The organism is Bradyrhizobium sp. SZCCHNS3016 (assembly GCF_032484535.1).
GTDB lineage: Bacteria > Pseudomonadota > Alphaproteobacteria > Rhizobiales > Xanthobacteraceae > Bradyrhizobium.
Window position 1 is genome coordinate 227676 of the sequence record NZ_JAUETE010000011.1, and the last position, 44781, is coordinate 272456.

Below are 44781 nucleotides of genomic sequence, written 5' to 3' on the forward strand. Positions count from 1 at the left end.
ATGCAGGGATAAGCGGAAACCCGTCCGTTGATCGCTTACCCCATGTACGCCAGCCCTCCGCGCTGAAGCAGATGTGGGACAAACTTGGCCGGGCCGCGCCTCAAAACCAGATCTGCATCGGCACGCCATGCGCGTCGCGCGGCGCAGCTTCTTCCGGTACGCAGCCCGCGCAGTCGCGAGCGGCCAGCGCGACCGCGCAGGCGTCGAGGACGTCGTCGGGCTTGGCACCGGTGCCGATGCGGGCGCGGGTCATCCAGTCGTCGATGGCGGCGAAGCCTGCAGAAACTAACACGTCGCGCCGCAGCCTGGCGCCATGTTCCGTCTTCTTTGACGGCAACGGCGCGCCGTGGAGGCGCAGGAACACTAGCTCGGGATGCACCTCGCGAATATCGCGATCGAGATGCGCGCGCACGAAGGCGTCAATCTCCATGATCTTGCGGCCGAGATGCCAGAGCTGGCGCGAGGCGCGCTTCTGCCCGCGCCGTGAGGCCTCGATATTGGCCTCATCTGGGTCCTTGTAGTTCCCCCACAGCCAGCGCCGCGCGCCGGTGAACACGCGCGAGCGATGCGGCGCGAGTTTGTCGCGCGCGAGCTTGTCGCAGGTTCTGTTGCCGTCGTCGGTCATGCCGATGGGGATGTCGATCGCGGCGCGGGTAAAAGGAGCCGATAGTGCCGTCGAAACGTCGGCGGGAAAGGCGATGTCGCGCCGGTCGCCTGCAATCGACACCGCGACCCAGCCGCGGGAGAAGCCGTCGAGACCGATGATGCGGTTGGCGTGCATTACATCAGACTACCAGTTGCTTCGTTCAGCATCGTGCTCCTCTTGCCACGAACGCACGCTGAGCCCCACGGTAGTCGGAGCCGAGCTGGCCCCACAACAGCAGTGAGCTCCCCTCCCCCTTGCGGGGAGGGGTCGGCGGTGGGGGTCTCCGGGCGCTGAACGCTATGGGCGCGCATACACATCAACCACCAAACTATCGAGAGAGCGAGGTCGCATCTCGCTGCGTTTCCTCGCCCATCAGATAGAGCGCGACTCGTGGACCCCCACCCCCCAACCCCTCCCCGCAAGGGGGAGGGGAGCGCACCGTCGGCGTGCGAATTCGGTTGCCACGCTACGCACTCAGGCGAGATGGGCCTCCCCCATACACCAACGGCCGGGATCGCTCCCGGCCGCCGCAACAAACATCACGCCCGCCTCACCTCAGCCGAGGTTCAGCTCCTTGAAGAAGTCGTTGCCCTTGTCGTCGATGATGATGAAGGCGGGGAAGTCCACCACCTCGATGCGCCAGATGGCTTCCATGCCGAGCTCGGGATATTCGACGACCTCGACCTTCTTGATGCAGTGCTCGGCGAGGTTCGCCGCGGCACCGCCGATCGAGCCGAGATAGAAGCCGCCGTGCTTCTTGCAGGCCTCGCGCACCGCCGGCGCACGGTTGCCCTTGGCGACCATCACCATCGAGCCGCCGGCCGCCTGGAACTGGTCAACGAAGGAATCCATGCGGCCCGCGGTGGTCGGGCCGAACGCGCCGGAGGCGTAGCCATCCGGAGTCTTGGCCGGACCGGCGTAATACACCGGATGGTTCTTGAAGTAGTCCGGCAGCGGCTCGCCACGGTCGAGGCGCTCGCGCAGCTTGGCATGGGCGGCATCGCGCGCCACGATCATGGTGCCGGTCAGGGACAACCGCGTCTTGATCGGGTTCTTCGACAGAGTGGCGAGGATGTCCTTCATCGGCTGGTTGAGGTCGATCTTGACGACCTCGCCGCCGAGCGCCTGCTCGACCTCCGGCAAATACTGCGCCGGATGATGCTCGAGCTCCTCGAGATAGACGCCGTCCTTGGTGATCTTGCCGAGCACCTGGCGGTCGGCCGAGCAGGACACGCCGAGACCGATCGGCAAGCTCGCGCCGTGACGCGGCATGCGGATGACGCGGACGTCATGGCAGAAATACTTGCCGCCGAACTGCGCGCCGACGCCGAGCGACTGCGTCATCTTGTGGATTTCCTGCTCCATCTCGAGATCGCGGAAGGCGTTGCCGTCCGGGGAGCCCTGCGTCGGCAGCGCGTCGAGATAACGGGCGGAGGCGAGCTTCACCGTCTTCATGCACAATTCAGCCGAGGTGCCGCCGATCACGATCGCCAAATGATAAGGCGGGCACGCGGCGGTGCCGAGCGTCAGGATCTTCTCCTTCAGGAACGCCAGCAGCCGGTCCTTGGTCAGCACCGAGGGCGTCGCCTGGAACAGGAAGCTCTTGTTGGCCGAGCCGCCGCCCTTGGCCATGAACATGAACTTGTAGGCGTCCTCGCCCTCGGCGTAGATCTCGGTCTGCGCCGGCATGTTGTTGGCGGTGTTCTTCTCTTCATACATCGACAACGGCGCGACCTGCGAGTAGCGCAGGTTCCGGCGCAAGTATGCGTCGCGCGCGCCTTCGCTCAGCGCGGCCTCGTCGTTGCCGTCGGTGATGACGTTGCAGCCCTTCTTGCCCATGATGATCGCGGTGCCGGTATCCTGGCACATCGGCAGCACGCCGCCGGCGGAGATGTTGGCATTCTTCAGGAAGTCGAGCGCGACGAACTTGTCGTTCGGGCTGGCCTCCGGATCCTCCAGGATGCTGCGCAGCTGCTTCAGATGGCCGGGGCGCAGGAAGTGGTTGATCTCGCCGAACGCGGCCTCGGACAGCGTCCGCAACGCGTCGCGCGACACCACCAGCATGTCGCGGCCCAAGACCTTCTCGACCCGCACGCCCTCGGCCGTGATCTTCTTGTAGGGCGTGGTGTCCGGCCCGAGCGGAAACAGCGGCGTGTGCTTGTAGGGCGGGACGGGCTTGGACTGGTCGGGGAAAGCGGTGGGCGCGTTCATGGAAGACTCGTGGGTTGAAGGGCCGGAAAACGCCTGTCCGAGGCACCCGGCGATAGAGCCGTTCTAAGCCCTTTTTGCGGAAAAGAAAGCTGCCGGACTGCGGATGGCGCCCATGCGGCTGGTCCGCAGCGGGGGGGCCAGCGAGCCCAGGCGGGGGCTTGACAAGGCTGATAGCCTGCAAGGCGAGAGCTGATCGAGACACGCTTCGACATCACATCGCGGAGGATCACCATGGCGACTTTTGTCCTCATTCCCGGCGGCTGGCGCGGCGGCTGGTGGTATGCCCCGCTCGCGGCGCGTCTCTGCCAGGCCGGTCATGCAGCCCATGCGATCACCCTGAGCGGGCTCGAGGAGACGCCTGCCCTGGGCGCGCGCATCAACCTCGAGACGCATATCGCTGACGTACTGGAGTTGTTGGCGGTCAAAGATCTCTCAGGTGTCATCCTCTGCGCGCACAGCTATGGCGGCATGGTGGCCTCGGGAGTCGCGGATCGCGCGCCGGAGCGGCTTGCCGCGCTGATCTACCTGGATGCGTTCGCGCCGGACGATGGTCAGGCCTGGTGGGATCTTGCCGGGGACGACTATCGACGGCTGGTGATCGCGCAGGCCGGACATGACGGGCTCACGGTGCTGCCGCGCGACGGGGTCGATCGCCGGTGCCGGCCGCATCCGCTCGGCACTTTCGTGCAGCGGCTTCGTCTGACGCGCCCTCATCCCGAGCTGCCCCGCGTCTTCGTCTACGCGACCGGTTGGAGTGCGACACCGTTTACGGCGCAGTACGAGCGTCTGCGCGGTGATCCCGCCTGGACCGTGCGCACCGTCGCCTGCGCCCACGACATGGTGAATTTGGCGCCTGGTGAAACGTTCGAGGTGCTGATCGAGACAGCCCGGCAGATCGCCTCGGCGTGAAGCCGCGGTTCGACGCCGTCACGAGCGAACGGCGAAATGAATTGAACCAGGACAGCACCATGCTAAACCTAAAGCTGTTGATCCATCCATTTGCGCCTGAGGTATCATGAAAAAGGGTCTGTTCATTGCAATCACTTTCGCCCTAAGCCTCGCGACCATGCTCCCCGGCAGCGCCGGTGCGGTCGGTCCAGGTTATTTGTGCGGCGGCCTTAACGGCAACACCTGCAATTTCGGCCTGTTCTGCGACCTCCCGGCCGACCATTGTGGCCAGGGGTTCGTCCTAAGGGGCGTTTGCCGGGTCAAGCCGCGGGCCTGCCCTCGCATCTACAGACCGGTCTGCGGCTGCAATTACCAAACCTATAACAGCGACTGTCAACGCCTGGCCGCCGGCGTACAGCTGATGCGTCAGGGCCGCTGCTTATTCCAATAGACCGATCGCGCCGCTTTCGCCGACATCTGACTGCGTCTCCCGACTCGTGTCACACGCGCGATGATCTTGTGCGGAGGCAGCGCATCGGCGCTTGCGTGATCTCCTCGCGCCGGGTTCAATGGCGCGGGGGGTATTCGAAATGCGTTCGTATCATTGCTCATTCGGCCGGGCGGCCCTGTTTGCCATCGTGTTTGCTCTGGGCGCGGCTCTGCTGCCGCAGCCCGCGCGCGCCGATCGCTGTGACGACCTCGCCAAGGAATTGAAGAACGGCATCGACGGCATCAAGATCGGTCAGACCGCGGCCGGCACCGTCTATCTCGCCCACCCCAAAGCGCGCGAGCTCACGCTCGGCTGCTCGTCTAAGAACTTCAGCAATCAATTGTTCGGAAAAACCGACCGCAAGCCGCCGCCGGCCTTCATCGACCTGATGGCGAGCGCGGCGGCGATCGTGTTCACCTTGCCGAAGGACGACATGCAGCGCGGCGTCACACGCTGTTACCGCCGGCTCGGGATCTTCCGCGGCGACGACGTCGCCAGCCGCTACCGCCGGCTCGACATGCGTTGCGCCCGGACCAAGACCGAGTCCTCGATCACGATCAGCCGCAGCAAGGACCAATAGGCCCGCGTGACGCGATAGCCCTGTCGTTTCTGCGCCGGCGGCAGCGACCCGTTCACTATTCGCCGCGCCACCGACAGTTGCAGACAATTCGAGCGATCTGGTTGACGAAGTTTTCGTCAGGGATGGCCACGCTCATCGCAACACCAAGCGAGGAGCTGGACCATGTCCGTTTCGAGCGTTTCGTCGTCATCGCCGCCGCCCTCACCGCCGCCGGTCTCGACCGAGACGACCAAGCCGCAGACCCAAGACACGCAGACCCGGAATCGAACGCAGCAGAGCCAGGCCTTCAAGCCCGACAAGACCGGCGACGAAGCGGCCGCTGAAAAGCAGGCCTCCCGTCCGCCGCTGCCGCCCGGCCAGGGCACGCGCGTCGACATTCTCGCCTGACGATCCCACACCCTCAGGCCAACTTCGTATAGCGGCGGCGCCTCAGGCATCCGCCGCTATACGTGTGATGGCATCGCCGATCCGACTCCACCCCTGTCCCATGATGTCGAACTGAAACTTGTTGCCCGGGAAGACGAAGCCGTCATGGACCATCCGCAGATGCGTGCCGCCCTCGACCGGCGTCAACGTCCAGGTCACGACGCTGTCGAGCCGTAAGCCGTAGGCCGGGTTGGAGTCCGAACCGCCCTTCCAGGAATAGCTGAGCAGATGCGGCGGCTCACAGGCGAGCACCTCGCAGTGAACGACGCCATCCCAGTCGCCCACCGGCTTGGTGCGGAAGGTGAAGCGATGCCCGGTGGCCGCGACGAAGTCGTTCGGCATCAACCATTTCGCGATCAGGTCGCTCGTGGTCAGCGTGCGCCAGATCTTGTCGGGCGAATGGGGCAGATGCTTCTCCACCACGATCGCATGCGTCTCACCCATCACTCGGTCTCCTTCAACAGTGCCTCGAGGCCGGCAATACGCTCATGCCAGAATGCGCGGTAATGACCGAGCCAGTCGACCAGCGGCGCCAGCCCCTTTGGCGCGACGCTATAATAGTTGTGGCGGCCGTCGCGCCGTTCGCTGACCAGCCCGGCGTCGCGCAGCGCCTTGAGATGCTGTGAGATCGCCGGCTGCGACACGCGCGAGCCCTGCACCAGGCCCGTGGCCGCCACCTCCCCCTCGCGCGCGATGCGCTCGAACACGGCCCGCCGCGTCGGGTCGGCAAGCGTCTTCATGACGGATGTCAGCTGGGCTTCGACGATCATGCCAGATGTATAAGCCAATGCTTATACATCGTCAAGCGCGGCGCCGCAGGGCTTCGCCTTCACGCATCCAGCGCCTTGTAGTGGCGGAAGATGCCGTCCTCGTTGAAGGCGATGCGGCGCTCGCTGGCGAGATAGGCTGAGATGTTCGGCCTGCTGGCGACGCGGTCATGCAGCGCGACGAGGCTCGGGATGTTGCGCTCGAACGCCATCATGCGCTTCGGGAACGCGTAGCGCAGGCCGGCGACGATCTGGAACAGCGACAGGTCGACATAAGTGAGCCTGCGCCCGGTGACGTAGGCGCCACCGCTTTTCGACAGGAGCTGCTCAAAATAGCCGAGGAATTTCGGCACCCGCTCGCCCCAGAATTCGGCGGTGCGCTTCCTGGCCGGCGCACGCTGGTCCTCGTAGTACAGCGTCGGCCCCAGCGGATGATGCGTGTCGTGGATCTCGACGACGAAGTCGGTCACGGTGAGCTGCAATTGATGCACCCAGAGCTGGCCGGCTTCGGCCTTGGGCGCAAGGCCATGGCGGCTGCCGAGAAACAGCAGGATGTTGGCGGTCTGGCCGATGACGCGGCGGCCCGCTCTCAGGAACGGTGGCGCGAAGGGCGGCGTGTCGCTATCCTCCTCCATCATCGCCGTCATCGCACCGATGCCGTCCTCGCGCGCGACGTCGCGATAGGCGGCGCCCGCCTCCTCCAGCGCGAGACGCACATATTCGCCGCGCCCCTGGATCATGGGCCAGTAGTAGAGCTCGTAACGCATGGGCCATCCTCGCAGTGATGCGCCCACACGTTAGGCTCGGACAACGCAACGGACGCAGTGTTAGTTCGCCGCGAAGCAGTATAGCAGCCCGTCACCGCCCGTGCGCTTCAGATCGGCCTGGGAACAGCCGCCATCGGGCCCACGAGAGATGGGAATTGTTCCACAAGCAAAGGCGCCGCGGATTGCTCCGCGGCGCCTGATGAGGGTCTCAAGTCAGGCTCAGCTGACCTGCTGGATTCCCGATAGCTGCCAATCGGCGCCGGCGTGGCGCAGGAAGGTCCAGATCTCGGTGACCTCCTGCGGCTGGTCGGAGCCGTCGACCACCCGGCCCGAGGCGCGCTCGATGGTCTTGTCGGCCAAGGTGAAGCGCATCGCGACCGTGGCGTAGTCCGCGCCATTCTCGCGCCAGGCTTCGGCGAGGTCGCCCTGCAGCAGCTTCACGGCGCTGACCTTGTTGACCACGCCGCGGGCCTGGTTCTGCTCGAGATCGCGCTCGAAATACGAGGCCATCTCGGGCGTCGACAGCAGCCGCAGGCGGCCGACATCCTCGTTCGACCAGGCGGACTGGATCTCGCCGAGCAGCCGCTCGAACGACTCGTAGTCGGCCGGCAGGATCTGCAGCGGCGGCGTGTTGCTGCCACCGCCGAAGCCACCGAAACCACCAAGGCCGCTCAGGCCCGAGCGGAGGCTCGGCTGGCCGTCGGTGGGCGACGGCGCCGGGCCGGCGGCATAGGCCGGCTGGTTGCGGCGCTGCCACCAGGCCATCGCCATGCGCACCAGGAACACCACCAGCAGGACCTGGAGGATCAGGCCGATGATCGAGGCGAAGCCGCCGAGGCCGGAGAAGAGCCCGCCGCCGAACAGCATGCCGAACAGGCCGGCACCGAGGAAGCCGGCAGCGAGGCCGCCGAGCAGGCCACCCGCGCGGCCACCGAACAGCCCGCCACGCGCGGGCGCGGCCGTGTTGAAGCCGCCGGGCTGGCCCGGCTGGGTGATGGTGCGGTTGAATTGCGACGCCGATCCCGGCGCGGTCGAGGTGGGAGGTGGCGCGGAGAAGGTGCGCGTGCCGCGGGAGCCCGAGCTGGAGCCGCCGCCGATCCGGGCGTCGGCCGCCGAGACGGCGAGCACCGTCGGCAGCGCCAGTGAAAGGGCCACGGCCATCGCCTTGAGGAGGCCGCTTTTGCGCTGCATGAAGCTCATCTGTGTTTCCCATAACTCCCCGGAATGGGGATGCCTGTAAGATGGGCACAACCGGCGAAAAGGGAAGGCGGCACGAGGCCGCGCGGCTGCGGCGCTGGGTCGCGGGATGAAGGCGCTCGGCCGCCTTGCCAAGGAACTTCCCAAGGAACTCCGGTAACCTATTGTGGCGCCATGGTTTCCTTGACCGCCGCCACGAGCTGGCTGAGCGTGAAGGGCTTTGGCAGGAACGCGAACTGCTGGTTCTCGGGTAGGCTCTTCTCGAACGCATCCTCGGCATAGCCCGAGACGAAGATGATCTTGATCTCCGGATTGCGCTCGCGCATCGCCTTGAGCAGCGTCGGTCCGTCCATCTCCGGCATCACCACGTCGGACACCACGAGATCGAGCACGCCATCGCACTCCTCCAGCGCCTCCATCGCCTCGACGCCATTCGACGCCTCGATGACGCTGTAGCCGCGCGAGCGCAGGCCCCGCGCGTTCAGCGCCCGCAGGCCCTCCTCGTCCTCGACCAGCAGGATGGTGCCCTGCCCGGTCAGGTCGGCGCGCGGCTTTGACGCTTCCGCTGCGGCCGGCTCCTTGGCGGCGCCGTTGGCCGCGTGCGGCTCGGCCTGGACCTCCGGCACGACGATGTGCCGCGGCAGGAAGATCTGGAACGAGGTCCCCTTGCCGACCTCGCTGTCGACGTAGATGAAGCCGCCGGTCTGCTTGATGATGCCGTAAACGGTCGACAGCCCGAGGCCGGTGCCCTTGCCGACCTCCTTGGTCGAGAAGAACGGCTCGAAGATCTTTTCGCGGATCTCGGCCGGAATGCCGGTGCCGGTGTCGCTGATCTCGATGCGGACGTAGTCGGCGACCGGCATGCCCTTGTAGGCGGCCTGCGCGACCTCGTCGGCCGAGACGTTGGCGGTCCGCACCGAGAGCTTGCCGCCATCGGGCATCGCATCGCGGGCATTGACCGCGAGATTCACGACCACCTGCTCGAACTGCGAGACGTCGACCTTGACCGGCCACAGGTCGCGGCCATGCACGAGGTCGAGCTTGACCTTCTCGCCGATCAGCCGGCGCAGCAGCATCGTCAGGTCGGACAGCGCGTCGCCGAGATCGAGCACCTGCGGCCGCAGGGTCTGGCGGCGCGAGAACGCCAGCAGCTGCCGCACCAGCGTCGCGGCGCGGGTCGCGTTTTGCTTGATCTGCATGATGTCTTGGAACGACGGGTCGGTCGGCTTGTGCGCGTTCAGCAGGAAATCGTTGGCCATCATGATGGCCGAGAGCACGTTGTTGAAGTCGTGGGCGATGCCGCCGGCGAGCTGACCGACCATCTCCATCTTCTGCGACTGGTTGATCTGGTTCTCCAGCGCGCGGCGCTCGGTGGTCTCGAGCAGATAGACGATCGCAGCTTCCGTCTCGCGCTCGTCCTCGTCGACGGCGGTGACGAAGAACTGGCCGAAGCGCTCCTTCGCACCCTCCAGCATCACCTCGACCGGCGGAATGTCCGCCTGCCCTTCCGAGGCCTGGTTGATCGCCGCGATCAGGAGATGCCGGTCGCGCTGGCTGACGGTGCGGAAGATCGATTTCGCCGCAGCCACATCGCCGCTGACGCTCTGCGCCAGCTTGGCATAGCGCGCATTGGCCCTTACGACGGCGCCGCCGCGGTCGACGGTCGCGATCGCCATCGGCGTATGGTCGAAGAAGCGCATGAAGCGCACCTCGGCGGCGCGCTCCGGATCGGAGCGCTCGTCGCGGGCGCGGCTGATGACCAGGGTGCGCGAGGCGCCCGGCTTGCCGTCGGCGCCGAAGGCGAGCTTGTGGTAGAGCCGCGCCGGCATGGTCTTGCCGCCGCGCATCTTCAGGTCGATGTCGAACACCTCGGTGCGGACCTCGCCGGGCACCGCCACGATCGAGGTCAGCAGCGACGCGCCGTCACCGGAGACGACGTCGGCGAGCTTCAGGCCGCCCGAGCCGATCTCGGCGAGATCGTAGTCGAGCCAGTTGGCGAGCGTGGCATTGACGTAGACGAGGCTGCCTTCCGGATTGACCGAGAAGAAGCCGCACGGCGCATGGTCGAGATATTCGATCGCATGCTGCAGCTCCTGGAACACGTCCTCCTGGCGTTCGCGATCCCGCGTGATGTCGGCGATCGACCACACCGCGTAGCGGGCGTGGCGCTTGGTCTGGCCGAGCGGACGCACGCGCATCCGCAGCCAGCGCCCCTGCGCGCCTTCGGCCGCAGTGATGCGTACCTCCTCCTGCTGCCGCTTGCCCTCGCGCGCCGCCTTGAGCAGGCGGAACACCGCTTCGGAGACATCGGGATTGCCGATGAAGACACGCTCGACGGGACGCGCCTCCTGCGCGGTCGCCGCTCCCGTCATGTTGAGATAGGCGGCGTTGGCGTAGACGACATGGCCGCGCGGATCGGTCACCGCGAGGCCATCGAAGGCGTGATCGGCGATCGCGCCCAACACCGGATCGTCGGTCGACTTGTCGGCGAAGCGGACGATGCCGGCGGCGAACGCGAACAGATTGAACAGGCCGACGGTGGCGAGCAACGACAGCAGCCCGAGAATGTAGGGCTGCGCCTGGGCGCGGCCGATCGTCATCAACGCGATCGCGACCGCGACGAGGCCGAACGCCACCAGCAGGATCAGCAGAATGCTGCCGCTGCGGCGCGGCCGCTCCGGCAGGCCCACCTGATCCTGTAACCCATCGTTGTCGGAATCGGCGCTCATGGCTCGGGGACGCGACCTGTCGGCTGGGAGCCCCAGCCCGTTCGCGCGGCTCCCCCTTCCACCTGCCTGAATCGACGGGTCAAGCGCAAGCCCGTCAAGCCGATATTCCATGATTTATCCGTATTTTGCGGTCCGTCCGGGGACCGAATCGGTTGTCATCGCGGGCGCCCCGAGAGGTTGCGCCGCAGCCCCATCACGTAGCCGATGATCTCAGCGACGGCGTGATAATGTTCCACCGGGATCTCCTCGTCGATCTCGACCGTGGCGTAGAGCGCGCGCGCCAGCGGCACGTTCTCGACGATCGGGATGTCGTGCGCCTTGGCGACCTCCCGGATCTTGAAGGCGATGTTGTCGACGCCCTTGGCGACGCAGACCGGGGCCGACATGCCGCGCTCGTAGGACAGCGCGACCGAGTAGTGGGTCGGGTTGGTGATGATCACGGAGGCCTTTGGAACCGCGGCCATCATGCGCTTCTTCATGCGCTGCTGCCGGATCTGCCGGATGCGTCCCTTGACGTGCGGGTCGCCTTCCGACTGCTTGAACTCCTCCTTCATCTCCTGCACCGACATCTTCTGCCGCTCGTACCATTGCCGATACTGGAACAGGTAGTCGCCGATCGCGACCAGGGCGAGCAGCGCGACCACCGAGCCCATCAGATGCGTGGTCAGCGACATCGTGACGCCGAGCAGCTCGCTGACGTCCATGTGCAGCAGCGATTCGAGGCGCAGCCGCTCCGGCCACAGGATCATGACCATGACCGTGCCGAGCAGCACGAGCTTGAACAGCCCCTTGGCGAAATTGGCCGCGGCCTGCTTGCCGAACAGGCGCTTGGCGCCGGCCAAGGGCGAGATCTTGCTCAGGCTCGGCTTCATCGGCTCGCCCGACCAGACCAGGCGATGCTGCATCATGTTGCCGGCAATCGCCGCCAGCATCACCATCAGAATGGGCACGCCGATCGCCGCGATCACGGCGAACGACAGGCTGCGCGCCAGCGCCAGCAGGCCGGCGCCGTCGGTCTGGATCATCCAGGAATTGGCGATCAGGTTGCGCATCGGCACCAGCACCGCGGTGCCGATCGAGCCCGAGAAGGTCGACATCACCAAGGTCGCGGAGGCGATCACGAACCAGGTGTTGAGCTCCTGACTCTTGACGACGTCGCCGCGCTCGAGCGCCTGGTCCAGCCGCTTTTGCGTCGGGTCTTCTGTTTTGTCTTCGGAATCGGCCTCATCGGACATCGATCGGCCCCCTCACCGCGGCATCATCTCGTGCATGACGCCTTCGAAATAGCCGAGAAACGTTCCCATCATCGCGGTCAGGACCAGCGCGAAGATCAGGAAGCCGATCAGGATCGAGAGCGGCGCACCGACGAAATAGACCTGCATCTGCGGCATCAGCCGCGCCAGCACGCCGAGCCCGATGTTGAAGACCAGCCCGAACACCAGGAACGGCGCCGACAATTGCAGGCCGATCTTGAACGCCGTGGCAAAGGCCTTGGTCGCCAGCGAGGCGACGTCGCCGCTCGGGATCAATTCGCCCGGCGCGAAGATCTTGTAGCTGTCGCTGAGCGCAGCGATCACCAGGTGATGGCTGTCGGTCGAGAACAGCAGGGTCACACCGAGCATGGTGAGGAAGTTGCCGATCAGGACGCCCTGCTGGCCCTGCGTCGGATCGACCGCGGTGACGAAACCGAGCCCCATCTGCTGCGCGATCACGGAGCCCGCGACCTGCAGCGCCGACAGCGTCACCCGCGCCGTTGCGCCGAGCACGATGCCGATCACGATCTCGTGCACCATCATCACCAAGAGCGGCGACAACGCCTGCAGGTCGACCTGATAGGCCTGACGGTGCAGCGGCAGCACGATCATCGTGAGCAGCAGCGCGGTCGCGAGCTTGATGCGGACGGGGATGTTGACCTCGCCGAGGCCCGGCAGCAGCATCACCATCGCGCCGACGCGCGCGAAGGCCAGCATGAACACGGCGGCCAGCGCCGGAAGGAAGGAAATATCGATGCGCATCGTCCGCCGTCACGGCCCTTTCGACCGCATGCTGGTGCGGCACGACGGTCTTTGAAGAGACAGCCTGCGACGAGACAGCTTGCGAAGAGTTGGCCCGAAAGGCCGCCAGCTCACGGCCGAAAGCAGCAGCGCCCCCCGCACTGCTCCTCGCGACCGCTCGCAGCGCCCTCACGCAGGCTAGCCCTGCTGCCCCGGACATTGCCTCATCCGCCGATGATTCGCGACGAGATCCGCATCATGTGCGAATGCAGGGCATCGGCCATGAACGGCAGCGCCAGCAGCAGCGTCACGAAGATCGCAATGATCTTCGGCACGAACACCAGAGTCTGCTCCTGGATCTGCGTCAGCGCCTGAAACAGGGAGACGACCACGCCGACGACGAGGCCGACCACCATCAGCGGCGAGGAGACCAGCACGATGGTCCAGATCGCATCGCGCGCCACATCGAGCGTTTCAGCTCCTGTCATGTCCTGTCGTTCCTCACTGTCGATCGGTTCCGGTCCGGCACCCGCCTCATCGCGCATCGCGCGCAGTCGCGGCAGACGGCAAATCCCTGATGCGTTACGAGTTGCGCCTAGATCGTCATCTTCATCACGTCTTCATAGGCCTGGATCACGCGGTCGCGCACCGACACCAGCGTCGACACCGCGACATCGGTTTCGGCGACCGCCGTGACGACATCCATGACGTTCGCCTTGCCCGCGGCCATCGCGACCGCCTGACTGTCCGACTTGCGTCCGGCCTCCATCACGCTGCCGATCGCATCCTTCAGCACCGCGCTGAACGACGGACCACCCTTGTCGGCGCCGTTGCCGCTGCCTAGCACGTCGCGCACGCGCCCGAGGCTACCGAAGGCACCGCTCGAGCCGCCGGCGTCGAGCACGCGGGCGGAATTCGCATAGGCATTAGCTGCGGAGATTGGGGAGGCCATGACTTTCGTTCCTGTCCTAGGTCTTCAGAATGTCGAGTGTGCGTTGGATCATGCGGCGCGTGGCGCCGATGATGTTCAAATTCGCCTCGTAGGACCGCTGTGCATCGCGCATGTCGGTCATCTCGATGAGCGGATTGACGTTGGGGTACTTGACATTGCCGGACGCGTCCGCGGCCGGGTTACTGGGGTCGTATTTGACGCGGAACGACGATTGATCGGGCACCACCTTGCCGAGTGCCACCACCTTGGCGTCAAGCGCACGGTCGAGCGCCGAGGTGAATGTCGGGACCTTGCGGCGATACGGATCGCCACCCGCTTTGGCGGCGGTCGAATCGGCATTGGCGATGTTCTCGGAAATGACGCGCATACGCCCCGCCTGCGCACGCAGGCCGGAGGTCGCAATGCTCATCGAGCGCAGAAAATCGCTGGAGTCGTTTGCCATGCTTGTCGGTCTCCGTCCTCAACTCCGGCTCAGGCCTTGCCGATCGCCGTCTTCAACAGATGCAGGCTCTTGCCGTACAACGAGGTTGCCGCGGCATAGTCCATCTGGTTGGCGGAGACCTTCAGCATCTCCTCTTCGAGGCTCACCGCGTTGCCGGCGGGCCTCGTCTGAAATCCCGCCTTGCGGTTCTGGTCGAAGCTCGCGCTCTCGCCCGACGACGGTGCGATGTGCGCGGTGCTGGTCCGGGTCAGCGACAGCGGCGCAAAGCCGCCGACCGCCTGGCCGGTTGAGTCGAACTTCGGCTCAACCAGATCCTTCGGCTTGAAGTTGGGCGTATCCGAATTGGACACGTTCTCCGACAGCACGCGCTGGCGCTCCTGGTGCCATTGCATCTTGGTCCGCAACGCCGACAACACGGGGAGATCGTTGATGGACATGGCGCTGCTCGGTTGTGTCCGGCTACCGGACGGTTTGGGTAGGTAGAAATTGCCGTGCATATGGTTAACAAGGAGTTAAGAAACGGTGCGATGCCCACCGGGACATTCCCGGGGTTTTGACGATTTCTTAGGAAAGTGCCGGGGCCCCAGCCGACCGATGCATCATTACGGGACGGCGCGGCTCGCCAAGAAGTCGTTTTGGCCCGGCCGATTCATGGGTTATTAAGAGGCCGAGCGGCAGTTCCTGCCGTCATGCGTTAACAGGTTGGTTCCGGTTCTGAAGCTCCGTTCGCTGCCGGCGATGCGTTGGACAGACGAGAGACTTCGAAAGGACGCGGTATTTGCCGGGGACAGAGATGCAGGCACTGACGTTCTTTTTTGCATTCGTGGCGGTGCTGGCTCTGATCGGCCTCGCCGCGTGGCTGGTCCGTCGATTCGCGGGCAATCGTCTCGGCACCAACCCGAATCGCGGCCGCATGCCCCGGCTTGCCGTGATCGATGCCGCCGCCGTCGATGGCCGCCGCCGTCTCGTGCTCGTGCGCCGTGACAACATAGAGCATCTTTTGATGATCGGCGGGCCGACCGACATCGTGGTCGAATCCAACATCGTGCGCGCCATGCCGGCGCGCGAGCAATTGCCGCAGCGGCCGGGCATCAATGAAGAACGGCCGGCGGCGCGCATCGCGCCGCTGCCGGATGCGCCGTCCTGGGCCGACAACGAGCCGAAGACCGAGGCCGCCGAGCATGCCGAGCCGCAGATGCCGGAGCCGCCGCAGCGCCCGATGCGGCCGTCGTTCATCGATGAGGTTCGCCGCACGGGGCCGGCTGCTGCTGAGCGGCGTGAGCCGGCACCGGCGTTCCCGCCGGAATCACCGCTCCCTCCGCGCCGTCCCGATCCCCGCCAGGACCTCCGGGCAGACGTCCGTGGAGAGCCGCGCGGCGGCGACGAAGCCCGCCTGGAGCCGCGCCCCGAGCGGGCGCCCCGCGGTGAACCGGTGATGCCGCGCCCGCTGCGCCCCGCCGAGCCGCAACGGCCGGCAGAGGCGCCGCGCCCCTCCGAGGGGCCCCGGCTGCCGCCGGTGCGGAGCGCTGAACGCGCTGCCGAGCGCGTCGAACGCGTGGCGGCGCCGCCGCTGCCGCCGATTGCGCAGATGCCACCGCCCCCGCCGCCGGTTGCGCCGCCGCCCGCAGCGGCCGATCAGAGCGCCGAAGCCAATCTGGCCGAGATGGCGCAACGGCTCGAGGCCGCGCTGCGGCGTCCATCGGCCGATCCGTCGGCTGCTCCAGCCTCGGGTCCCCGGGCGGCCGCACGCAGCGAGCCGGCTCCGGCGCAAGCCGCGCCGGCCAAGACCAGCTTCGAGAATCTGGAGGACGAGATGGCCTCGCTGCTCGGACGTCCGAAGTCGTCTCAGTGAGATCGCTGCTTCCCCCGCGTAGAGTTGTCTTCATCGCTGTTCTGACTGCCGCCGGTTTACTGGCGGGACGTGCTGCTGCGCAGGACATCAGCATCAATCTCGGCGCCGGCGGTGGCGGCGTCACCGAACGCGCGGTCCAACTGATCGCGCTGCTCACGGTGCTGTCGATCGCGCCGTCGATCCTGATCATGATGACGTCGTTCACGCGCATCGTGGTCGTGCTGTCGCTGCTACGCACGGCGATGGGCACTGCGACCGCCCCGCCCAACTCGGTCATCATCGCGCTCGCGATGTTCCTGACCGCGTTCGTGATGGGGCCGGTGTTGCAGAAATCCTATGAGGACGGCATCCGGCCGCTGGTCGAGAACCAGATCGGCGTCGAGGACGCGCTGCAGCGCGCCTCGGTGCCGCTGCGCGGCTTCATGCAGAAGAACGTGCGTGAGAAGGACCTGAAGCTGTTCACGGACCTCTCGGGCGAGCCGCCGCCGGCGACGCCCGACGACCTGTCGCTGCGCATCCTGGTGCCGGCCTTCATGATCTCCGAGCTCAGGCGCGCCTTCGAGATCGGTTTCCTGCTGTTCCTGCCGTTCCTGATCATCGACCTCGTGGTCGCCTCGGTCTTGATGTCGATGGGCATGATGATGCTGCCGCCGGTCGTGGTGTCGCTGCCGTTCAAGCTGATCTTCTTCGTGCTGGTCGACGGCTGGTCGCTGGTCGCCGGCAGCCTGGTGCAGAGCTACGGCGGGTAGGTTTCACCTGTCATTATGAGCGAGAGGCAGTAGGTTCGTGTCTCCCATTGACGCGTACCCTCGATCAGTTCGCCCGGATTGGGCTTGCGACGGGGCGCGATGTGGAGGAGCCGCGCAGCTCGATACGAGCTCGCTGTATGACGTGCCAGCCACCGCTCAAACCAAGCGCGGCCATGATCGCCGCCACAATGAGATCCGGCCACGCCGTGCCGGTGCCGAACACACCGGCTGCGGCCGCGAGCACGGCGATGTTGCCGAGCGCATCGTTCCGGGAGCAGATCCAGACCGACCTCATATTCGCGTCGCCGACGCGGAAACGGTAGAGCATGACGGCCACGCCTGCATTGGCGACAAGAGCGAGTATGCCGACGACCCCCATCGTCCTCGCCTCCGGGAGGGTGCCTGCAATTGCGTGCCAGACAGTGGAGGCAAGGACAAGGACGCCAAGCAGGACGAGCGACCAGCCCTTCAGAAGGGCGGCGCGTGCTCGCCAGGTCAACGCGAGTCCCGCCACTCCGAGGCTGATCGCATAGTTGGCCGTATCACCGAGGAAGTCGATCGCGTCCGCCTGCAGCGAGGCCGACCCGGCCGCCACGCCTGCTGCGATCTCGGCCAAAAACATGGCTCCGTTGATGGCCAACGCAATCCAGAGCGCACGACGCCAGCGGGGGCTGTCCAGTTCCCTCGGAGGGGAAGACGAACAGCAGTCATCATGACAACCAGCCATATCGTCGCCTCTTACAAGATGATGCGACGTCCTATATGGACCCTGTAGCCACTACAGGGTCAAGCCATGTCACGACTGACCATCGGAGACCTCGCGAAGCGGACCGGCACCAAGGTCGAAACGATCCGGTATTATGAGCGGATCGGTCTGCTACCGGTTCCGGCGAGAACCGAGGGCAATTACCGAGCCTATGACAACGACCAACTGGGGCGACTGAGCTTCATTCGGCGTGCCCGCGACTTGGGCTTCTCCATCGACCAAGTCCGTGACCTGCTGGATCTCGCCGATCAGCGAGACCGCTCGTGCGAAGCGGTCGACGTCATCGCCGGCCAACATCTGGCAGAGATCGAACGCAAGATCTCAGACCTCGTGGCGCTGCGCGACGAACTTGCCGATGTCATAGGGCGCTGCAAGCACGGCACCGTTGCCGACTGCCGCATCATCGAAGCGCTTGCGCCGCATCGCTCCGACTGAACGAACAAGACAATTACCGATCCACTGGCTTCGCAAAGCAGTCTCGAACTTTCGTCTTGGCGCGCTTCGGACGGATTCAGAATCGCTCACCCCACGACGTCGTACTGCTTGCTCAGCTCGTCGCCGATCTTCACCAGCATCGACACGCTCTCCGGATAGCCGGGGCGCGTCGCCGTGCCGGGATCGGCCTTGGCCATCGCGATGAGCTCGGCTTCGGTCTTGGTCGGCTTCGTCATGTCGCCAGGTCCTCCGGCTCCACGCCTTGACACACGACGTCATCGACCAGCGATCGCCTGCTTGACGCCCTGGATGCGCGGCAAGGCGCCGGTCGCCTCCGACGGGGCCTTCGCAGCATCCTTGCCGCCGTCCGGCCCTTTGCCGGTGGCATCCGGGAAGCGCGCCCGCATGTCGCGCAGGAAGCCGTCGAGCGTATCGACGCTCGCCGCCATCTTCGCGATCTGGGCAAACTCGGCGCTGGAGCCGCTCGCCGGCTTGCTGGCGACGTCGAATGCGATCTTGTCGGCCTCGCCGGTCATCAGCGGCGCATATTTCTCGCGGAAGCGGGCGAGGCCGATGGCATCGTCGGCGAGCGCATAGCCGACCACGGCGCGCAGGATGTCGCCGCGCTCAGCCGGATTGAGCGGGCGGAAATCGCGCCAGCGATCGCCGTAATAGAGCTCGATCTGCTCGGACGCCTCGCGCCAGCGCCGCGACGCCCAGTAGATGTCGGAGCGCAGCCGGATCGCCTCGCGGCCGCCGATGTTGCTGATGATGTCCAGTCCGAGGTCGTAACGCCCGATGTCGCTGTTGGCGCGGGCTTCCAGCAGCAGCCGCTGCTGGCGCAGCTCGCCCGCGAGATCCGCGATGCGCGTGGTGCGCAGCGCCTCGATGGCGCGGTCAGGCTTGCGGTTGGTGAGATAGACCATGGCGAGACGCGCGGCGACCTGGGCGCGCGCCGCGCCTTCGAGGCGGTGGTCGACCTGGTATTGCAGAAGCTCGGCGGCCTGGTCGAGCAGATCGATGCCGACCAAGCGGTCGGCGAGCTTGCGGATCATCTCGTCGCCGCGGCGGCCGATCGGCGTCAGCTCGCGAAACCCGTAGAAGATGCTGAGCGCATCGACCGGCGGCAGCTCGTCGGCCTTGCCGTTCAGGAACAACTGCGAGAACAGGCGGGAGGCTGCATCCTGGGCCTGCCGCGCCAAATCGGAGTTGGGCATCAGGCGGGTGGCCTGACGCGCGGCCTCGAGCGAGTCCGCATAGCGCCCGGCCTCCTCGTAGAGCTGCGCCATCATCTGCAACGTCTGCACCTCGATGGCGTCGCCGCGCCAGATCGCCTGCAAGATCTCCAGCTCCTTCAACGCGTCGGGCGGCTTGATCTCGCCGCGCTTCTGCAGAAGCTTGATCTCCAGCAGCTTGGCCTCCGCGGCCGCAAGGCGGTCTTCGGAATTGACGGCGAAGCGATAGTCGTCGAGCGCATCCTTCTCCTGCGCCATCGCCTCGGCGAGCCGGCCGCGCAGCACGGCGATGTCGGGCTTCATGTCCGCGGGCACGCCGATCACGTCGAGCTCGGCGCGCCGCTTGGCGGCGCCGGCGAAATCCTTGATCTCGAGCGCCGACTTCATCGCATCCGCGATCACGACGCGCTGCAGGTCGAGCGGCAGCGAGGCGATGGCGAACTCGACGTTCTTCAGCTTCTCGCGTGCGTCGGCAAACTTGCCCTGGCGGGCGAAGGCGAGGCCCTTCCACATCTGCGAATCGAAATTATTGCCGATCGACGGAGTGGCGAGATCCTTGAGTCCCTGGTCCGGCCGGCCCATCAGGATGCTCGCCACCGCGTGGATCATCAGCATGGCGGTCTCGTCGGTGCGCGGGTCGGCGTCGGAGATCATCAGATTGGTGACGCCGCGCGCTTCCGGATACATCGCTCGCGCCATGTAGAAGCGCGCCAGCGCCAGCCGCGTCTGCGCCCGCCGCTCCGGCTCGGCGTTCGCCGCGGCCTTGATCAGCAGATCCTCGCGCGGCACGAACGGCAGGGTCTGGTTCTGCTGCCATTCGTCGATGTCGAACATCGGCCGTACGGCGGTCGGCGCCCGCTCCGGCGAGAAGCCGATCGACGACAGGGTCAGCCCGCCCGGCCGGCCCAGGATCACCTTGTCGGGCGCGATCTCGACGGCGACGTCGTCCGAATTCGGACGCACCGCGATGCCGTGGATCGAATCGAGCAGCGACAGGTCGACGAAATCCTGGCGCTTGATGAAGCCGCGGATCGGCGGCGGCGCCGTCACGACCAGCAGCGTGTCGCCGGCATCCGGGTCGGTCAGCCGGTGCAGCATGCCGGCTCCGGGATTGGCGAGCGGCACCATGACATTGGCGAGCGCGGGATCGGTGACGTTGCGCATCACCATCAGCGGCTGCTGATTGGTCAGGCCCTTGTCGGCGAATGACAGGGTCCAGCTGCGCCCGCCATCGTCGCTGCCGAGCGAATGCATCTGCGGGCGGTTGAGGCGGATCCGGATCGCCTGCCCCTTGTCGAGCGGCATCCTGTTGACCTCGCCGATGATGGCGCCGCCCTTGGCGCGGATGGGCTCGACGTCGACGGGCTTGGTCGAATCGAACACCATCCATACCGTGTCGCCGCGGCGGAACAGCGCCGCCGGCGTGACCTGGCCGAAGCCGAAGGTGAGCCGCAGGCCCTCACTGTCGCGCAGGGCCTCCAGGGTGGCGGCTCCATTAGCTGCCTTCTCGGCCGGCTTGGTTTCGGCAGGCTCTGTTTGGGCAGACTTGGTCTCGACGGGCTTGGCGGCTTCGGCTTTGCCGGCCTCCGGCTTCATCGCCTCGGACTTCGCTGGCTCGGATTTGGCTGCTTCGGATTTGACAGCTGCAGGCGCAGCAGCTTCAGGCTTGGGGGCCTCGGGCGCGGCTTCGGCCTTCGCGGCGGCCGGCGCGGCAGCAGCCGCTGCCGACGGCGCAGGCTCGGCTGCGGGCTCGGTCGCTGGCGCCGCGACCGCGGGCGCCGGCTTGGTCTCCGTCTTCATCTCCTTGGCGATAGTGTCGGAGGTCGGCGGCACGATCTCGGGCTGCGCCGCCTGCTTCGGCTTGTCGCCATTGGGTTTGCTGCCGTTGGGCTTCTCGGCCGCGGCCGCCTTGGCGCCCGGCAGCGTGTCCGAGGAGACTGCGGAAACCTTCTTGTCCGGCTGCTGATAGGCGACGTCGATGTTGTAGTTCTTCTCCTCGCGGAAGGCACGAACGTCGACCTCGCCGACCAGGCCGAGCTCGACGACGGTCCTGCTGCCGTCGATGCGCTGGTTGATCGCGGCGACGTTCGGCGGCGCGACGAGCTTGGCGTCGGCGAGATCGAAGGACAGCGGCGCGGTGAAGAACAGCGACAGCTTCTGGTCGTTCAGCACCGAGGAGATGCCGACGCCGTCGGGGATCTCGAATACGAAGCGCACGAAGGTCGGCTGCACCAGCGCGCGGACGCGGATCGGCGGTCGCTTCTTCGATTCCGCCTCGGCGCGCTGCAGCCGCAGCGCCCGTTCGGCGGCGCGCGCGCGCTCGGCGAGCTCGCGCACGACCTCGGCCGGCAGCGGCGGCGGCGGGCCGGTCCAGCTGTCGGGCAACAGATCGATGAAGACGCGTTCGCCGGCGGTCATGGTGTTGACGCGGACCTTGCGCGACAGCGACAACCGCAGCGCCGAGCCATCGGGGTCGCCGCGGGCCGATGAGATATAGTCGGGCGCCGCATCCACCCAGCGGTCGATCGGAATGGTGGCGGCGCGATCGAACCTGATCAGCAGAATCGAGCCGGCGGTGGTGACGTCGGCGCTGACGTCCTCGGCGAATTTCAGCACCAGCCGCGCATAGCCGTCCTGAGCCGACAGGTTCGCCTCGCCCGGCACCGGCGCAGCGCCTGCCGCGACCGTGGACAGCACCAGGCCGATAACGATGGCCGACAGCAGCGCAAGGCCGGCGCGCGCCCGTGCGCGGGCCTTCGACCGCAATCCAATGGGAGTCGTGCGCGCCATGGTCACAAGCTTCCGGTTCGACATCCGCAACTTGACGGATACGCCTGCCCCGCCACGCCTGAAATCTAGGTGCCGGCGTTTAAGGGCGCATTAAACATGCGGCTCAATTGCTCTTCACGGGCACGATCTTGCCTTCGATCTTCGGCAGCTCGGCGCTCGTCTCGGGCTTGTCGGCTCCGGCCCGGCGCGCGAGCTCGACGGTGAGTCGCTCGGCCGCCTCCGGCGTCATCAGGCCGAGAATGTCGGACATCTTGCGTGGCGCGATCTGCGAGGCGATCTCGATCAGGACGGACATCTCGAGCCGGTCGAACACCTTGGCGGCATCCTTCGGCTTCATGCCCTCGTACATCGTGACGATGCTCTTGAAGCGGGCGTTGTCGGCCTCGGTCTTGGCGGCCTGCGCGCCGGAGATGCGGCCCTCGATCGCCTTCATCTCCTCCGTCTTGGACTGGATGCGCTGCTCGGCGGCGCGCAACAGGCTCTCGCGGATGTCGATCTCTCTCGCACGCGCGTCAAGCTCCTGGCGACGCGACTGCAGCCGCTCGAGGATCGCCTTCTCCGCCGGCGACACCTGCTGCTGGTTCTCCTCGGGCTTGATCACCACGCCCTCGGGCTTGGTGTCCGGAGCGGCGGGCTTGGGCGCCTCCTCCTTCTTCTCCTTCGGTGCGCCGTGCGTGGAGCCGGTGACGATGTCATTGTCCTCGCGGCCCGGATAGCCCAGGTTCTCCTGGGCCCAGGACCGCTTGGTCGGGTGAGGGTCATAGTCGAAAACGTAGCCGCCATCGATCACGAGGCCAGCCACCTTCAGGACCGCAAGGCAGGCCACCGCGATCAGGACGACGGGAATGACGCGGATGTTACGAAACGCATTCATGCGGCAAGGCCACCAGTCCTTCGACGTTCGGAGAATGCCTGGGCCGCGGCGGCAACCGCCTTGGCACCGGAAACGCGCACCGGCTCGGTCGTGATCGCCGGCACCGGCGCAGGCGCCGGCTCGGGCGCGGCTTCAGGCGAGGTGATGGGTCGCGCGGCGCTGGCGATGCGCGACAGCCGGCGCACCACGCCGTCGCTCTCGGCGAGTTGCTTGCGCAACTGGTCGGACATCTGCGTCGCGGCGGCGAGCTGATTGCCGAGATTGTCGTTGACGTCGCGCACGGCGAGCTTGAGGCCGCCGATCGCCCGCTCGGCGATCTCGGTCGCGGTGATCAGCTCCGCGATCACGGCCTTGAGCGAATGCTCGTCCGCCTTCAGCCGCTTCAGCCTGGAATTCAGCAGCATGCAATAGCCGATGGTCAGCACCAGAAGGACCGCCACCAGGCTTTCGATGATCAATCCGAGGGAGTGGTTCATTGGGCCTCCATCAACTTGTTCTGGCCTTCGGAGCCTTCGAACATCGCAAGCGTCGTATTCGGCTTGCGCAAATTCTTGGTGACACGGATCGCGACGCGGTCGCCGACCCGGCCCATCCGCCCTTCCGTCAGCATGGTGCTGCCGCAGCGGACCGCGACCAGCGCATCGGGACGGATGTCGAGCGGCAGGGTGTCGCCGACCTTCAGCTTCATCAGCTGCTTCAGCGGCACGTCGGCCTCGTACAGCACGGCGTCGACGGCGATCTCGGCCTTGGTGATCTCGGTGGCGAAGTGGCCTTCCCAGACGGGATCGCGGCCGAACTTCTCACCCATGAACATCTGCAACAGCACCGGCCGGATCGGCTCGATGGTCGCATAGGGCAGTAGCAGCTCGATGTTGCCGCCACGGTCTTCCATGTCGATCCGCAGCTTCACCAGGATCGCGGCGTTGGCGGGCCGGCTGATCGCGGCGAAACGCGGATTGGTCTCGAGCCGGTCGATGGTGAAGCGCACCGGCGACAGCGGCCGGAACGCCTGCTCGGCATCGCTCAGCACCACCTCGATCAGGCGCTTGACCAAGTTGGTCTCGATCGTCGTGTAGGGGCGGCCCTCGACGCGGAGCTGGGTGTTGCCGCGGCGGCCGCCGAGCAGCACGTCGATGATCGAATAGATCAGGGTCGAGTCGACGGTGGCGAGCCCGAAATTCTCCCACTCCTCCGCCTTGAACACCGACAGCACGGCCGGCAGCGGGATCGAGTTCATGTAGTCGCCGAAGCGCACCGAGGTGATGCGGTCGAGCGAAACTTCGACGTTGTCGGAGGTGAAGTTGCGCAAGGAGGTCGTCATCAGCCGCACCAGACGGTCGAAGACGATTTCGAGCATCGGCAGACGCTCGTAGGAGACCATCGCCGAATCGATGATCGCGCGAATGCCGGAATGGTCGTCGAGACTGACCTCGCCGGCGGTGAAGCCGAGGAGATTGTCGATCTCCTCCTGCGACAGCACCCGCTCGCCGCCGTTCTTGGTGGCGCCGAAATCGCGGCTGCCGTCCTCGACCATCGCGGCCCATTGCAGGGCCATCGATTCGGTGAGTTCATTGGCTGCTGCGGCTTCCGCGGCCTCTGTGGGATCCTCCGAGTCGAGCGAGGCTTCCCATTGCGCGGCTATCGCATCTTGGTCGACTTGATCGTTGCCCGCCATGATCGTTGAGCTTCTTTGCCTTACTGGACCACGATTTCCTTGAACAACACCGCGTTGACCTGGTTCGGCGCCAGCGCGACGTTGACCCGCTTGGTGAGCTCCTCCTTGAGCCTGAACAGTCCCGCCGAGCCGTTGAGGTCGCTCGGCCGGAGCTCGCGCAGATAGGTCTGGAAGATGTCGGTGACGCGCGGGAGCGTCGGCTTGATCGTCTCGACCTGCTTCTCCTCCTTCACCTCCAACACGATCTTCACTTTCAGATATTGGACGCGGTCGCCGGGATTGCCGACTAGGTTGACGAGAAGGTCCGGCACCTCGACGAAGGCCGGCGGCTTCGGCGGCGGCGCCGCCTCGGCGTGATGCTCGTCGTTCTTGTGGCTGAAGAAGAAGAAATAGGCCGCACCACCGACGCCGAGCAGCGCCAGCGCGCCGACGACCATGATGATCAGCTTGAGCTTGCTCTTCGGCGAGCCTGCTTGCTCCTCGCCTTCGCCTGCTCCGGCGTCGTTCTCGGCCATAGCTTTCGGATCCTTCCGGAAAATCGAGCCGATGCCGCCAGAAAGCTTAATGACGCGAAACCAACGCTCCCAGCGCATCTGCGCTTTGTTGAGGGAACGCTACGGTAACAATGGTTAACGGAAGCTTTCTTTTGCCGAGGCGGTGGGAAAAACTTGCCGGGCAATTATGGTTAGCGAGACGTTATTGCCGGGCGTTCTGAACCCGGGCTTAAATCCAAATCGTTGATTTATCGATAGATTCAGAGTTGGCACGGCTTTCGCTGTACCCCTTGCGAACCCGCAGGCTTGGGAGAGCTGAACGGTTCGTTGAAGACCCGGTCGAGACCGCCTTGGGAGAGGTGCCGCGAACGGGATTCGTTAAAAGGGGAGATCGACCGGTGGAGAATGCGCTTCTCATCGGATTGTCGCGGCAGATGGTGCTGGAGCGGCAGCTCGACGTCGTTGCCAACAACGTCGCCAACGTCAACACCAACGGCTTCAAGGCCGATCAGCAGCTGTTCGAGGAGTATCTCTCCTCCGGCGCGCATGAAGACAATTTTCCGGGCGCCGCCCGCAGGGTGTCCTATGTCCAGGACCGCGGCACCTATCGCGACTTCTCGCAGGGCTCGATGCAGCGCACCGGCAACGCGCTCGACGTCGCCGTCACGGGCGACGGCTTCCTGACGGTGCAGACCGCGGCCGGCGAGCGCTACACCCGCGACGGCAACCTGCACATGAACAATCTCGGCCAGCTCGTCACCTCCGCCGGTGACCTGGTGCTCGGCACCGGCGGTCCGATCGTGTTTCAGCCGACCGACCACGACATCAACATCTCGCCCGACGGCACCGTGACGGTGGTCGAGGGCGTCAACCGCACCGACTCGATCCGCGGCAAGCTGCGCATCGTCAACTTCGCCGACCCGCAGGCCGCGCAGAAGCAGGGCAACAACCTCTACGCCGCCGCCGCCGGCGCCACCCCGCAGCAGGACACCAAGTCGACCATCCAGCAGGGCTACATCGAGAAGTCGAACGTCAGCGCGGTCGGCGAGATGAGCAAGATGGTCGAAGTGATGCGCGCCTACACCCAGGTCGCCAACATGCTGCAGGTCCAGAGCGACCTGCGCAAGAACGCGATCGAGAAACTCGCCGACGTTCCGGCCTGACAGATCTTGAAGGAGACGTGACATGCAGGCGCTTCACACCGCTGCGACCGGAATGGCGGCACAGGAACTCAACGTTCAGGTGATCTCCAACAACATCGCCAACCTGCGCACCACCGGCTTCAAGAAGCAGACGGTGGCGTTCCAGGACCTGATCTACGAGCACATGCGCCGCGTCGGCGCGCAGTCGTCGGACCAGGGCACGATCCTCCCCGTCGGCATCGACATCGGCGGCGGCGTCAAGACCGTCGGCACGCCGCGCTCGATGACGCAAGGCACGCTGTCGCAGACCGGCAACGATCTCGACCTCGCGATCTCGGGCGAGGGCTTCTTCAAGATCCTGATGCCCGACGGCACCTTCCAATACACCCGCGACGGCACCTTCCAGATGGACAATCAGGGCCGCATCGTCACCGCGCAGGGCAACCCGGTGCAGCCGACGATCACGATCCCGCAGAACGCCTCGGGCATCACCGTCAACGCGCAGGGCCAGGTCTCGGTGACGCTGCCGGGCTCGACCACCTCGAACATCATCGGCCAGCTCCAGGTCACCCGTTTCATCAACAAGGCCGGCCTGCAGCCGGTCGGCAACAACCAGTTCACCGACACGCCGTCGTCGGGCGCACCGCAGGACGGCGTCGCCAACCAGGATGGCCTCGGCAGCATCACCCAGGGCAGCCTGGAGCAGGCCAACGTCGATGTCGTCAGCGAGATGAGCGAGCTGATCGCCGCCCAGCGCGCCTATGAGATGAACGCCAAGGTCATTTCGGCCGCCGACCAGATGCTGCAATCGACCACTGCGCTGTTCCGCTGAGGTTCGAAGGGAGATCGCCATCATGACCCGCACCGTCCGTCCCTTCCTGCTCGCAGCCGCCCTGCTCGCCTCGACCGCGCTGTCGGCGCTGGCCGGCGAGGCCGACGACCAGATCAAGGCGCCCGTGCTGCGCTCCACCGTCAACGTCACCGGTGACATCGTGCGCGTCGGCGACCTGATCGACAATGCGGGCGTCGCGGCCAACATCGCCGTCTACCGCGCGCCCGATCTCGGCACGACCGGCGTGCTGCCGGCCGCGCAGGTGATCGCGACCCTGCGCACCCACCAGGTCATCGGCGTCGAGGTCCGCGACATCAAGGAGGTCGCGGTCACGCGGCTGGCCCGCGCCATCGACGCCAAGGAGATCAGCACGGCAGTGGCCCAGGCGCTCGATCACCGCAACGGGCTTGGCGATGCCGCGAACCTCAGCATCAGCTTCGACCAGCCGGTGCAGGATCTCAAATTCGAGGCCTCGACGTCAGGCACGCTGGCGCCGACCAGCGCCCGCTTCGACCCCCGCAGCGGCCGCTTCGACGTCACCTTCGAGCTCGGCCATGCCAATGGCGCCAGCCCGACCAAGCTGCGCTACACCGGCACGGCGATCGAGACCGTCGAGGCCGTGGTGCTGACCCGCAACATCGATCGCAACGAGATGATCCGCTCAGGCGACCTGCAGACCGAGCGGCGGCCGCGCGCCGAGCTCGGCGGCGGCGAGCCTGCCTCGCGCGAGCTCGCAGTGGGCATGCAGATGCGCCGCGCGGTGCGCGCGGGTCAGGCGCTGAAGACCACCGACCTCGCCAAGCCCGACCTCGTGCAGCGCGACCAGGCGGTCACACTGATCTACCAGACCGCCGGCATCTATCTCACCACGCGCGGCAAGGCGCTGGAGTCGGGCACCGAAGGCGACGTCGTCAGCGTGCTCAATCTGCAGTCCAAGCGCACCGTGACCGGCCGCGTCTCGGGTCGCGGCCAGGTCTCCGTCGACATCGCCGTCGCCAAGCCGGCGCAGACCTCCGAAGCCGACATCGCCGCGCCCGTCGCCGTCGCCAGCCGCCTTCCTACCTCCGCCACCCCGAAAGCCGAGTAAGTTTCATGTCGAAGTTCAAGTTTGATGGTCGGGGCGCCTCGAGCCTGCGCCGGGTCGCGCTGATCTCGGTCTCGTTCGCAGTGCTGTCGATCGCCGGCGGATGCTCCTCGATCGACCGGCTGTCGCAGATCGGCGAGCGGCCGAAGCTGACGGAGATCGACAATCCGACCACGCAGCCTGGCTACAAGCCGGTGCAGATGCCGATGCCGAAGCCCGAGGCGGTGTCCTATGCCCCGAACTCGCTGTGGCGCAACGGCTCGCGCGCCTTCTTCAAGGACCAGCGCGCCCATCAGGTCGGCGATCTCCTCACCGTGACCGTCAGCATCTCCGACAAGGCCAACATCGCCAATGAGACCCAGCGCAGCCGCAGCGGCAAGGAGGACTCGGGGATCACCGATTTCATCGGCTCGAAGACGATCACGCAGGCAAACAAGATCCTGCCCGGCCGCATCCTCACCGAGGACTCCTCCTCGTCCTCCGACGGCAAGGGCACAATCCAGCGCTCGGAAACGCTGACCACCAGCGTCGCCGCAGTCGTGACGCAGGTGCTGCCGAACGGCAACCTCGTCGTCGAGGGCAAGCAGGAGATTCGGGTCAACTACGAAATCCGCGAGCTGATCGTGGCCGGCATCGTCCGGCCCGAGGACATTCAGAGCGACAACACCATCGACTCCACCAAGATCGCCCAGGCTCGTATCTCCTACGGCGGCCGCGGCCAGATCTCCGACGTCCAGCAGCCGCGCTACGGCCAGCAGGTGATGGACATCCTGCTGCCGTTCTGAGGCGAACCTCAGCATCGAAGACCGGGCGGAGCCTCGCCCGGTCGCTCAAGAAAGCCGCCGACGCGATGACCTCGCAATCCGGCAATCGAAACTAGGACCAGGAGACAGGACAGAAATCCCTCCCGCGCCGGAGGGTCGGACAAGGGATTGGCCGAGCGCGACACGGATCAGGAATGCCCCGCTGCCGCCGCCCTTCTCTGAAAACAAGCTCCCACATTGCCCAATGCGAACCTAGGCGCGGCGGGTGATGTATACGCGGCCTCCGGTAGCTCCCCTGCCGGAGGCCGTGTTCGTTCTGGGGACCCCCGTCCAACTCGAGGACGGCCGGGAGACCAATCGATCGCAGTGAAGTCGGCAGGCGCAGCATCGCTCTCTGCAACTCACTGAGAGCCATGTCAGCCGACCGTTGCTTGCAGCCGATCCAGCATTCGCCGTTCCATCGCGAAGGCACGGGCATTCCCGCGCTCCATCATGGTCCCTGCCGCAACACCGACGCGGGCCCGGGGATTTGGCAACGGGTCGAGATCGACATTATCGAGAATACGGGTCCCGTAGAGTCGCAAGGCGTCATCGAGCATCCAGACTGGCTCATCATGGCCGTTCTGTTCGTGATCCGCTCAGATTGTCCCTGACGATGGCTCATGGAGACCCTCCGCCTCTCTGTCAGGATACACACGCGCGCCCTCGTAGGCGACTACGCCAGCCGCTTGATGCCCGGCCTTGTCTTTGTTCTCTTTTTGTTCTATATTATCCGATCGTTTGGACATTGCGGGAGTGCGAGGGATGTCGGGTGAGGGCTTTCACCCGACCCTGCCCCCTCGTGTCGGTGAATTTGTGAAACGACCGCGGCGCAATGGGATGACTCCAAATCCGCACAAGATTGCTCACTGTAAAACGACACTTGACATTGTCAAATGCTCCTTTACGATTGGTGAAGCTGTGATCGAGAGCTTCCGGCACAAGGGACTTCGTCGGTTGTTCGAAGAGAACAAAGCAGCCGGTGTAAACCCCGAACATGTCCGAAAGATCAGACAGGTCCTTGCCGTGCTGGAGGAAGCTGAGACGATCCAGGCGCTCGATCTTCCGACCTTTCGACTTCATGCCCTGAAAGGGGACCTGAGGAACTTCTGGGCCGTCACCGTTCGCGCTAACTTGCGGATCGTTTTTCGGTTCGAGGATGGCCGTGCGTGGGACGTTGACCTCGTCGACTATCATTGAGTGCACAGATGACGATGAAGAACCCACCCCACCCCGGCGAACTGCTCGGCGATACGCTCGAGGAAATCGGCGTCAGCATCACCGCCGCGGCTCTGGGACTTGGGATCACCCGGCAGCAGCTCCATAACGTCATCGCGGGACGCTGCGGCATCACGGCCGAGATGGCGGTGAAGCTCGAGAAAGCCATCGGCAGCACCGCCGACACCTGGCTCAAGATGCAGATGGCTCACGATCTGGCCGAGGTGCGCAAGCGGCCGTGCAACGTGAAGCGGCTGGTGCCGATGTAAAGCCGCTTGGCCGACAGCCGGCTTACGACGTCGGCGGGATCATACGAACGTCGCCTCGACCACACCGAGGCCGTCCAGCTCCATCCGCACCCGGTCGCCAACGCCAAGCCATATGGTCTTGACCAGGCTGCCGGTCAGGACGAGCTGCCCGGCCTCGAGCCCGTCACCACCGGCGGCGAGATGATTGGCAAGCCAGGCCAGCGCATGGACCGGATGTCCCAGCACATCCGCACCAGTGCCCTCGCCGACCAGGGTGCCGTTGACGATCGCTCGGCCCTGCACCGCGGCCAAGTCCGCTACGGCAGCGCGCGGGAGCGCCGGGCCGAGGACGCAGCCGGCAGCAAAGAAATCGTCGGCGACGAGAGTCGGCGCCCCCAGCGTCTGCCATTGCACATAACGGTCGTCGACGATCTCGATCGCCGCATGACAGTCGCCGATCGCCTCGACGACACGATCCATGGTGAACGGCGCGTCCAACGGCAGCAGGTCGTGCTTGAGCCGCACGGCGATCTCGCATTCGACGCCCACGCGAACGAAGTCGGCCGTGCGCAATCCGACCCCCGTCTGGTGAACGCCGCGCGCGAACACCCCGCCGGAGCAGGGATGCGGAATGCCAAGATAGTCCTGCATCACCTTGCTGGTGCAGCCGATCTTGTAGCCGGCGAAGTCACCGGCCTGTTCGGCGAGCAGCCAATGGACTTCACGCTGGATCTCGTAGCCGGCAGCTTCATCCTTCGGCTGAAGCTGCGGCGGCAGAGCGCCCAAGGGCGCCCGCCGCTTGCGGGCATCTACAATCAGTTGCGCAGCGGCAAGGATCTCGTCTGCTCCCATGGCCCTTCAACTCCCCTGGCCCGCGGCCCGAACCGGCATCGCAGGACTTATGGTGAACGGATTGTTTATAAACGAGATTTTGGCTCCCATCTCAGCTTCATCAACAATTTGAGACGGCGCGGCCGCGGGCGCAAGCGGCACTTTCAACCGACCAGCCGCCCGTAACCAGTACCTCGCTCATCGGCATTGCCGTCTCTGCGCCGATACCCCGGACGCGGGTATGGCAGAGCGCGATGGCGAGGCCATGTGAGGCCATGTCAGGACCAGCCGAGCGGCGCTTCGCGCGCTGACGCTCAACTCGCCTCGCCCGTTGCGGCCATCGAGCTCTCGTCACGTGTCGTGAGCCAGGGCAGCTCGAACTGGCAGGTCAGCCCGCTCTCGGCAAATGTGCGCTGCAGATGCCTGACCGTGCGGGTCAGCAGCCGGCTGCCGAAGCCGACCACCGGAGGCTCGCGCGCCGGCGGGCCGCCGCTCTCCTGCCAACGGACATGCAGCGCGTCCTGGGCCAACGACCAGCTGACATCGACGTGACCGTTGGGTGTGGTGAGCGCGCCATATTTGCTGGCGTTGCAGGCCATCTCGTGGATGACGAGAGCCAGCTGCGTCGTCAGCTCGACCGGGACCAGGATGGCGGGGCCGCTGGTGGCGAGTTGATCCGGTGTGCTGGCGAACGGCGCGACCTGACTCCTGATGAGGGCGGCGAGATCGGCGCCCTGCCAGTCGTTCTCCGCAAGGCTCGTGTGCGCCGTCGCCAGCGCATGCAGGCGTGACGTGAAATCGCGGACCTTGGCGTCGTGCCGCGGCAGCAGCTGATGCGCCAGCGATTGCACCACGGCGAGGCTGTTCTTGACGCGATGGGCGAGCTCATGCACGAGCAGCTCGCGCTTGCGGTCGGCTTCCTTCGCGGCCGTGACGTCGATGTTGACGCCGATCATGTACGGATCACCGCCGCCCTCGCCGCCCAACATGCGGGCGCGCGCCTCGATCCACCGGATCGAGCCGTCGGGCAGCGGCACCCGCCATTCCGAATCGAGCTCCCCGGTGGTCAGCGCCTGCTTGTTGTCCTGGTCGGCACGCGCCTGGTCCTCGGGATGCACCAGCGCCAGCCAGTCGTCATAGGTCCCTGGGAATGTGCCCGGCTGGAGGCCATAGAGCTCCTCGATCTCGTCGGACCAGTGGCTGGCGCCGGACCTGCCGTCCCAGGTAAAGGTGCCAAGCCGTCCGTATTTCGCGGCGAGTTTGAGCTGCCCGGCCGTGCGCGACGCATCGTCCCTGGCTTGGGCGAGCATCCCGAAATTCTCCTGGATGACGCGCGCACTCTCCGCCTGCGCCTTTTCGGCCGCAGCCAGTCGGGCGTTGAGCGCCCGGACCTCCGGAGGATCGGAGGGCGCGGCCTCGCCGGGGATGGCGCTCTTGACGGCGATGCTTTCGAGCGGCCGGGCGATGCTTCGGCCGATGCCGGCCGCCAGCAGCAGCGCCAGGGCACAGATCGTCGTCGCCACGATGGTCGCGGTCTGCACCGTCGAGGAGATCGCCTGGGCGAAGGCCGCCTGCTTGATGCCGACGCCGACCGTCCACTCGCTCAGCTGGGGACGCGCATTGGCGTTGATGACACGATCGCCCTCGATCGACGGAAACTCCGCGATCCCCTCGGCCTTGGCAGTCGCCCGCCATCCAGCCGACGCCAGCTGCCCGGTCGTGGTGGCGTTCTTCGGGATGCGCGAAATGTAGCGGCCCTGGCCGTCCATGATGCCGACGAGCCAGTCGGCCGGCAGCTGCTGCTGGGCCAGCAGCCGGGTGTAGTTCGCGGCCGGCATGGCGATCGACAGGCAACGGAACGGCTTGCCGTCCTTGACGACGGGGACATCGACGGTCGCCACCCACGCGCCGGAATTGGGATCAGTGAAGATGTCGGAGATCGACGGCCGCCCCGACTGAAAAGCCCGCTCCTGCGAGCGCCGGCCTTCGGGCGTGCGCTCGCCGAGCGGCTTGCCCGGCGTCGCCCCGGTGTTGAGCAGGATGCGGCCGCTCGCGTCGGACACGATGATCCAGCCTTCGCCGCTGACCGCACCGACGCGGCGCGCCTCCGCCTCGAAGTCGCTGAGATCGGCCGCGCCGAGATCCGGAGACTTGCCCAGCACCTCGGCGAGCGCGATGTAGCGCCGCAATTCGGCGTCGACGGCACCGGAGATCGTCTGGGCGGCATAGGACAGACCGCGCCGAATCGAGGCGTCGGCGGATTGCGCCATCGACACGATGACATAGGCAATCAGTCCGACGCAGGGCAGGAACAGAATGCCGGCCAGCAGAAGGAGGCGTCCCTTGATGCTCAGGGCGCCGTAGGAGCGCTGCATCGTCGCCAGCGCGCCTCTGGCTATGTCCGGCTCGCCCATGATTCCCCGCGGCGTTCCGAGATGGAACCGCAGACAATTCAGCAGACGCGAAAAAGTTCCGGACGTTTGGAAAATACAAAAGCGCTTGTGGCACTGCTGGCACGCAGACCGCTCGGGTGCCGAGACACACCGTCGACCTCGCGCGCACCGGCGCCGTCTCAGCAACAGATGCTGCGGCCGCACCCGGCAGGCGGCCGCAATCCCCGCTCGTTCAGGTCAATGTCGCGACCTACTCGTCGCGATAGACCTTTTCACGCTTCTCGTGGCGTTCCTGCGCCTCCACCGACAGCGTCGCAATGGGCCGGGCCTCGAGCCGCTTCAGCGAAATCGGCTCGCCGGTCTCCTCGCAATAGCCGTAGGTGTTGTCCTCGATGCGCTGGAGCGCCGCGTCGATCTTGGAGATCAGCTTGCGCTGGCGGTCACGGGCGCGAAGCTCGATCGCCCGGTCGGTCTCCGACGACGCGCGGTCGGCGAGGTCCGGATGGTTCACGTTCTCCTCCTGCAGAGCCTGCAGGGTGAGCTTCGATTCGCGCAGGATCTCCTCCTTCCATGCCAGCAGCTTGGCGCGGAAATAGTCGCGCTGGCGTTCGTTCATGAAAGGCTCTTTTTCGGAAGGTTTGTAGTTCTTCAACTTTTCCAAGGTCAGCCCATCTGTACGTGCTGGCGCCGGTTTCGGCACCGGCGGACGGAATACGCCCGTTCGCGGCCGCGTTATATAGCGGCCTCATGTGACAGACAATATTTCCATCGGCACGGGCGCCCCGCCGTTCGGGCCGTTGCACAGGCAAATTCGGCCGCAGCCGGCGGGACGCCGTGGCCGGCCTCAGTAACCGACCGTGAAACGGGCCTGCCGGTGCGCCGGACGCTCGATTTCGTCGGCCATCGCGACCGCGAAGTCCTCGAAGGTGATGAAACTCTTGCCGTCGGCATCGACCAGCAACTGGTCCGTTCCGAGCCGGAACTTGCCCGTGCGGGCGCCGAAATCGATCATCGCCGACGGCGACAGGAAGGTCCAGTCGAGCTCCTTCTCCTGGCGCAGACGGTCCAGGAACGCGGCGCCCTTCTCCGCTTCGGCCTTGTAGGCGGCCGGAAAGCCGGGCGTCGTCACCAGCCGCACACCCGGCGCGACCTCGAGCGAGCCGGCGCCGCCGACCACGAGGTAACGCGATACGCCGGAGTCCTTGGCCGCCCCGATCAGGGTCTCGACATCGCTGGCCGAGAAATGAATCGCGCTGATCGCGACGTCATGACCGGCCCAGAGCTTCGCCAGCGCGGCGCGGTCGTTGGCATCGCCCCGCACCGCCTTGACGTTGGCGTGACCGGCGATCTTCTCCGGGTTGCGGGCGATGCCGGTGACCTGGTGGCCGCGGCTGGCCAGCTCGGCGGTAATGCGGGACCCGGCACGGCCGGACGCGCCGGCGACGGCGATCTTCATGGGGAGCTCCTATGTTCGAGATCACGAGGTCGGATCCGAGATCTGGACGAAGCCGCCTCGGTATCCGATAGTGACTAGATAGCGGAACGAATGCTGGTGTTAAGAGCGCACTTTAAGATCACCTGGTCACGCCGGAGTAACCGATGAGAGCCGCGAACGTCTATTCGGCCGACTGCCCAACGCGACAGATCCTCGATCGCGTCGGCGACAAATGGGCCGTGCTGATCCTGATCCTGCTGCGCAACGAACCGTTGCGCTTCAATCAGTTGCGGCGGTCGATCGAAGGGATTTCGCAGAAGATGCTGTCCCAGGTGCTGAAGAGCCTGGAGCGCGACGGCCTGGTGCGGCGGCGCGCGATCGCAACCGTCCCGGTCACCGTCGAATATTCGATCACGCCGCTCGGGCTGACGCTCGCCGCCGCGGTCGATCCGCTGCGCGACTGGGCCGAGCGCCATCTCAAGGAAGTCACCGCCGCGCAGCGGCGCTACGACGCGCAACAGCCGTCGAAGGCGGCTTGAACGCGCGAAGCGTCTCAGCTCCGCCCGGCCTTGGCGAGCTCGACCTCGACGCGCAGCTCGATCTCGGAGAGGATCGCATCCAGTCCCGGGTCGCCCGAGGTCTGCTTCAGGTCGGCCGCGGCATCGCGCAGCCGCAGCGCCATCGCGGTGTCGAGCTTGCCGGACAGCAGCGTCAGCTTGAGATCATCGAGCACGTCGAGCGCGCGCTTGCCGCGCTGGACCGAGCGCTTGCGGCGCTCCGCCGGCTCCTCCTCGATACCCTGCAGCGCCAGCAGCGCATCGATGTTCGCCGTCTGCTTGGGCGCGAGCGTCGCGCGCGTGTCCTGCGTGGTGCCGACGTCAGGCAGCTTGAAGCCGCTGGACGAGGCCTTCCGCGTGGAGCTGGTCGACGAGCCCAGGGTCGTGCCGTTCGGTCCGTAGATGCGCATCGATGGCTCCCGCAAGCTTCGCGTGTCGAGCGGGAGATTGGCTCCGCCGTGGTTAACGGTGCGTAAACGGCCCGGCAAATTCTGCCGGGGCGGCAGCTTCGTTCCCCCGGAGTCCCCCCGGACCGCGACAAAGCTTCGAGTCGATTTCACACTCTTTCAATGAGTTAGCCCGGAGCATCGCCGTGGCACGACGCTCGCATAGTTAACGTCGATCATGCGGTCATGGGAGTGGCCGAGTGATCGCTTGAAGAGTTCGAGGGGAGCATAGGATGCGACGCGTCCGAACTACGCGCCTGTTTCAGGTCGCCTGCGCCGCCGTGCTGGCGCTGGCATCTACCGTCATGTCTGCGAATGCGACCTCGCGGATCAAGGATCTCGCCAATATCGAGGGCGTGCGCCAGAACCAGTTGATCGGCTATGGCCTCGTGGTCGGCCTCAACGGCACCGGCGACACGCTGAACAACATCCCCTTCACCAAGCAGTCGCTGCAGGCGATGCTCGAGCGCATGGGCGTCAACATCCGCGGCGCCACCATCCGCACCGGCAACGTCGCCGCTGTCATGGTCACCGGCAACCTGCCGCCATTCGCGACGCAAGGCACGCGCATGGACGTCACGGTGTCCGCGCTCGGCGACGCCAAGAACCTGCAGGGCGGCACCCTGCTCGTCACCCCCCTGCTCGGCGCCGACGGCAACGTCTATGCGGTGGCGCAGGGCTCGCTCGCGATCTCCGGCTTCCAGGCCGAGGGCGAGGCCGCCAAGATCGTGCGCGGCGTGCCGACCGTCGGCCGCATCGCCAACGGCGCCATCATCGAGCGCGAGATCGAGTTCGCGCTGAACCGGCTGCCGAACGTGCGGCTCGCCCTGCGCAACGCCGACTTCACCACCGCAAAGCGCATCGCCGCCGCCATCAACGATTTCCTCGGCGTCAAGACCGCCGAGCCGATCGACCCTTCGACGGTGCAGCTCAGCGTTCCCGCCGAGTTCAAGGGCAACGTCGTCGCCTTCCTGACCGAGATAGAGCAGTTGCAGGTCGATCCTGATCTCGCCGCCAAGATCGTCATCGACGAGCGCTCCGGCATCATCGTGATGGGCCGCGACGTGCGCGTGGCGACCGTCGCCGTGGCGCAAGGCAACCTGACCGTCACGATCTCCGAAAGTCCGCAGGTCAGCCAGCCCAATCCACTGTCGCGCGGCCGCACCGTGGTCACACCGCGCACCAGCGTCGGTGTCACCGAGGAAGGCAAGAAGTTCGCGGTCGTCAAGGACGGCGTGTCCTTGCAGCAGCTGGTCGACGGCCTCAACGGCCTCGGCATCGGTCCCCGCGACCTGATCAGCATCCTGCAGGCCATCAAGGCGGCGGGTGCCATCGAAGCCGACATCGAGGTGATGTGATGGCGACGTCCTTCATCGACTCCTATCATGGCCGCGTCGCTCTCAACATGCCGACGGCCGCGGCCGTCACCGCGCCGCGCACCGATCTCGATCTCGCCGAGGCCCTGACCAAGGTCTCGCCCAAGGCGCAGGCCAGGGCCAAGGCGACGGCGACCGACTTCGAAGCAATGTTCCTCAACAGCATGTTTTCGCAGATGACCAGCGGCGTGAAGGGCGAAGGACCGTTCGGCGACACGCCGGGCACCGGCGTCTGGCGCTCGATGCTGACGGAGCAATATTCCAAGAACTTCGCCAAGGCCGGCGGCGTCGGCATCTCCAACGACGTCTTCCGCACTCTCATCCTGCAACAGGCCGGCAGCAGCTCCGGCGCCAACGGCAAAGCGTAAATGTTCGCGTGACAAGCGCGTGGGCGGCAAACGCTCACGCCGAAGGGAGTTATGAAATGACCGCACAGGGCCAAGCGAAGAAGACGACCTACGCCGCCGCCACCAGCGCCGCAGAGGCACGCGCGCTCGCCGACGAGATGGTGAGCGTCATGAGCGAGCTGATCGCGGTCATCGAGCAGGAGACCGAGCTGGTCCGCGCCGGCAAGCTGCGCGAAGGCATGGCGTTCGGCCCGAAGAAGACCGAGCTGTCCCGCCACTACGTCACGACCGTGGGCCGCCTCAAGGCGAGCCAGGATTTCATGAAGCAGACCGCGCCGGAGCTGCTCGCCACCCTGCACCGCCACCACGACACCTTCCGCGCCTTGCTGCAGGTGAACCTGACCGTGCTGGCGACTGCGCACGCGATCTCGGAAAAGATCGTGCGCGGCGTCAATGCCGAGGTTCAGCGCAAGAACATCCCCAGCACGTATACCGCCGGCGGCCGCCGCGCCGCCCCGGGCGCACGGCACCTCACCCCGCTCGCCGTCAGCCGGACGCTCTGAGCCTCACCACCGGCACCCCCCCTGCATTGCAGCGCCGCGCCGCCTCGAGGGCCGCGCGGCCGTCGCCGTTTAACGCTCGGATAAGCTTAAAAGGCCCTGGCGGATCACAACGCGCCGTTCATCCTATTTCCTAACATAACGTTGATTGGTCATCGGCATAGTTGCATGCGGGATGGGTTGGGAATTGACTCGATGGCCATGAGGAGGCTGCCATGAGTTCCGATTTCAGCGTAAGAGCGGTAGGGACGCCAGCGTCCGTACCGATAATTCCGCCGTCGAGCCAGGCGGTGGTGAGCGCTGTTCCAACGGACCTTCCTCCCAGCCAGACCGTGACCGCGGCCGAGCCCGGCGCCTCCGTGCGCAACGACGTCCCGGTCAACGTCGCGAACGATCTGTCGGTGTCGCGGCAGGCCTATTACGATCGCGCCGCTGCCGCCCTGGTGTTCCAGGTGGTCAACCGCAAGACCGATCAGGTCGTGACCCAATATCCGGATGAGGCCGTGCTGCGCCGCCGGGCCTACTTCAACACGCTCGACCTGCAGAAGGATATGCAGAAGGCGGACGTGCCGCGCGTCGTGGCGACCGATCGCACCGCCTGAGCCCCCACGGGGCCGACCGCTTCATTCCGCCGCCGCCTGCACGCCGCCCCACCGGGCGGCGTTGTCATATCGAGCGGCGCAGCTTTGGCGGATCAACTGCTCCGGGTCGCGTAGGCGGTGTCGAGATAGGTCTGGCCCGAGGCGGCGTGGTGACCACGTTCTTGATCTGGGCCTTGCCGTTGCCGGTCAGCGTGAACTTCGTATCGCCGATCCTGAACGCATTATCCTTGATCAGCACGTCCTGATACTTGTTCACGCCCTCGCTCTGGTAGCGAACCTTGGCGCGAAAGCCCTCGACGTTGGAGACCGAGACCGTGAACAACTTCCCGTTGGCATATTTTCCGCTCCAGCCGCCCTGATAGAGCGTCGGATCGACGGCCACGTATTTGCTGCTGCTTCGCGCCGTACTGAGCAGGTTCGACTAGTAGGACGCAGACAGGATGCTGGTGATATCGGTCATGACGACGCGCCACCCGCCCCTGTCCCCGACGGTCAGCTCCGCCCGGACAATCCCGCGGCGATGTGGCAGTTGATGTCGATCAGCGACTTGAGCTTCGCCGGATCCGGATCCATCTGCATCTCGATCGTCTGCTTCATCACGAACACACCGATGTTGGCGATGTTCTGGCGGATGTCGAGCGGATTCGGATTGTCGTCCGCCTCCATCGCGCTCATGAAGATCGTCCACAAGCGACGATTGAAGAGCAGAGCCTTGTACATGTTGCGATCGGGGCCGCTCCAATTGGCCTGGACTTCCTGAAGCTGCCGTGCCGCTTTCAACAGAGCCTGAGCTTCGATCTCCCGTGGTGATGCCGTCGTCTGCGACGTGCGGGCATAGGCTTGAGCGGCATATGACATCAACTACTCCGGACTAACGCAGGGACACGACCAAACTGCTCAGGTTTTGTACTTTGCGTGCCTTTAAAATATGGTTAGCAGCCGTTAGCGGAATTCGTTTCGTAGCGTCACGGAGCACCGCAAATCGCCTTGTTTGGTGCACCTCTTAATTTCTTGCGAACGCGATGATTCAAAATATCCGGACGAGGATCGTACGTTGTTCATCACGTCTCGGCGGCGCGAACTACGCGAACAACGGCGCCTCACGCAGCTCACCCACCGCCACCGACATCGAACGGAGACCCGCGCTGCCACGCACGGCATAGCCAAAAGCAGAAGCGGCGGGCATGGCCCGCCGCTTCGATGAGATATCATTCCAGCGCGTTCGCGCTTAGCGCAGGAGCTGCAGCACGCTCGCCTGCGACTGATTGGCCAGCGCGAGCGCGGAGACCGCGATCGACTGGCGCGTCGACAGCGCCTGGCTGTTGGCCGCCTCCTCGTTGGTGTCGGCCAAGGTCAGGTTCGACGAACCGGTCTGCAGCACGTTGATCAGGTTCTTGTTGAAGTCCTGACGGACCTGCACGATCGACAGGTTCGAGCCGAGCGACGACGCCTCGGAGCGGATCGCCGTCGATGCGCTGTTCAATGTCGACAACACCTTGTTGGCCGAGTTGCTGTCGAGGAAGTCGGTTCCGACGACCAGCGCCGACAGCCCGAGACCGGTGCTGTTGAAGGTCACGCCGGTGATGTTCAGCGTGGACCGTCCGGTCTCGTTGAATACCAGCTTGAGCGTATCGCCGTTGAGCAGGTTGATGCCGTTGAACGAGGCGTCCTGCGCCGTGGTGTCGATCTGCGCCAGCACGTTGTTGTACTGGGCGATCAATCCGGCGCGTGTGGTCTGCGAGTTGGTGTCGGCCACCGGCGTGGATGCGGTCACACCATTGAAGGCCTGGCTCGCCGCCGTGGAGGAGCCGGCCACCGCGCCGATCGTCGAAGACGCCGCTTCATTGGTGGTCAGGATCGTGAGCTGGCCGGTCGTGCTGAGGCTTGCCTGCAGATTGTTGGCCGCGAGCGCGGTATTGAGCTGTGCCAGAGTGGATATCTGCGAAGCGCCGGTGCCGAATGTTATGTTCGTGGCGACACCACCTCCTGTCGAGGCTATGGTCAGTGTCTGTCCTGACAATGCAGGCGGATTGCGTGTCGTGGTTGCGGCCGTCAATCCGAGCTTGGCCAGGGCCGTTCCTGAGACCGTCAAATCCTGCGCCGTGCCTGTCGCGAGCGATATCTGGCCGCCGCTGACCGTGGACGGCGTCGCAGTCGCACCGGTCACCGAGTCGATCGCCGCCAGGAGGTTGCTGACGGTGTCGCCGACGCCAATGTTGGTACCGGCCGAGACCGAGCCGGCCACGAAGGTGAACACGACACCGTTGACCACGAGCGTATCGCCGGTGGTGACGCTGCTCGCCAGGTCGTTCGAGGTCGAGCTCGCCGTACCCGACAGCCTGGTGGATCCGGTGATCGCAACGGCCGAGCTGAGGTTGTCGTTGTTGACCACGGAGCCGGTCACGAACTTGTTCGAGGAGCTGCCGAGCAGGTTGTTGGCCGTCGCCCCCGGAATGACCGCGGAGGTCACGCTCGACTTTGTCGTGTACCCCGTCGGGGCCTGGAGGACCTGGCTTGCGATCGACTTGGCGCTGTCGACGAGCTTCTGAAGCGAGGTGAGACCGGTATTCGCAGCCTGGAGAACCTGGACACCGTTGCCGATGCTGTCGAGCAGATTCGCAATGTCGCTCGCGCGGTTGTTGAGCGATTGCGAGGTGAAGAATTCGGTGGGGTTATCGAGCGCCGTGTTGACCTTGTTGCCGGTGGCCAGGTTGTTTTGAGTCGTGGCCAGCAGCGATGCGGTGTTTTGCAGCGCCAGCAGGTTTTGGCGAACCGAAGCCGAGAGAACGATACCGGACATATGTGTGAAACCTTCCTAGTTATTCACCAGGAGGTTCTAGTCCAGCCACTTTTAAAACATGGTTAATGGCGCTTTAAATTTCTTGCTTAACGACTGGTTGCGATCCTTGGCTCCACTCGCGTCCGGTTCCGTGCCAGTATTGATACGGGCCGGATGGCCCAACCAGGCGAAAAAAGCGGCGGGGTTTCCCCCGCCGCCTTCGTTGTCGAGATGCGATGCCTGCGGATCAGCGCAGCAGCTGCAGCACGCTCGCCTGCGACTGGTTGGCGAGCGACAGCGCGGACACCGCGATCGACTGGCGGGTCGACAGCGCCTGGCTGTTGGCCGCTTCCTCGTTGGTGTCGGCCAGCGTCAGGTTCGACGAGCCGGTCTGCAGCACGTTGATCAGGTTCTTGTTGAAGTCCTGACGGATCTGCACCACCGACAGGTTCGAGCCCAGCGTGGAGGCTTCCGACCGCAGCGTCGAGCTCGCCGAGTTCAACAGGGTGATCACCTTGTTCGCCGAGTTGTTGTCGAGGAAGTCGGTGCCCGAGGTGAGGTTCGACAGGCCAAGACCGCCGGTGTTGAAGGTCACACCGGTGATCGAGAGCGTCGACTTGCCGTTCTCGTTGAAGGTCAGCTTCAGCGTGTCGCCGTTGAGCAGGTTGACACCGTTGAACGAGGCATCGGCCGCGGTCGTGTTGATCTGCGCCAGCACGTTGTTGTACTGCGAGACCAGGCTCGCGCGCTGCGTCTGCGCGGTCGCATCCGCCACCGGAGCCGCCGCCGTCAGACCGTTGAAGGCCTGGCTGGATGCAGCCGACGTACCGCCGATCGCACCGATCGTGGCCGAAGCCGCGTCGTTGGTCGTGGTGATCGAGATCTTGCCGGTGGTATCGATCGAGGCTTGCAGGTTGTTGGCCGCGAGCTTGGTGTTGAGATCGTTCAGCGACTTGACCTGCCCTGTCCCTAGACCGAACGTGACACTCGTCGCCGTGCCTCCCCCTGTCGCGCCGATCGTCAAGGTCTGACCTGACAAGCCGTCGCCGACAGCAGTCAGCCCGAGCTTGCCCAAGGTGCCGGTGCTGCCCGAGAGCGTCAATCCCGCCGCCGGCGGCGTCAAGGTGATCGCACCCGCGGTGATCGACGCGGTCACGCCGGTCTGGGTCTGGATCGCCGACAGCAGGTTGCTGACGCTGTCGCCGATGCCGATGTTGGTGCCGGACGAGGACGTGCCGGTGACGAAGGTGAAGGTGGTGCCGTTGACGACCAGCGTCTCACCCGAGGTGATGCCGGTGGCGAGGTTGTTCGACGCGGTGCCCGCCGTGCCCGACAGCTTGGTCGAGCCGGTGATCGCCACCGCGCTCGAGGTGTTGTCGTTGTTCACAACCGAGCCGGTCACAGCCGTCGAGCTGGAACCGAGCAGGTCAGTGGCGGTCGCGCCGGTCAGAGCCGCCGAGGTGACGCTTGACTTGGTGGAATAGCCCACGGAGCTCTGCAGCACCTGGTTGGCGATCGACTTGGCGCTATCGACGAGCTTCTGCAGCGAGGTGATGCCGGTGTTCGCGGCCTGCAGCACCTGCACGCCGTTGCCGATGCCGTCGAGCAGATTGGAGATGTCGGAAGCGCGGTTGTCGAGACCCTGGGCGGTGAAGAAGTTGGTCGGATTGTCGAGCGCCGAGTTGACCTTCTTGCCCGTGGAGAGGTTGTTCTGGGTGGTGGCGAGGAGCTGAGCCGTCGACTGAAGCGAGAGCAGATTCTGACGCACCGACGCCGAGAGAACAATACCTGACATTTTCATACCCTTCTGGTGTGAAACAAACTGCCCGATCCATTCAGGATCAAGGCGAAGCCCGTCGGTGACTGCACCACCGGGCGACGGGCGTTAAGGTAAATGCGAGCGGCTAACAAACAGTGAAGTCACGACCGCTCGCGGTCCCCGATGCGCGGCAACGGCACGGCCGCGCGGAGGTGATTTCTGCCGCGGATCACCTTGAAAACACCGCATATTCGCCGGGCGTGCGCGGCCGTTTACCGTCCGTTAACCATGATCGGAAAGGATTGCTGCGCGCCGACCGATCGAGCGCGCAGACTCCCCGCGCGATTTAGACTGGCAGCCGGACTGGTCACCGGCCTCGACGCAGCAGGTTGGGCGCCGCGCCGCCGCGGCAACGGAGAACGAGAATGGCCCTGAAAGTCGAACTGAAGCCGCATGAGCGCATCATCATCGGCTCCTGCGTGATCACCAACACCGACCAGCGCGCGCGCCTCTTGATCGACGGCGAGAACATTCCGATCCTGCGCGAGAAGGACATCCTGACGCCGGAGACGGCCGACACGCCGGCCAAGCTCGTCTATCTTGCGGTCCAGCTGATGTACATCTCGCCGGGCGCAGACGCGGATCACGGCACCTATTTCAACCTGCTGCGCGACATCATCACGACGGTGCCGAGCGCCTGGCCGATCATCGAGGCGATCAACGGCCATATCCTCAACGGCGATCTCTACCAGGCGCTGAAGGAAGCCAAGAAGCTCGTCGCCTACGAGAAGAAGCTGATCGAGCAGGCCGAAGCTGAACAGCAGGACAAGCCGGTGAGCTCGGCGGCCTGAGCCTCCGCCGAACACATCGTAGATCGAAGGCCCGGCCCCGCCCATGGCGGGCCGGCTTTTTTGTCCTGACGGGCTCGTCGCAATACGCCATCCGCACCGTCGGCCCCCCTCCTCGTCCCCTCCAATGAAAAGCGGCGGGGTTTCCCCCCGCCGCCTTCGTTGTCGAGATGCGATGCCTGCGGATCAGCGCAGCAGCTGCAGCACGCTCGCCTGCGACTGGTTGGCGAGCGACAGCGCGGACACCGCGATCGACTGGCGGGTCGACAGCGCCTGGCTGTTGGCCGCTTCCTCGTTGGTGTCGGCCAGCGTCAGGTTCGACGAGCCGGTCTGCAGCACGTTGATCAGGTTCTTGTTGAAGTCCTGACGAACCTGCACGACAGAGAGGTTCGAACCCAGCGTGGAGGCCTCGTTGCGCAGCGTGGAGCTCGCCGAGTTGAGCACGCCGATGACCTTGTTCGCCGAGCTGTTGTCGAGGAAGTCGGTGCCCGAGGTCAACGTCGAGAGGCCGAGGCCCGCCGAGTTGAACGTGACACCAGTGATCGACAGCGTCGACTTGCCG

The 44781-nt window shown here is 65.5% G+C and carries 49 protein-coding genes and 2 pseudogenes; 19 read left to right on the plus strand and 32 right to left on the minus strand.

The window, feature by feature from the left end:
- Positions 1–100: 100 nt before the first annotated feature.
- Positions 101–781, minus strand: coding sequence for a DUF429 domain-containing protein (locus QW881_RS21770; protein ID WP_315756543.1), 681 nt, complete (start codon positions 779–781; stop codon positions 101–103).
- A 420-nt stretch (positions 782–1201) separates the two neighbouring features.
- The gene (locus tag QW881_RS21775; protein WP_315756544.1) at positions 1202–2857 is read right to left on the minus strand and encodes a fumarate hydratase; all 1656 of its coding nucleotides are present in this window, start codon (positions 2855–2857) and stop codon (positions 1202–1204) included.
- A gap of 231 nt (positions 2858–3088) precedes the next feature.
- Between QW881_RS21775 and QW881_RS21780 the strand changes: the two genes are divergently transcribed.
- From QW881_RS21780 to QW881_RS21795, 4 genes are all read left to right on the plus strand, one after another.
- A complete protein-coding gene (locus QW881_RS21780) occupies positions 3089–3766 on the plus strand; it encodes an alpha/beta hydrolase (RefSeq protein ID WP_315756545.1) in 678 nt (225 codons plus the stop codon).
- A 106-nt stretch (positions 3767–3872) separates the two neighbouring features.
- Positions 3873–4196, plus strand: coding sequence for a hypothetical protein (locus tag QW881_RS21785; RefSeq protein WP_316159041.1), 324 nt, complete (start codon positions 3873–3875; stop codon positions 4194–4196).
- A gap of 139 nt (positions 4197–4335) precedes the next feature.
- On the plus strand, positions 4336–4815 hold the full coding sequence (locus QW881_RS21790) for a hypothetical protein (RefSeq protein WP_315756546.1): 480 nt from the start codon (positions 4336–4338) through the stop codon (positions 4813–4815).
- Between the two features lie 162 nt (positions 4816–4977).
- Positions 4978–5202: a hypothetical protein gene (locus QW881_RS21795; protein ID WP_316159042.1), complete on the plus strand. Its 225-nt coding sequence runs from the start codon at positions 4978–4980 to the stop codon at positions 5200–5202.
- Between the two features lie 42 nt (positions 5203–5244).
- On the opposite strand, the gene QW881_RS21800 is transcribed toward QW881_RS21795, so the two are convergent.
- The 12 genes and pseudogenes from QW881_RS21800 to flgB form a co-directional block, all read right to left on the minus strand.
- On the minus strand, positions 5245–5685 hold the full coding sequence (locus tag QW881_RS21800) for an SRPBCC domain-containing protein (protein WP_315756547.1): 441 nt from the start codon (positions 5683–5685) through the stop codon (positions 5245–5247).
- Positions 5685–6011, minus strand: a complete 327-nt coding sequence (locus QW881_RS21805; protein WP_315756586.1) for a metalloregulator ArsR/SmtB family transcription factor — start codon at positions 6009–6011, stop codon at positions 5685–5687. The genes QW881_RS21800 and QW881_RS21805 overlap by 1 nt, the downstream gene beginning before the upstream one ends.
- 59 nt (positions 6012–6070) lie before the next feature.
- Positions 6071–6775, minus strand: coding sequence for a glutathione S-transferase (locus QW881_RS21810; RefSeq protein ID WP_316159044.1), 705 nt, complete (start codon positions 6773–6775; stop codon positions 6071–6073).
- Between the two features lie 60 nt (positions 6776–6835).
- Positions 6836–6938 (minus strand): annotated as a pseudogene (locus QW881_RS21815) (lectin); the annotation flags it as partial.
- Between the two features lie 56 nt (positions 6939–6994).
- Positions 6995–7966 (minus strand): Tim44 domain-containing protein, encoded by a 972-nt coding sequence (locus tag QW881_RS21820; protein ID WP_316159056.1) that lies wholly within the window; start codon positions 7964–7966, stop codon positions 6995–6997.
- 167 nt (positions 7967–8133) lie between these two features.
- The gene (cckA, locus tag QW881_RS21825) at positions 8134–10701 is read right to left on the minus strand and encodes a cell cycle histidine kinase CckA (protein ID WP_315756549.1); all 2568 of its coding nucleotides are present in this window, start codon (positions 10699–10701) and stop codon (positions 8134–8136) included.
- Positions 10702–10856: 155 nt separating this feature from the next.
- A complete protein-coding gene (gene flhB, locus QW881_RS21830; RefSeq protein WP_315756550.1) occupies positions 10857–11936 on the minus strand; it encodes a flagellar biosynthesis protein FlhB in 1080 nt (359 codons plus the stop codon).
- Positions 11937–11948: 12 nt separating this feature from the next.
- Complete coding sequence (fliR, locus tag QW881_RS21835) at positions 11949–12716, minus strand: flagellar biosynthetic protein FliR (protein WP_315738760.1); 768 nt, start codon at positions 12714–12716, stop codon at positions 11949–11951.
- A gap of 203 nt (positions 12717–12919) precedes the next feature.
- On the minus strand, positions 12920–13183 hold the full coding sequence (gene fliQ, locus QW881_RS21840; protein ID WP_008965881.1) for a flagellar biosynthesis protein FliQ: 264 nt from the start codon (positions 13181–13183) through the stop codon (positions 12920–12922).
- Between the two features lie 107 nt (positions 13184–13290).
- Positions 13291–13647 (minus strand): flagellar hook-basal body complex protein FliE, encoded by a 357-nt coding sequence (gene fliE, locus QW881_RS21845; protein ID WP_315738761.1) that lies wholly within the window; start codon positions 13645–13647, stop codon positions 13291–13293.
- A 16-nt stretch (positions 13648–13663) separates the two neighbouring features.
- On the minus strand, positions 13664–14089 hold the full coding sequence (gene flgC, locus QW881_RS21850; RefSeq protein ID WP_315716023.1) for a flagellar basal body rod protein FlgC: 426 nt from the start codon (positions 14087–14089) through the stop codon (positions 13664–13666).
- Positions 14090–14118: 29 nt separating this feature from the next.
- The gene (flgB, locus tag QW881_RS21855) at positions 14119–14526 is read right to left on the minus strand and encodes a flagellar basal body rod protein FlgB (RefSeq protein WP_315756551.1); all 408 of its coding nucleotides are present in this window, start codon (positions 14524–14526) and stop codon (positions 14119–14121) included.
- Positions 14527–14882: 356 nt separating this feature from the next.
- Between flgB and QW881_RS21860 the strand changes: the two genes are divergently transcribed.
- On the plus strand, positions 14883–15941 hold the full coding sequence (locus QW881_RS21860) for a flagellar biosynthetic protein FliO (protein ID WP_315756552.1): 1059 nt from the start codon (positions 14883–14885) through the stop codon (positions 15939–15941).
- Positions 15938–16690 carry a flagellar type III secretion system pore protein FliP gene (fliP, locus tag QW881_RS21865; RefSeq protein WP_315756553.1) on the plus strand — a complete coding sequence of 251 codons (753 nt, stop codon included), beginning with the start codon at positions 15938–15940 and terminating at the stop codon, positions 16688–16690. Before QW881_RS21860 ends, fliP begins: the two co-directional genes overlap by 4 nt.
- Before the next feature lie 64 nt (positions 16691–16754).
- Here the strand turns inward: fliP and QW881_RS21870 are convergent, their stop codons facing one another.
- Complete coding sequence (locus QW881_RS21870) at positions 16755–17417, minus strand: cation transporter (protein ID WP_315756554.1); 663 nt, start codon at positions 17415–17417, stop codon at positions 16755–16757.
- Between the two features lie 66 nt (positions 17418–17483).
- On the opposite strand from QW881_RS21870, the gene QW881_RS21875 reads away from it, so the two are divergent.
- Positions 17484–17891 (plus strand): helix-turn-helix domain-containing protein, encoded by a 408-nt coding sequence (locus tag QW881_RS21875; protein WP_315756555.1) that lies wholly within the window; start codon positions 17484–17486, stop codon positions 17889–17891.
- Between the two features lie 86 nt (positions 17892–17977).
- Here the strand turns inward: QW881_RS21875 and QW881_RS21880 are convergent, their stop codons facing one another.
- From QW881_RS21880 to fliL, 6 genes are all read right to left on the minus strand, one after another.
- Positions 17978–18127, minus strand: coding sequence for a hypothetical protein (locus QW881_RS21880; protein ID WP_315756556.1), 150 nt, complete (start codon positions 18125–18127; stop codon positions 17978–17980).
- Positions 18128–18166: 39 nt separating this feature from the next.
- Entirely contained in the window at positions 18167–21916 is a 3750-nt protein-coding gene (locus QW881_RS21885) for a tetratricopeptide repeat protein (RefSeq protein ID WP_316159047.1), read from the minus strand.
- A 103-nt stretch (positions 21917–22019) separates the two neighbouring features.
- Positions 22020–22790, minus strand: coding sequence for a flagellar protein FlbB (locus tag QW881_RS21890; protein ID WP_315756558.1), 771 nt, complete (start codon positions 22788–22790; stop codon positions 22020–22022).
- Positions 22787–23266, minus strand: coding sequence for a DUF6468 domain-containing protein (locus QW881_RS21895; RefSeq protein WP_315716016.1), 480 nt, complete (start codon positions 23264–23266; stop codon positions 22787–22789). Before QW881_RS21895 ends, QW881_RS21890 begins: the two co-directional genes overlap by 4 nt.
- Positions 23263–24465 carry a flagellar motor switch protein FliM gene (gene fliM, locus QW881_RS21900; RefSeq protein WP_315738772.1) on the minus strand — a complete coding sequence of 401 codons (1203 nt, stop codon included), beginning with the start codon at positions 24463–24465 and terminating at the stop codon, positions 23263–23265. Before fliM ends, QW881_RS21895 begins: the two co-directional genes overlap by 4 nt.
- A gap of 20 nt (positions 24466–24485) precedes the next feature.
- Positions 24486–24980: a flagellar basal body-associated protein FliL gene (fliL, locus tag QW881_RS21905; RefSeq protein WP_315738773.1), complete on the minus strand. Its 495-nt coding sequence runs from the start codon at positions 24978–24980 to the stop codon at positions 24486–24488.
- A gap of 377 nt (positions 24981–25357) precedes the next feature.
- On the opposite strand from fliL, the gene flgF reads away from it, so the two are divergent.
- Genes flgF through flgH form a run of 4 tightly spaced genes read left to right on the plus strand, consistent with a single transcriptional unit; the run spans position 25358 to position 28802 of the window.
- Positions 25358–26122, plus strand: a complete 765-nt coding sequence (flgF, locus tag QW881_RS21910) for a flagellar basal-body rod protein FlgF (protein ID WP_315756559.1) — start codon at positions 25358–25360, stop codon at positions 26120–26122.
- 22 nt (positions 26123–26144) lie between these two features.
- Entirely contained in the window at positions 26145–26933 is a 789-nt protein-coding gene (gene flgG / locus QW881_RS21915; RefSeq protein ID WP_315756560.1) for a flagellar basal-body rod protein FlgG, read from the plus strand.
- Between the two features lie 19 nt (positions 26934–26952).
- The gene (gene flgA / locus QW881_RS21920) at positions 26953–28020 is read left to right on the plus strand and encodes a flagellar basal body P-ring formation chaperone FlgA (protein ID WP_316159058.1); all 1068 of its coding nucleotides are present in this window, start codon (positions 26953–26955) and stop codon (positions 28018–28020) included.
- 5 nt (positions 28021–28025) lie between these two features.
- On the plus strand, positions 28026–28802 hold the full coding sequence (gene flgH, locus QW881_RS21925) for a flagellar basal body L-ring protein FlgH (RefSeq protein ID WP_315756561.1): 777 nt from the start codon (positions 28026–28028) through the stop codon (positions 28800–28802).
- 395 nt (positions 28803–29197) lie between these two features.
- Here flgH and QW881_RS21930 read toward each other — a convergent pair whose 3' ends face one another.
- Complete coding sequence (locus QW881_RS21930) at positions 29198–29380, minus strand: hypothetical protein (protein ID WP_315756562.1); 183 nt, start codon at positions 29378–29380, stop codon at positions 29198–29200.
- A 205-nt stretch (positions 29381–29585) separates the two neighbouring features.
- On the opposite strand from QW881_RS21930, the gene QW881_RS21935 reads away from it, so the two are divergent.
- Positions 29586–30020: a type II toxin-antitoxin system RelE/ParE family toxin gene (locus tag QW881_RS21935; RefSeq protein WP_315756563.1), complete on the plus strand. Its 435-nt coding sequence runs from the start codon at positions 29586–29588 to the stop codon at positions 30018–30020.
- Positions 30021–30028: 8 nt separating this feature from the next.
- Positions 30029–30307 (plus strand): HigA family addiction module antitoxin, encoded by a 279-nt coding sequence (locus tag QW881_RS21940; protein WP_315756564.1) that lies wholly within the window; start codon positions 30029–30031, stop codon positions 30305–30307.
- A gap of 39 nt (positions 30308–30346) precedes the next feature.
- Here the strand turns inward: QW881_RS21940 and QW881_RS21945 are convergent, their stop codons facing one another.
- From QW881_RS21945 to QW881_RS21960, 4 genes are all read right to left on the minus strand, one after another.
- Positions 30347–31138: a 2-keto-4-pentenoate hydratase gene (locus tag QW881_RS21945; RefSeq protein WP_315756565.1), complete on the minus strand. Its 792-nt coding sequence runs from the start codon at positions 31136–31138 to the stop codon at positions 30347–30349.
- A gap of 293 nt (positions 31139–31431) precedes the next feature.
- Positions 31432–33531 (minus strand): sensor histidine kinase, encoded by a 2100-nt coding sequence (locus tag QW881_RS21950; RefSeq protein ID WP_315756566.1) that lies wholly within the window; start codon positions 33529–33531, stop codon positions 31432–31434.
- A 229-nt stretch (positions 33532–33760) separates the two neighbouring features.
- Positions 33761–34126 carry an RNA polymerase-binding protein DksA gene (dksA, locus tag QW881_RS21955; protein WP_170323279.1) on the minus strand — a complete coding sequence of 122 codons (366 nt, stop codon included), beginning with the start codon at positions 34124–34126 and terminating at the stop codon, positions 33761–33763.
- Between the two features lie 228 nt (positions 34127–34354).
- Entirely contained in the window at positions 34355–34966 is a 612-nt protein-coding gene (locus tag QW881_RS21960; RefSeq protein ID WP_315756567.1) for an NAD(P)-dependent oxidoreductase, read from the minus strand.
- A 143-nt stretch (positions 34967–35109) separates the two neighbouring features.
- On the opposite strand from QW881_RS21960, the gene QW881_RS21965 reads away from it, so the two are divergent.
- The gene (locus QW881_RS21965; RefSeq protein ID WP_315716006.1) at positions 35110–35484 is read left to right on the plus strand and encodes a helix-turn-helix domain-containing protein; all 375 of its coding nucleotides are present in this window, start codon (positions 35110–35112) and stop codon (positions 35482–35484) included.
- Between the two features lie 14 nt (positions 35485–35498).
- Here the strand turns inward: QW881_RS21965 and QW881_RS21970 are convergent, their stop codons facing one another.
- Entirely contained in the window at positions 35499–35912 is a 414-nt protein-coding gene (locus tag QW881_RS21970) for a flagellar assembly protein FliX (protein WP_315716005.1), read from the minus strand.
- A 269-nt stretch (positions 35913–36181) separates the two neighbouring features.
- Here QW881_RS21970 and QW881_RS21975 point away from each other — a divergent pair, with 269 nt between their 5' ends.
- From QW881_RS21975 to QW881_RS21990, 4 genes are all read left to right on the plus strand, one after another.
- Positions 36182–37306 (plus strand): flagellar basal body P-ring protein FlgI, encoded by a 1125-nt coding sequence (locus QW881_RS21975; protein ID WP_315738786.1) that lies wholly within the window; start codon positions 36182–36184, stop codon positions 37304–37306.
- Positions 37306–37692, plus strand: a complete 387-nt coding sequence (gene flgJ, locus QW881_RS21980; protein WP_315756568.1) for a flagellar assembly peptidoglycan hydrolase FlgJ — start codon at positions 37306–37308, stop codon at positions 37690–37692. Before QW881_RS21975 ends, flgJ begins: the two co-directional genes overlap by 1 nt.
- Before the next feature lie 56 nt (positions 37693–37748).
- Entirely contained in the window at positions 37749–38234 is a 486-nt protein-coding gene (locus QW881_RS21985; protein WP_315756569.1) for a hypothetical protein, read from the plus strand.
- A 212-nt stretch (positions 38235–38446) separates the two neighbouring features.
- Positions 38447–38833: a hypothetical protein gene (locus tag QW881_RS21990; protein WP_315738790.1), complete on the plus strand. Its 387-nt coding sequence runs from the start codon at positions 38447–38449 to the stop codon at positions 38831–38833.
- Between the two features lie 92 nt (positions 38834–38925).
- Here QW881_RS21990 and QW881_RS21995 read toward each other — a convergent pair.
- The 4 genes and pseudogenes from QW881_RS21995 to QW881_RS22010 all read right to left on the minus strand — a co-directional run bounded on the left by QW881_RS21995 (position 38926) and on the right by QW881_RS22010 (position 43407).
- Positions 38926–39248: pseudogene (locus QW881_RS21995) on the minus strand (hypothetical protein).
- Positions 39249–39325: 77 nt separating this feature from the next.
- Positions 39326–39691 carry a flagellar biosynthesis regulator FlaF gene (gene flaF / locus QW881_RS22000; RefSeq protein ID WP_315738793.1) on the minus strand — a complete coding sequence of 122 codons (366 nt, stop codon included), beginning with the start codon at positions 39689–39691 and terminating at the stop codon, positions 39326–39328.
- Between the two features lie 370 nt (positions 39692–40061).
- Positions 40062–41633, minus strand: coding sequence for a flagellin (locus QW881_RS22005; RefSeq protein WP_315756570.1), 1572 nt, complete (start codon positions 41631–41633; stop codon positions 40062–40064).
- Positions 41634–41859: 226 nt separating this feature from the next.
- Entirely contained in the window at positions 41860–43407 is a 1548-nt protein-coding gene (locus QW881_RS22010) for a flagellin (protein ID WP_315756571.1), read from the minus strand.
- 389 nt (positions 43408–43796) lie between these two features.
- Between QW881_RS22010 and flbT the strand changes: the two genes are divergently transcribed.
- On the plus strand, positions 43797–44222 hold the full coding sequence (gene flbT, locus QW881_RS22015) for a flagellar biosynthesis repressor FlbT (protein ID WP_315715996.1): 426 nt from the start codon (positions 43797–43799) through the stop codon (positions 44220–44222).
- Between the two features lie 183 nt (positions 44223–44405).
- Here the strand turns inward: flbT and QW881_RS22020 are convergent.
- Positions 44406–44781: flagellin (locus tag QW881_RS22020; RefSeq protein ID WP_315812670.1), on the minus strand; the 376-nt coding region annotated here is incomplete at its 5' end.

Bases quoted from the DNA above. Each gene is read 5' to 3' on its own strand.
- QW881_RS21770 (WP_315756543.1), bottom strand. From the start codon at position 781: ATGCACGCCAACCGCATCATCGGTCTCGACGGCTTCTCCCGCGGCTGG.
- QW881_RS21775 (WP_315756544.1), bottom strand. From the start codon at position 2,857: ATGAACGCGCCCACCGCTTTCCCCGACCAGTCCAAGCCCGTCCCGCCC.
- QW881_RS21780 (WP_315756545.1), top strand. From the start codon at position 3,089: ATGGCGACTTTTGTCCTCATTCCCGGCGGCTGGCGCGGCGGCTGGTGG.
- QW881_RS21785 (WP_316159041.1), top strand. From the start codon at position 3,873: ATGAAAAAGGGTCTGTTCATTGCAATCACTTTCGCCCTAAGCCTCGCG.
- QW881_RS21790 (WP_315756546.1), top strand. From the start codon at position 4,336: ATGCGTTCGTATCATTGCTCATTCGGCCGGGCGGCCCTGTTTGCCATC.
- QW881_RS21795 (WP_316159042.1), top strand. From the start codon at position 4,978: ATGTCCGTTTCGAGCGTTTCGTCGTCATCGCCGCCGCCCTCACCGCCG.
- QW881_RS21800 (WP_315756547.1), bottom strand. From the start codon at position 5,685: ATGGGTGAGACGCATGCGATCGTGGTGGAGAAGCATCTGCCCCATTCG.
- QW881_RS21805 (WP_315756586.1), bottom strand. From the start codon at position 6,011: ATGATCGTCGAAGCCCAGCTGACATCCGTCATGAAGACGCTTGCCGAC.
- QW881_RS21810 (WP_316159044.1), bottom strand. From the start codon at position 6,775: ATGCGTTACGAGCTCTACTACTGGCCCATGATCCAGGGGCGCGGCGAA.
- QW881_RS21820 (WP_316159056.1), bottom strand. From the start codon at position 7,966: ATGCAGCGCAAAAGCGGCCTCCTCAAGGCGATGGCCGTGGCCCTTTCA.
- cckA (WP_315756549.1), bottom strand. From the start codon at position 10,701: ATGAGCGCCGATTCCGACAACGATGGGTTACAGGATCAGGTGGGCCTG.
- flhB (WP_315756550.1), bottom strand. From the start codon at position 11,936: ATGTCCGATGAGGCCGATTCCGAAGACAAAACAGAAGACCCGACGCAA.
- fliR (WP_315738760.1), bottom strand. From the start codon at position 12,716: ATGCGCATCGATATTTCCTTCCTTCCGGCGCTGGCCGCCGTGTTCATG.
- fliQ (WP_008965881.1), bottom strand. From the start codon at position 13,183: ATGACAGGAGCTGAAACGCTCGATGTGGCGCGCGATGCGATCTGGACC.
- fliE (WP_315738761.1), bottom strand. From the start codon at position 13,647: ATGGCCTCCCCAATCTCCGCAGCTAATGCCTATGCGAATTCCGCCCGC.
- flgC (WP_315716023.1), bottom strand. From the start codon at position 14,089: ATGGCAAACGACTCCAGCGATTTTCTGCGCTCGATGAGCATTGCGACC.
- flgB (WP_315756551.1), bottom strand. From the start codon at position 14,526: ATGTCCATCAACGATCTCCCCGTGTTGTCGGCGTTGCGGACCAAGATG.
- QW881_RS21860 (WP_315756552.1), top strand. From the start codon at position 14,883: ATGCAGGCACTGACGTTCTTTTTTGCATTCGTGGCGGTGCTGGCTCTG.
- QW881_RS21870 (WP_315756554.1), bottom strand. From the start codon at position 17,417: ATGGCTGGTTGTCATGATGACTGCTGTTCGTCTTCCCCTCCGAGGGAA.
- QW881_RS21875 (WP_315756555.1), top strand. From the start codon at position 17,484: ATGTCACGACTGACCATCGGAGACCTCGCGAAGCGGACCGGCACCAAG.
- QW881_RS21880 (WP_315756556.1), bottom strand. From the start codon at position 18,127: ATGACGAAGCCGACCAAGACCGAAGCCGAGCTCATCGCGATGGCCAAG.
- QW881_RS21885 (WP_316159047.1), bottom strand. From the start codon at position 21,916: ATGGCGCGCACGACTCCCATTGGATTGCGGTCGAAGGCCCGCGCACGG.
- QW881_RS21890 (WP_315756558.1), bottom strand. From the start codon at position 22,790: ATGAATGCGTTTCGTAACATCCGCGTCATTCCCGTCGTCCTGATCGCG.
- QW881_RS21895 (WP_315716016.1), bottom strand. From the start codon at position 23,266: ATGAACCACTCCCTCGGATTGATCATCGAAAGCCTGGTGGCGGTCCTT.
- fliM (WP_315738772.1), bottom strand. From the start codon at position 24,465: ATGGCGGGCAACGATCAAGTCGACCAAGATGCGATAGCCGCGCAATGG.
- fliL (WP_315738773.1), bottom strand. From the start codon at position 24,980: ATGGCCGAGAACGACGCCGGAGCAGGCGAAGGCGAGGAGCAAGCAGGC.
- flgG (WP_315756560.1), top strand. From the start codon at position 26,145: ATGCAGGCGCTTCACACCGCTGCGACCGGAATGGCGGCACAGGAACTC.
- flgH (WP_315756561.1), top strand. From the start codon at position 28,026: ATGTCGAAGTTCAAGTTTGATGGTCGGGGCGCCTCGAGCCTGCGCCGG.
- QW881_RS21930 (WP_315756562.1), bottom strand. From the start codon at position 29,380: ATGCTCGATGACGCCTTGCGACTCTACGGGACCCGTATTCTCGATAAT.
- QW881_RS21935 (WP_315756563.1), top strand. From the start codon at position 29,586: ATGTCGGGTGAGGGCTTTCACCCGACCCTGCCCCCTCGTGTCGGTGAA.
- QW881_RS21940 (WP_315756564.1), top strand. From the start codon at position 30,029: ATGACGATGAAGAACCCACCCCACCCCGGCGAACTGCTCGGCGATACG.
- QW881_RS21945 (WP_315756565.1), bottom strand. From the start codon at position 31,138: ATGGGAGCAGACGAGATCCTTGCCGCTGCGCAACTGATTGTAGATGCC.
- QW881_RS21950 (WP_315756566.1), bottom strand. From the start codon at position 33,531: ATGGGCGAGCCGGACATAGCCAGAGGCGCGCTGGCGACGATGCAGCGC.
- dksA (WP_170323279.1), bottom strand. From the start codon at position 34,126: ATGAACGAACGCCAGCGCGACTATTTCCGCGCCAAGCTGCTGGCATGG.
- QW881_RS21960 (WP_315756567.1), bottom strand. From the start codon at position 34,966: ATGAAGATCGCCGTCGCCGGCGCGTCCGGCCGTGCCGGGTCCCGCATT.
- QW881_RS21965 (WP_315716006.1), top strand. From the start codon at position 35,110: ATGAGAGCCGCGAACGTCTATTCGGCCGACTGCCCAACGCGACAGATC.
- QW881_RS21970 (WP_315716005.1), bottom strand. From the start codon at position 35,912: ATGCGCATCTACGGACCGAACGGCACGACCCTGGGCTCGTCGACCAGC.
- QW881_RS21975 (WP_315738786.1), top strand. From the start codon at position 36,182: ATGCGACGCGTCCGAACTACGCGCCTGTTTCAGGTCGCCTGCGCCGCC.
- flgJ (WP_315756568.1), top strand. From the start codon at position 37,306: ATGGCGACGTCCTTCATCGACTCCTATCATGGCCGCGTCGCTCTCAAC.
- QW881_RS21985 (WP_315756569.1), top strand. From the start codon at position 37,749: ATGACCGCACAGGGCCAAGCGAAGAAGACGACCTACGCCGCCGCCACC.
- QW881_RS21990 (WP_315738790.1), top strand. From the start codon at position 38,447: ATGAGTTCCGATTTCAGCGTAAGAGCGGTAGGGACGCCAGCGTCCGTA.
- flaF (WP_315738793.1), bottom strand. From the start codon at position 39,691: ATGTCATATGCCGCTCAAGCCTATGCCCGCACGTCGCAGACGACGGCA.
- QW881_RS22005 (WP_315756570.1), bottom strand. From the start codon at position 41,633: ATGTCCGGTATCGTTCTCTCGGCTTCGGTTCGCCAAAACCTGCTGGCG.
- QW881_RS22010 (WP_315756571.1), bottom strand. From the start codon at position 43,407: ATGTCAGGTATTGTTCTCTCGGCGTCGGTGCGTCAGAATCTGCTCTCG.
- flbT (WP_315715996.1), top strand. From the start codon at position 43,797: ATGGCCCTGAAAGTCGAACTGAAGCCGCATGAGCGCATCATCATCGGC.